The 57,671-nt window shown below is 41.5% G+C and carries 52 protein-coding genes and 1 pseudogene; 22 read left to right on the plus strand and 31 right to left on the minus strand.

Translation table 11 applies throughout. From position 1 onward, the window contains the following. The coding region (locus M595_RS14000; protein WP_023067003.1) for a DGQHR domain-containing protein at positions 1 to 1,144 on the plus strand (1,144 nt) is incomplete at its 5' end. Between the two features lie 27 nt (positions 1,145 to 1,171). Here the strand turns inward: M595_RS14000 and M595_RS14005 are convergent. The 3 genes from M595_RS14005 to M595_RS14015 form a co-directional block, all read right to left on the minus strand. Further along, complete coding sequence (locus M595_RS14005; RefSeq protein WP_023066973.1) at positions 1,172 to 2,128, minus strand: HNH endonuclease; 957 nt, start codon at positions 2,126 to 2,128, stop codon at positions 1,172 to 1,174. A gap of 11 nt (positions 2,129 to 2,139) precedes the next feature. After that, on the minus strand, positions 2,140 to 3,861 hold the full coding sequence (locus M595_RS14010; protein ID WP_023066966.1) for a ParB N-terminal domain-containing protein: 1,722 nt from the start codon (positions 3,859 to 3,861) through the stop codon (positions 2,140 to 2,142). 146 nt (positions 3,862 to 4,007) lie between these two features. After that, the gene (locus M595_RS14015; RefSeq protein WP_040484109.1) at positions 4,008 to 4,361 is read right to left on the minus strand and encodes a hypothetical protein; all 354 of its coding nucleotides are present in this window, start codon (positions 4,359 to 4,361) and stop codon (positions 4,008 to 4,010) included. Positions 4,362 to 4,604: 243 nt separating this feature from the next. Here M595_RS14015 and M595_RS14020 point away from each other — a divergent pair, with 243 nt between their 5' ends. Further along, on the plus strand, positions 4,605 to 5,621 hold the full coding sequence (locus tag M595_RS14020; RefSeq protein WP_023067006.1) for a tyrosine-type recombinase/integrase: 1,017 nt from the start codon (positions 4,605 to 4,607) through the stop codon (positions 5,619 to 5,621). 126 nt (positions 5,622 to 5,747) lie between these two features. Then, positions 5,748 to 6,488, plus strand: coding sequence for a hypothetical protein (locus tag M595_RS14025; RefSeq protein ID WP_023067000.1), 741 nt, complete (start codon positions 5,748 to 5,750; stop codon positions 6,486 to 6,488). A gap of 219 nt (positions 6,489 to 6,707) precedes the next feature. On the opposite strand, the gene thrS is transcribed toward M595_RS14025, so the two are convergent. Both thrS and M595_RS14035 read right to left on the minus strand, forming a co-directional pair. Then, positions 6,708 to 8,564, minus strand: coding sequence for a threonine--tRNA ligase (gene thrS / locus M595_RS14030; RefSeq protein ID WP_040484114.1), 1,857 nt, complete (start codon positions 8,562 to 8,564; stop codon positions 6,708 to 6,710). Positions 8,565 to 8,641: 77 nt separating this feature from the next. Further along, positions 8,642 to 9,694: a metal ABC transporter solute-binding protein, Zn/Mn family gene (locus M595_RS14035; RefSeq protein WP_023067015.1), complete on the minus strand. Its 1,053-nt coding sequence runs from the start codon at positions 9,692 to 9,694 to the stop codon at positions 8,642 to 8,644. Positions 9,695 to 9,746: 52 nt separating this feature from the next. Here M595_RS14035 and M595_RS14040 point away from each other — a divergent pair, with 52 nt between their 5' ends. Both M595_RS14040 and M595_RS14045 read left to right on the plus strand, forming a co-directional pair. Beyond that, on the plus strand, positions 9,747 to 10,466 hold the full coding sequence (locus M595_RS14040) for a metal ABC transporter ATP-binding protein (protein WP_023067011.1): 720 nt from the start codon (positions 9,747 to 9,749) through the stop codon (positions 10,464 to 10,466). Between the two features lie 15 nt (positions 10,467 to 10,481). After that, entirely contained in the window at positions 10,482 to 11,357 is an 876-nt protein-coding gene (locus tag M595_RS14045; protein WP_023066964.1) for a metal ABC transporter permease, read from the plus strand. Positions 11,358 to 11,389: 32 nt separating this feature from the next. Here M595_RS14045 and M595_RS14050 read toward each other — a convergent pair whose 3' ends face one another. The 5 genes from M595_RS14050 to M595_RS14070 form a co-directional block, all read right to left on the minus strand. Continuing rightward, positions 11,390 to 12,094 (minus strand): metallophosphoesterase family protein, encoded by a 705-nt coding sequence (locus tag M595_RS14050; protein WP_023067013.1) that lies wholly within the window; start codon positions 12,092 to 12,094, stop codon positions 11,390 to 11,392. Between the two features lie 106 nt (positions 12,095 to 12,200). After that, a complete protein-coding gene (folE, locus tag M595_RS14055) occupies positions 12,201 to 12,851 on the minus strand; it encodes a GTP cyclohydrolase I FolE (RefSeq protein ID WP_023066949.1) in 651 nt (216 codons plus the stop codon). Positions 12,852 to 12,918: 67 nt separating this feature from the next. After that, the gene (locus M595_RS14060; protein ID WP_052001776.1) at positions 12,919 to 13,935 is read right to left on the minus strand and encodes a CobW family GTP-binding protein; all 1,017 of its coding nucleotides are present in this window, start codon (positions 13,933 to 13,935) and stop codon (positions 12,919 to 12,921) included. Positions 13,936 to 14,098: 163 nt separating this feature from the next. After that, entirely contained in the window at positions 14,099 to 14,914 is an 816-nt protein-coding gene (locus M595_RS14065) for a metallophosphoesterase family protein (RefSeq protein WP_023066994.1), read from the minus strand. Beyond that, a complete protein-coding gene (locus M595_RS14070) occupies positions 14,911 to 15,690 on the minus strand; it encodes a hypothetical protein (protein ID WP_023066984.1) in 780 nt (259 codons plus the stop codon). The genes M595_RS14065 and M595_RS14070 overlap by 4 nt, the downstream gene beginning before the upstream one ends. A gap of 83 nt (positions 15,691 to 15,773) precedes the next feature. Here M595_RS14070 and M595_RS14075 point away from each other — a divergent pair, with 83 nt between their 5' ends. After that, positions 15,774 to 16,973 carry an FAD/NAD(P)-binding protein gene (locus M595_RS14075; RefSeq protein ID WP_023066971.1) on the plus strand — a complete coding sequence of 400 codons (1,200 nt, stop codon included), beginning with the start codon at positions 15,774 to 15,776 and terminating at the stop codon, positions 16,971 to 16,973. 4 nt (positions 16,974 to 16,977) lie between these two features. Here the strand turns inward: M595_RS14075 and M595_RS14080 are convergent, their stop codons facing one another. After that, positions 16,978 to 18,207: a DUF1501 domain-containing protein gene (locus tag M595_RS14080; protein ID WP_023066955.1), complete on the minus strand. Its 1,230-nt coding sequence runs from the start codon at positions 18,205 to 18,207 to the stop codon at positions 16,978 to 16,980. 254 nt (positions 18,208 to 18,461) lie between these two features. Between M595_RS14080 and M595_RS33010 the strand changes: the two are divergent. Together M595_RS33010 and M595_RS14085 are read left to right on the plus strand one after the other, a co-directional pair. Continuing rightward, positions 18,462 to 18,551, plus strand: a pseudogene (locus M595_RS33010) (peptidoglycan-binding domain-containing protein); the annotation flags it as partial. 412 nt (positions 18,552 to 18,963) lie between these two features. Then, on the plus strand, positions 18,964 to 20,268 hold the full coding sequence (locus M595_RS14085) for an LCP family protein (RefSeq protein WP_040484110.1): 1,305 nt from the start codon (positions 18,964 to 18,966) through the stop codon (positions 20,266 to 20,268). A gap of 212 nt (positions 20,269 to 20,480) precedes the next feature. Here M595_RS14085 and M595_RS14090 read toward each other — a convergent pair whose 3' ends face one another. The 3 genes from M595_RS14090 to M595_RS14100 form a co-directional block, all read right to left on the minus strand. Then, a complete protein-coding gene (locus M595_RS14090) occupies positions 20,481 to 20,834 on the minus strand; it encodes a DUF1257 domain-containing protein (RefSeq protein WP_023066977.1) in 354 nt (117 codons plus the stop codon). A 171-nt stretch (positions 20,835 to 21,005) separates the two neighbouring features. Beyond that, positions 21,006 to 22,526: a stress-responsive protein Ycf46 gene (gene ycf46 / locus M595_RS14095; protein ID WP_023066967.1), complete on the minus strand. Its 1,521-nt coding sequence runs from the start codon at positions 22,524 to 22,526 to the stop codon at positions 21,006 to 21,008. A 116-nt stretch (positions 22,527 to 22,642) separates the two neighbouring features. Then, positions 22,643 to 22,993, minus strand: a complete 351-nt coding sequence (locus M595_RS14100) for a slr0373 family blue light stress response protein (protein ID WP_009788141.1) — start codon at positions 22,991 to 22,993, stop codon at positions 22,643 to 22,645. Between the two features lie 218 nt (positions 22,994 to 23,211). On the opposite strand from M595_RS14100, the gene M595_RS14105 reads away from it, so the two are divergent. From M595_RS14105 to M595_RS14125, 5 genes are all read left to right on the plus strand, one after another. Beyond that, complete coding sequence (locus M595_RS14105; RefSeq protein ID WP_023066983.1) at positions 23,212 to 23,613, plus strand: hypothetical protein; 402 nt, start codon at positions 23,212 to 23,214, stop codon at positions 23,611 to 23,613. 84 nt (positions 23,614 to 23,697) lie between these two features. Further along, positions 23,698 to 24,831: a glutathionylspermidine synthase family protein gene (locus M595_RS14110; RefSeq protein ID WP_023066978.1), complete on the plus strand. Its 1,134-nt coding sequence runs from the start codon at positions 23,698 to 23,700 to the stop codon at positions 24,829 to 24,831. A 238-nt stretch (positions 24,832 to 25,069) separates the two neighbouring features. Next, a complete protein-coding gene (locus M595_RS14115) occupies positions 25,070 to 28,747 on the plus strand; it encodes an MHYT domain-containing protein (RefSeq protein ID WP_023066956.1) in 3,678 nt (1,225 codons plus the stop codon). Positions 28,748 to 29,002: 255 nt separating this feature from the next. Continuing rightward, entirely contained in the window at positions 29,003 to 30,511 is a 1,509-nt protein-coding gene (locus M595_RS14120; RefSeq protein WP_023066996.1) for a GMC family oxidoreductase, read from the plus strand. 3 nt (positions 30,512 to 30,514) lie between these two features. Then, on the plus strand, positions 30,515 to 31,309 hold the full coding sequence (locus M595_RS14125; RefSeq protein ID WP_023066991.1) for an SDR family NAD(P)-dependent oxidoreductase: 795 nt from the start codon (positions 30,515 to 30,517) through the stop codon (positions 31,307 to 31,309). Between the two features lie 272 nt (positions 31,310 to 31,581). Here M595_RS14125 and M595_RS14130 read toward each other — a convergent pair whose 3' ends face one another. Then, positions 31,582 to 33,324 carry a peptidoglycan DD-metalloendopeptidase family protein gene (locus M595_RS14130; RefSeq protein ID WP_023066962.1) on the minus strand — a complete coding sequence of 581 codons (1,743 nt, stop codon included), beginning with the start codon at positions 33,322 to 33,324 and terminating at the stop codon, positions 31,582 to 31,584. Positions 33,325 to 34,003: 679 nt separating this feature from the next. Between M595_RS14130 and M595_RS14140 the strand changes: the two genes are divergently transcribed. From M595_RS14140 to M595_RS14150, 3 genes are read left to right on the plus strand one after another with little or no spacing between them, the layout of a single operon-like run. After that, positions 34,004 to 35,449 carry a helix-turn-helix domain-containing protein gene (locus tag M595_RS14140; RefSeq protein ID WP_023067008.1) on the plus strand — a complete coding sequence of 482 codons (1,446 nt, stop codon included), beginning with the start codon at positions 34,004 to 34,006 and terminating at the stop codon, positions 35,447 to 35,449. Next, on the plus strand, positions 35,442 to 36,833 hold the full coding sequence (locus M595_RS14145) for a tetratricopeptide repeat family protein (protein WP_023066974.1): 1,392 nt from the start codon (positions 35,442 to 35,444) through the stop codon (positions 36,831 to 36,833). Before M595_RS14140 ends, M595_RS14145 begins: the two co-directional genes overlap by 8 nt. Before the next feature lie 22 nt (positions 36,834 to 36,855). Beyond that, entirely contained in the window at positions 36,856 to 37,155 is a 300-nt protein-coding gene (locus M595_RS14150) for a hypothetical protein (RefSeq protein ID WP_023066979.1), read from the plus strand. A gap of 59 nt (positions 37,156 to 37,214) precedes the next feature. Here the strand turns inward: M595_RS14150 and arsC are convergent, their stop codons facing one another. From arsC to M595_RS14200, 10 genes are all read right to left on the minus strand, one after another. Then, positions 37,215 to 37,607, minus strand: a complete 393-nt coding sequence (gene arsC / locus M595_RS14155) for an arsenate reductase, glutathione/glutaredoxin type (protein WP_040484112.1) — start codon at positions 37,605 to 37,607, stop codon at positions 37,215 to 37,217. Positions 37,608 to 37,656: 49 nt separating this feature from the next. Further along, entirely contained in the window at positions 37,657 to 38,268 is a 612-nt protein-coding gene (gene arsH / locus M595_RS14160) for an arsenical resistance protein ArsH (RefSeq protein ID WP_023066998.1), read from the minus strand. 24 nt (positions 38,269 to 38,292) lie between these two features. Further along, complete coding sequence (locus M595_RS14165) at positions 38,293 to 38,739, minus strand: ArsI/CadI family heavy metal resistance metalloenzyme (protein ID WP_023067017.1); 447 nt, start codon at positions 38,737 to 38,739, stop codon at positions 38,293 to 38,295. A 14-nt stretch (positions 38,740 to 38,753) separates the two neighbouring features. Further along, complete coding sequence (gene arsB / locus M595_RS14170) at positions 38,754 to 39,902, minus strand: ACR3 family arsenite efflux transporter (protein WP_023066961.1); 1,149 nt, start codon at positions 39,900 to 39,902, stop codon at positions 38,754 to 38,756. A gap of 30 nt (positions 39,903 to 39,932) precedes the next feature. Further along, the gene (locus tag M595_RS14175; protein ID WP_023067002.1) at positions 39,933 to 40,229 is read right to left on the minus strand and encodes a phosphate-binding protein; all 297 of its coding nucleotides are present in this window, start codon (positions 40,227 to 40,229) and stop codon (positions 39,933 to 39,935) included. A gap of 135 nt (positions 40,230 to 40,364) precedes the next feature. Next, entirely contained in the window at positions 40,365 to 40,685 is a 321-nt protein-coding gene (locus M595_RS14180; protein WP_023067001.1) for an ArsR/SmtB family transcription factor, read from the minus strand. A gap of 82 nt (positions 40,686 to 40,767) precedes the next feature. Further along, the gene (gene pstB, locus M595_RS14185; protein WP_023066982.1) at positions 40,768 to 41,541 is read right to left on the minus strand and encodes a phosphate ABC transporter ATP-binding protein PstB; all 774 of its coding nucleotides are present in this window, start codon (positions 41,539 to 41,541) and stop codon (positions 40,768 to 40,770) included. A 41-nt stretch (positions 41,542 to 41,582) separates the two neighbouring features. Then, positions 41,583 to 42,506, minus strand: a complete 924-nt coding sequence (gene pstA / locus M595_RS14190) for a phosphate ABC transporter permease PstA (RefSeq protein WP_023066995.1) — start codon at positions 42,504 to 42,506, stop codon at positions 41,583 to 41,585. Between the two features lie 11 nt (positions 42,507 to 42,517). Beyond that, positions 42,518 to 43,450: a phosphate ABC transporter permease subunit PstC gene (pstC, locus tag M595_RS14195; RefSeq protein WP_023066952.1), complete on the minus strand. Its 933-nt coding sequence runs from the start codon at positions 43,448 to 43,450 to the stop codon at positions 42,518 to 42,520. 171 nt (positions 43,451 to 43,621) lie between these two features. Continuing rightward, entirely contained in the window at positions 43,622 to 44,563 is a 942-nt protein-coding gene (locus tag M595_RS14200; RefSeq protein WP_083492824.1) for a PstS family phosphate ABC transporter substrate-binding protein, read from the minus strand. 496 nt (positions 44,564 to 45,059) lie between these two features. Between M595_RS14200 and M595_RS14205 the strand changes: the two genes are divergently transcribed. After that, positions 45,060 to 45,344, plus strand: a complete 285-nt coding sequence (locus M595_RS14205; protein ID WP_023066958.1) for a hypothetical protein — start codon at positions 45,060 to 45,062, stop codon at positions 45,342 to 45,344. Between the two features lie 32 nt (positions 45,345 to 45,376). Here the strand turns inward: M595_RS14205 and M595_RS14210 are convergent, their stop codons facing one another. Next, a complete protein-coding gene (locus M595_RS14210) occupies positions 45,377 to 46,837 on the minus strand; it encodes a mechanosensitive ion channel domain-containing protein (RefSeq protein WP_023067010.1) in 1,461 nt (486 codons plus the stop codon). Between the two features lie 105 nt (positions 46,838 to 46,942). Here M595_RS14210 and M595_RS14215 point away from each other — a divergent pair, with 105 nt between their 5' ends. Both M595_RS14215 and M595_RS14220 read left to right on the plus strand, forming a co-directional pair. Beyond that, on the plus strand, positions 46,943 to 47,926 hold the full coding sequence (locus M595_RS14215) for an acetamidase/formamidase family protein (RefSeq protein ID WP_023066989.1): 984 nt from the start codon (positions 46,943 to 46,945) through the stop codon (positions 47,924 to 47,926). Next, complete coding sequence (locus M595_RS14220; RefSeq protein WP_023067007.1) at positions 47,913 to 48,806, plus strand: sulfite exporter TauE/SafE family protein; 894 nt, start codon at positions 47,913 to 47,915, stop codon at positions 48,804 to 48,806. Before M595_RS14215 ends, M595_RS14220 begins: the two co-directional genes overlap by 14 nt. A gap of 15 nt (positions 48,807 to 48,821) precedes the next feature. Here M595_RS14220 and M595_RS14225 read toward each other — a convergent pair whose 3' ends face one another. Then, the gene (locus M595_RS14225) at positions 48,822 to 49,694 is read right to left on the minus strand and encodes an S-methyl-5'-thioadenosine phosphorylase (RefSeq protein WP_023066986.1); all 873 of its coding nucleotides are present in this window, start codon (positions 49,692 to 49,694) and stop codon (positions 48,822 to 48,824) included. A gap of 433 nt (positions 49,695 to 50,127) precedes the next feature. Here M595_RS14225 and M595_RS14230 point away from each other — a divergent pair, with 433 nt between their 5' ends. After that, a complete protein-coding gene (locus M595_RS14230; protein ID WP_023066953.1) occupies positions 50,128 to 50,331 on the plus strand; it encodes a hypothetical protein in 204 nt (67 codons plus the stop codon). Between the two features lie 602 nt (positions 50,332 to 50,933). Here the strand turns inward: M595_RS14230 and M595_RS14235 are convergent. The 4 genes from M595_RS14235 to M595_RS14245 all read right to left on the minus strand — a co-directional run bounded on the left by M595_RS14235 (position 50,934) and on the right by M595_RS14245 (position 56,602). After that, a complete protein-coding gene (locus tag M595_RS14235; RefSeq protein WP_023066960.1) occupies positions 50,934 to 51,260 on the minus strand; it encodes a hypothetical protein in 327 nt (108 codons plus the stop codon). 318 nt (positions 51,261 to 51,578) lie between these two features. Next, entirely contained in the window at positions 51,579 to 51,740 is a 162-nt protein-coding gene (locus M595_RS31180; protein ID WP_023066976.1) for a hypothetical protein, read from the minus strand. A gap of 159 nt (positions 51,741 to 51,899) precedes the next feature. Next, positions 51,900 to 52,661 (minus strand): trypsin-like serine protease, encoded by a 762-nt coding sequence (locus M595_RS14240; protein WP_040484113.1) that lies wholly within the window; start codon positions 52,659 to 52,661, stop codon positions 51,900 to 51,902. Between the two features lie 245 nt (positions 52,662 to 52,906). Beyond that, complete coding sequence (locus tag M595_RS14245) at positions 52,907 to 56,602, minus strand: WD40 domain-containing protein (RefSeq protein WP_023066959.1); 3,696 nt, start codon at positions 56,600 to 56,602, stop codon at positions 52,907 to 52,909. Positions 56,603 to 57,034: 432 nt separating this feature from the next. On the opposite strand from M595_RS14245, the gene M595_RS33015 reads away from it, so the two are divergent. Both M595_RS33015 and M595_RS31185 read left to right on the plus strand, forming a co-directional pair. Continuing rightward, positions 57,035 to 57,214, plus strand: coding sequence for a DUF4278 domain-containing protein (locus M595_RS33015; protein ID WP_023067012.1), 180 nt, complete (start codon positions 57,035 to 57,037; stop codon positions 57,212 to 57,214). Between the two features lie 146 nt (positions 57,215 to 57,360). Continuing rightward, on the plus strand, positions 57,361 to 57,534 hold the full coding sequence (locus tag M595_RS31185; RefSeq protein WP_023066980.1) for a hypothetical protein: 174 nt from the start codon (positions 57,361 to 57,363) through the stop codon (positions 57,532 to 57,534). Positions 57,535 to 57,671 lie beyond the last annotated feature (137 nt).

Consider the following 57,671-nt stretch of genomic DNA (forward strand, 5'->3'; position numbering starts at 1 on the left):
GATCGCATTTGAGGGGTTAGATAGTCAGGGACAACTCGGACTGTTGCATTTGACCTCTGATGTGGCTGTGTTTGCTTTAGACGGACAACATCGCCTGATGGGGATACAGGGCTTAATGCGACTTCTAAGAACAGGAAAACTGCAACCCTACACCAAAATCAAAAAAGCAGTTGGGGAAGCCATAACCCTCAATGATATAGAGGAGGTTTCGGCGTTAACTCCCGAGGAGATAGAAAACTTAGTCTCTGAAACCGTTGGGATAGAGTTTATTCCCGCAGTTGTGGCTGGAGAAACTCGCGCGATCGCCCGTCAACGAGTCCGATCTATCTTTGTTCACGTTAACCTGATGGCGGTGAAACTGAGTAAGGGTCAGTTAGCCCTACTCGATGAAGATGACGGGTTCTCTATTGTAACGCGCCAGGTGGCAGTCACTCATCCTTTACTCATGGAAAAACGCGATCGCAACCCTAGAATAAACTGGGATAGTGCGACAGTAGCCTCTAAGTCTACGGTTTTAACCACCTTACAAGCCCTCAAAGAAATGACACAGCGCTATTTAGGCGATCGCTTTCCCCATTGGCTTTCGCCCAAACCGGGGTTGGTTCCTATGCGTCCCGATGATGACGAACTTGAGGAGGGGATGCAGGAGTTGCGACGGTTGTTGGATGCGTTAGCCAGTTTACCGAGTTATCAACGCCTCGAAAGAGGAGAAGAAACACCTGTATTGAGACGGTTTAGCTTCGAGAAACCGGGGGGTGAAAGTAATATTTTGTTTCGTCCAGTGGGTCAAGTTGCGATCGCCCTGGGGTTAGGAGTGTTGGTGTTTCAGCAGCAAAAACCGTTGATGAGTTTGTTGGAAAAGTTGCGTTCTTTTGATGCGGTGGGTGGGTTTAATGGCATAGAATACCCCGAGTCTTTGTGGTATGGAGTATTGTTTGATCCCAATAAACGGCGTATTCGGGTTGCTGGGCGAGATCTGGCGGCGAAGTTGCTTGTTTATATATTGGGGGGAATAGATGAACCAATGGATCGGGCGGAGTTGCGACGGGGGTTGTCTGAGGCGAGGACATTTGAGAATAGGGCCGTTAGTTTTGAGGGGCGGTTTGTGAAGCCTAGAGAGATTAAATTACCGGAAGTCTTGTGACGTTTAGATATGTTCCATGTCACTTAATTATGGCTTAACCTCTTTGATTTTATGGACAACTTGTCTACTGACAAAACGATCTGAGCCTATAGGATCATGATCTAAACAGATTACTCGCAAATTTGTTGGATTCATAGCACCTTTAGGATGTTTATAAACTACAGTTAGTTTTGAATTTTCAACTATTTTATCACATCCTTTCTCGTATTCACAGCTTCTACGCACAGATAATAATCGAATTACCCAGAAGGGATGAGGTATGCTTTGCCTTCCTAGTTTTGGATGGTCTATCATAGACTGCTGTCCTATCACATCATACAGAGAAATTCGATTACTCTTGTATTTATTACACCATCCGCAAGCTAAACGAAGGTTATCTTCCTCTGATCCACCCCTTGACAAAGGTACGGCATGGTCAATTTCAATAGAAATATCACGCTTTGTTAAGCCGTGCAATGTCATATAGTCAATGAATTGAGGCAATGGTGGTTCCATATTTGTACTATACCCCAGAAACTTATCTTCCGCCCATTTTGTAAATTTGTATCCACAAATCCAACAGCGTGGTTGTGGCCCGTATATATCCCATAATTCTTTTCTTATATCTAAACTGGCAGAAGCCCTTTTTCTAGTTTTTCTACGTTGAACTTCCTCATTTACTAAACGTGCAATGTATCTGGCAAGTTGGTTTTGCTCATTCTCAGAAATACCAGAGAATACATAAGGCATACGTTGTTGTACAGCTTTCACTATGTATGCGTACTCTGAAGAAGAATATATAAATAGTTCTGGATTACAGATGGATTCAATAAACCATTGTGTCCATAGAATATGTATATCAGCTCTCAGCAAAGAACTACGACCACTCAAAATAAAATCTGGCACTCTTTGATTTGAGATTCGACTAAGAGTTTCTATATCCCAATACACATCTAATTGATTTGATGTGATTTCTAGAAAAGAACAAATTTCTTCAAACTCCATTTTTATTAATCTTAACTCAGTGGTTGCCTATATAAATTTGATTTGGGTAGCCTTTGGGGATCTTTTCTGTATTGAACCCATTCTTTTGACCATCTTTTGCGTATACCAGGTACGTCTTTTTTAACTCCGTGCAAGTTCCAGTCTCGATTAAAGTAGTTAGAATCAACACCTTCTAACCATTCACTTACTCGCAAGGGAATATCCTCTATACTATCAATACCTAAACGACGATCACACAAATTTTGAAAAAAATCAGATGCAAGTATGGTTAAGGAAGTCTTATTAAAAATATTTGACTGCTTTGGAGATCCCCAATAGTGCCATGCTTCCTCATTCCTTTTATCTGCAAGTTTATCACTAACTTCACTCCAGAATGTAATAAATACATCTCGCCAGGTACCATCAAGTTGATGCCATTTTTCAAAGGCACTTTCGTAGCCTTCATCTTCCCAAGATGTTATAATACCTGATGATGGTAAATAATCTCTTTTCCACTTATCAGCATAGTCAACATTTTCGTGAAAAAGTTTCCCACCTTTTAAATCCCGAAATATCTTGACAATAGAAGCGAGTACATTCCATTGCAAACGATCTTTTCTATCTGAAGCCAGTCCACGTTCTACCAAACCACGGAAAGGACTTTTAGGATGTCTACTGAGAAAGGTAACTGCTCTTGATTCTTCCAGTTTAATACCAGCATTCTCTAAACGATCTGAGACCCGCTCAAGCTCTTCATTAGAAAGGCTAGTAGATACAATAGTGCCTAAAAGCGCTCGACCAATAGGAGTCGCTTTCTGATTAACTACAACAAACTGGAAAACGTGTTCTGCTGGATCTGTGTTCATTAGTAGTGATATTGGTAATTTTCGTGCTGCTTTAGCCTCCATGTTACGTTGAACTTCCTTACAATCCCCGTCATTAAGAATTGCATCTTCTAATTCTGATCGATAAGGTTCTTCTCCCACTGATTGTTTAGCTGATGCAATCGCTGCACGAAGTCTATGCTGTCCATCCACTATCACAATCGGACGAAGGAAAGCAATCATTGCCTCCTTCGTATAACCCAAAAACTCATTCCCATCAAAACTTTCAGAAATTTCTTCCAATACACGAACTCTAGCTGTTACTTCGTCCCAAAAATCTAAAATATGAGATTCGTCACTAAATGATAGCTCTGTATTTTCCTGTTCCGACAACCCTTCGCTTGTTTCTACAAGATCATCTTCTCCATTCGATGAATCTTCAAAATTTCCTGAAGCGGGTAGTATTTCGGCTTGCTGTTTTAAGTTACATACTAATTGATCGGGAACTGTTCTTTCTCCTAGCAATGGCACTCTATACTCCAACTTTTCTTTAACTTTATTTAGTAGTTCTAGTAGACTAAGCTGTTCTAGGTCTTCAGAGAAAATGCTTAAAATACCAAGTTGAGTATGACTATTAAAATCATCATCTTTGAGTTCAAATTCAACACTTTCTAAATCCTTGTTTTGAATGGCGCATAGCAATGGATTTTGAATAATATTTTTTTCATTATGATAAAAGCTTGCTATTTCCTTAATACGCTTTTTATTTTCTTCTCGCTGAAAACCAGTAGTTTCTTGATCTCCAAGTTCTTTCTTTTGAGGTATTCCTGCCCACATTTCAACATCAACTGCTGGAGCAGCAAATAACACTAGCCAATCTCCCGTATCAGTTTGACGAATACGAACTGCTTTATACTGAAAATTGTTCATACTAAGCTTAGTCGCCTTTTTGCCTTTAGCTATCGTAGCTCTCGACTAAGCTAGTGTCAACCGACTCAAAATAATGAACCGAGTGTTTTAAAAACAATGTGTTAAAGAATTTTGGCGTGAGTGAGTGTGAGTTCGAGTGTGTTTGCTTAACTAGCCATTTGATTGTTATCTGGTTTGATGAGGGCTTTTTGGACTTGAGATTTTCGCAAACGCATAAAGGGTTTACCTCCCGTTAACCAGCTTAAATCAAATATCTGTTCTCCTCGATAGCTAATTTTACACCCAACGATAAACAATGAGAACCCTGAGATTTTAATTCCTGCCTTTTTAAAAGGACAGTGTATTTTTGGACAAGTTGTACATTTTTGCATAAGTTTTATTCCTCTCCCCACCTTATCTATAGTCCATATTTCCTCTAGTTTCAGTGATAGAGGTGCTGAAAGGAATTGACTTTGATCTTTATCCAATGTGAGATCTATCAATGCAGAATATGGGTTCAAGTTAGTTAATTTAGTGATTTTGATCGAGTTAATTGGTGATGACTATCACAACCCGAGAGTATTTAATCTTCAACTCTAAACTTATTTTAGTCTGGGGTTAATGGAGGCGCGCGCTAAAACGGGGTAATTTTCCGAAAAAAAGTCTGGGAAGTCCGAGGGTGAGGGGGCGGGCGCTAATTCCCGTAAGGGTAGTTATCGGAATTAGATCAGATATAATCTCTATAAACACCCCAACTACACCCCATGTCTGTCCCGTCTTCCCTAATTACTCCCTCCTCTAATTCTCCCGTTGGCGTCGCGCGCCTTCTGGAAGTCTTTGCTGATTTTCTTGAAATTGACGTCGGCGCCGGAGATGCGGCGGCGGATACCCTCGTTACCTACAAACGTCAACTCATTCAGTTTCTCGACTGGTGCGATCACAGACAGCTTCATCCGGCTGAAATTACCAAGGATGACATCAAAAAATACCGTCGCTGGATGATCGATAAAAAAGGGTTTAAACCCGCAACGATTGCCTTAAAACTCTCGGTGGTGCGAAGATTTTATCAGGCGGCGGTGGAAAAGGGGCTGCTGAGTGTTAACCCCGCAACGGGCGTGAAACCGCCCAAAGAAAAACGCGATCCCGCCGAAAAAATTACCTATTTGGAAGCCGATGAGGTGGAACAACTCTTGACAAAAATAGCCGATGATGGTAGCCTCAAATCTGCGAGGGATAAAGCTCTTTTGGCAATTTTAACCCTGGAAGGGCCGCGAACCGTCGAGTTGCACCGGGCGAATATTTCTGATATCGTCAGGCAGGGTAAAAACTGGGGGATTCGCGTAGAGGGAAAGCGCAGTATTCGCATCGTACCCCTGACTCCCGAAATCGCTCGATTGTTGAGGGTTTATCTCGAACGCAGAGAGGCGGCAGAAGGACAACTGAAGCCTTCTAGTCCTTTATTTGTAGCGGTGGGAAATCGATCCGGAGGAAAGCGCATTTCCCGGCGGGGAATTCGGTTGATTGTTGATAATTATCTCGCCAAAGCCTCACTCAAGCAAACGCCCGGGCGAACTTTATCCACTCACAGCCTGAGACACACCGCCGGAACTTTGGCATTGCGATCGGGGGCGGAGTTGCGTCAGGTTCAAGATTTGTTGGGACACGCCGATCCGCGAACCACCTGTATTTACGCCCACGTTGGCGATCGCTGGGAAAATAACCCCGCCTTGAAGTTGGGAATTAAATTTGAGAATGATAATCATCAAAAGTCAGTCTCTTAGATCTAGAACTTTACTTTACATATAATAAATATCAACCTAAAATTTCTTTAACAACTCTTTACAGAGTAAGTGATCAAGTTCTGAGAACACTCGTTACAATAATGATAATCATTTTTACATAATTCGATGACTCAGACTTGCTTCTACCAAACTCTTGCCGCAACTGTTACAGGCATCACTCTCAGTGGCTTGGGAGTTCTCAACATCGCTCCCGCTCAAGCCGCAACATTTCGCCTTTCCTGGACAGGTCAGGTTTTAGGCTACCAGGCTGAAGGTCTTTTCAGCTACAACGAGACTCAAGTCGATGAAAGTGGAATTGTTCGCCGAGATGATCTGGAGTCCTTTAATATCGCATTTTACGATCCGGAGGAAAATCTAATTCAAGAATTTATTGATAATCATCTTACCTATTCGGGGTTCAATTTCAACTTTGATACTCAAACTGGAAAGATTCTTCAAGAGGGCTTTTCCGATGAGCCAAATGGTATTGATATCGGAGAATACAATCCCATATTTGAAGAGGAAGAAAATCGGGTTGCTGCCAGATTTGATGAGGAAGGAAATCTGGTTTCCGCCAACGGTCTCAATTTTTGGTCTGCGGCTCCGGCTCCAGAGGGAACAGCAATTCCTCACGTTCACCTCACAGATTTCGGGAATGATTTTCCAGATTTACCCATTGGATTTGGTCGGCATTTGGATGTTGCTTTTTTCACTCGAACCACCGCTCAATTGCTAAACGATCCGACGGCAGGAGATGAGTTTGGACAGCGAATGATTGCCACTAAAGTTCCCGAAGCCGACTCAATATTTGGATTGGGAATTGTGAGCTTGATTTGGTATTTTACCCGAAAAAAAACTGTTAATTAAATCGGGTTAGATTTGATGTTGGGTGAATTAAAAATTATAAATCACTCAACATCAGCCCTCTTAGTTTTAGCGATCGCCGACAAGCCCAGCTTTCGACCCCGGCGGTGTCTAGTCGCTAACGATAACTATTATCGGGGCAGGTAAGGGTTGAAACCAGTTGAGAAACTCCTGCCGCCCCGATGAAGTTATTCTACTACTTTTTGGGCTTTGAGAATCATTCTAGAGGTGGATTTTTTGGGCGATCGCAGTTTGTAAATGCTGTTGCAGTTCCGGTAAAGTTAGAGAACCCATTTCCCCGGCTTTTCGGCTTCTCACACTCAACGTTTGTTGTTCAACTTCTCGTTTTCCCACCACTGCAACCACCGGAATTTTATCGAGTTCGGCTTGACGAATTTGTTTTCCTAAGCGATCGCCACTGCGATCAATTTCTACTCGAAAACCCGCTTTTTTCAGAGAATGAGCAATAACTTCGGTTGAGTCTCGTTGTTGATCGCTCACAGGTAATAAACGCAATTGTACCGGAGCCAACCACAAGGGAAAATCCCCCGCATAGTTTTCAATTAAAATCCCAAAAAAACGCTCCAAAGACCCAAAAATTGCCCGGTGAATCATAATCGGTTGTTGTCGGCTACCATCGGGGGCAATATATTCGAGATTAAACCGTTCGGGCAAATTAAAATCAACTTGAATCGTCGAACATTGCCACAACCGACCAATCGCATCTCGGATTTTAATATCAATTTTCGGCCCGTAAAAAGCCCCGCCCCCTACATCTTCCACAAACTCCCAATTTTTAGTATTCAACGCCTTAATTAACGCCTCTGTTGCCAATTGCCATCCCGCATCTGTTCCGACAGACTTGGGCGGACGGGTAGACAAATTCACCTCATAGCTTGTGAAGCCAAAATCTGATAATATTTTTTCAGTTAAATTCAAAACCCCTAAAATTTCCTCGGCAATTTGTTCGGGCAAACAAAAAATATGAGCATCATCTTGAGTAAAGCCCCGTACCCGCATTAACCCGTGTAATACCCCCGAACGTTCGTAGCGATAAACTGTTCCTAACTCCGCCCACCGCAGGGGAAATTCTCGATAAGAATGAAGGTCATATTTATAGGTCAAAACATGAAACGGACAGTTCATCGGTTTCAGTTGATACGCTTGATTTTCAACCGTCATCGAATCGAACATATTTTCCCGATAAAAATCAAAATGCCCCGATGTTTTCCACAGTTCCAAGTTTGCCACATGGGGCGTATACAGCAGTTGATAACCCGCTTCTAAATGAGAATTTCGCCAATAATCTTCGATCACATAACGCATCATTGACCCTTTGGGATGCCAAAAAACCAACCCGCCCCCCGCATCTTCTTCAATACTAAAAAGCTGCAATTCCCGTCCAATTTTACGATGATCTCGACGTTGGGCTTCTTCTTTTTGTTGAAAATAAACTTGCAGTTGTTCGGGCGTTTCCCAAGCTGTCCCATAAATTCGTTGCAGCATGGGTTGAGTTTCATCCCCTCGCCAATAAGCCCCCGCAACGCTTTCTAAAGCAAAAGCATCGGGGTGAATTTCTCCGGTAAAATTCAGATGAGGTCCCGCACACAAATCCCACCAATATTCTCCCGGCGGAGTCGTAACGGGATTAATTAAAGAGGGTTCAGGTTGAGTCTTTTTATCTGTCCATTTGCCCCCGTCGGGCGTTCCAATAAAATAACGAGTAATGGTTTCTTCGGGGGGAATTTTCGCCAAAATTTCCAATTTATAGGGTTCGCCCAATTGTTCAATTTCGGCTTTGATTTCTTCCCGTTCAACCCCTTCACAAATAACGGGTAAATTGGCTTGAATAATTCGCCGCATTTCTGTTTGGATGGTGTTCAAATCCTCTGGGGTAAACGGTTCTTTGCGATCAAAATCATAATAAAATCCTGTTTCTGTCACCGGGCCAATGGTTACTTTAGTTTCAGAAAATAGCTTTTGTACTGCCATTGCCAAAATATGGGCGCAGGTGTGACGAATGCGTTCGAGTTGTTTGAGATCCTTCGGTTTGAGAACAAGATTTGATTGAGATTGCATCGAGGAAATCACCATAATTACCTGTAAAAAAGTATTTTCGGACTAAAAAATGCGTGAATCATTCCGGCTAATAGGGTTTATTTTTGAGCGGTAAACGGCGTATAATTTCCGCCCAACCCTTCAACAATTGTGCGCGTATTTGATTTGAGCATTTGTTGGTAGGTTTCGGCGCCGCTTCCGGTTTCTCCCAAACTATCTGCATATAATTCTCGCTCGGCAACTTGAATATTTGCTTCTTTGGCAACCGTTTCGAGGAGTTGAGGATTGCTCGTTGATTCTGCAAAAATCATCGGTACATTTGCGGCTTGAATCTCCCGCACCAGTTCCCCGACTCGCGACGCAGTTGGGGCTTCATCTGTACTGAATCCCTGCAACGCCCCTTCGTAGGAAAGACCGTAAGCATTCACATAGTAACCCAGCGCATCGTGGGTGGTGACAAGCTTTTGTTGATTGGGGGGAATGGTAGAAATTTTAGACTGAATCCAACCGTCAATTTCTGCAAGTTCAGCCGCGATTTGTTCGGCATTTTGTTGATAAAGTTCCGCCTTTTCTGGCTGTAAATTTGCCAAAGATTCGGCAATAACTTCGACCATTTGAATCCCATTTTCGGGATCGTGCCAAACGTGAGGATCGGGGGCCAATTCTTCGCCGTGGCTGTGGTCATGGTCGTGGTCGTGGTTGTGATTATCATTCCCGTGATCGTGATCGTGGGCTTCTCCCATCAACGGTTGGGGGACGGCGACCTGGTGGACGGCAATTTTGGGGGCGGGGTTGCTTGTGGCTTCCACCAATCGAACTAAACTCGGATCGAAATCGTAACCCGCGTATAAAATTAAATTGGCGGTATCGATCGCCTTGCGGTCCTCGGGTTGGGGCTGATAAACGTGGGGGTCTTCGCCCGCTTCCATCAAACAGTTGAGGTTAACCGTTTCTTGGGCAACCTGCTGAGTTAAGTCACAAATAATACTCGTAGTGGCGACAACCGAGGGAAGGGTAACGCCCGTTTCTACTGCTGCGGGGGCAGTTTCGCCGTTCGGGTTGGCAGCGTTTTGAGGTGACGAATTACACCCGACCGACGCCCAAAGCAAGGTTAACCCCACCAGGGGCTTGAGGTTGACATTTTCTAACATGGCTGACCTCTGTTACGATAATGATTATCATTATGTTACACCAAGATGAACGATGTTAGAAGTTCTGCATCTGGCGGTCAACTACCGGGGGGTTTGTGCGGTCGAGGATGTCAGCTTTCGTCTGGAAGCGGGTCAACTGGTGGGGATTATCGGGCCGAATGGTGCGGGTAAAAGTACGATGCTGAAGGCGATGTTGGGGTTAATTCCGGCGTCGGAAGGGGTGATCCGCTATCATCAACGGTCTTTAAAAGATCAACTCGCCCGGGTTGCTTATATTCCGCAGCGATCGCAAATTGATTGGGATTATCCGATCGCGGTTAAAAATGTGGTAATGATGGCGCGTACCCGCCACACGGGATGGTTTCGGTCGCCTTCTCGTTACTCTCAAGAAGTGGTAAAATCGGCGTTAATGAGAGTGGGAATGTGGGAGTTTAAAGACCGACAAATTGGCGAACTTTCTGGCGGTCAACAGCAGCGAGTTTTTTTGGCTCAAGCCTTGGCACAGGAGGCGGAATTATTCTTTTTTGATGAACCGTTTGTGGGAGTGGATAAAAAGACAGAAGCGGTAATTTTTAAGGTGTTTGATGAGTTGAAACACCAGGGAAAAACTTTGTTAGTGGTGGGTCACGAATTGGGGGAAGTTTCCCGCCAGTACGATAGGTTTTTGCTGATCAACAAACACATCATCGCCGAGGGAACCCGTTCGCAAGTAATGACCGCAGAAAATATACAAAAAGCCTACGGTGATAATGTGATTTTATTGCGGGGTTAAATTGGGTGATTATTAATGAATTGGTTTACCGATCCGCTCAGTTTTGAATTTATGCGCCACGCCGTATTGGTGGCGGTTTTAATGGGGATTTTGTGTCCGGTTGTGGGGAGTTATTTAATTGTGCAGCGCATGGGATTGTTGGGAGATGTGATCGCCCATGCGGTTTTACCCGGGCTGGCAATTGCGTTTTATTTGGGGATTGATATTTTTCTGGGAGCGTTTATTTCGGGAACACTCAGCACGTTAATTATTGCTTGGATTCAATCCCAATCTCGGGTTAAAATAGATGCGGCTATGGCTTTGGTATTTTCGGGGTTTTTAGCCTTGGGAATTTTGCTGATTACGGTTCTCGAAAGCAAGCTGGATTTGCACAGTTTTCTGTTTGGGGATATTTTGAGCGTCACCACTCGGGATGTTGTCAGAACGTTAATGATTACCCTCTTTATTTTACTCTGTGTTCGACTATTTTACAAGGAACTTTTGTTTTATACGTTCAATCCTTTGGGAGCGCAGGCGATGGGATTACCTGTAAATTTAATTAATATTGGCTTGGTTTCTGCGATTACCTTAACGATTATTGCCAGTATGCAGGCGGTGGGGGTTGTGTTGGTGGTTTCGCTGTTAATTGGTCCGGCAATTACGGCTTATTTGTTGGTGAAAGAATTGCATCAAATGATGGGATTGGGGGCAATTTTTGGCATTTTTAGCAGCGTGGCGGGGATGTATATTAGCTACTATCTGAATGTTCCTTCGGGGGCGGCGATTGTGTTGACGGTTTCGGGGTTATTTATTCTGGCTTTGCTGTTCAGTCCTTCTCAGGGGATTTTAACCCGTCCGGAAGCAAACAGTCCCCGATCTATTCTTCAAAAGTTCAAACAATGGAAACAATAAGAGTTATAATCCTCGATTAATTATCCGTATTTTTAGGGAGAATAATAAACCGTCTGAAATTTTATAAAATAGGTATCGGGATGATATAAAGTATAAGTTGCTTTTCCCGATTCTCGGCCTACATTTCCCACCCCAATCACCTGTTTTTTAGAAGGGGTAAAAGTTTGAGTGGGTTGTTGTTCATTGAGAGTTAAAACGGAACTAGAAATTGAACCCGTTTGTAACTCGTACTGAAAAGTTAAACCAGAACGACCACAAAATAAACGGTTGGCTTCGACCCGTTGAAGGCGATCTAACAACGTCCAAGGGGGCGTTTGTGGGGTTAATTCATCGCCCACACTAACACTGCTTCCGTGAATCAACAAACAATCCAATTCAAAAAACCCAAAATGTTGTTGTCTCAGCCATTGAACCGTTTCTCTCGAAACACAATCCCACAATAATTTTACCCCATCCGCTCCATATTTTTCTCTTAATTCTGTCGCCTCTACATTGCCGCCCAAACCGTACAAATTAAAACATTGTTCTTCCCACCACCCGATACAAACTTGTGGAGTTAATTCTCCAGTCTGGGGTTCTCTCACCCGTTCGACAACCGCTTCACTTTGGGGATTCAGTCCGACTAAATCTCCTAAAATATACAATTCTTCGATAGGAAAATTCTGTTGTTTCAAATCATTCATCACCGCTTCGTAAGCCTTGAGATTTCCCTCAATTCCACTTAAAATTGCCCACATTTAACTTGCTGTTTCCTGATAAATTTGATAAAATAGAGATGGGAATACATCCCACCCCTATTAATAGCACGCGAAAAGTTCGAGAATTAAAATTGGAGAATTAAAACTAACTCCAACTGGGAGTATGACGGATTAAACTCATAAATTCTTGGCGAGTTTTTGCATCCTCAGCAAATACGCCCCGAACCGCACTCGTAGAAGTCCAAGAACCGACTTTCTGAACGCCCCGCATTACCATACACATATGGCTTGCTTCGACAACAACAGCCACGCCTTTGGGGTTTAATAAACCCTGTAAAGCATCGGCAATTTGAGCGGTTAATCGTTCTTGAACTTGCAACCGTCTGGCGTACATTTCACAGATGCGGGCGACTTTAGATAATCCTATCACTTTTCCATCCGGAATGTAAGCCACATGAGCGCGACCTAAAATCGGCAAAATATGATGTTCGCAAGAGCTAAAAATATCGATATCTCGCACCAACACCATTTCATCGGTTTGTTCGTGAAAAACCGCCCCGTTGAGCAATTCATCCAGGGATTGATGATAACCCGAGGTCAGAAATTTTAAGGCTTTAACAACCCGTTTGGGGGTATCTTTTAAGCCTTCGCGATCCGGATTTTCTCCGAGTCCCAGTAGCAACGTCCGCACCGCTTGACGCATTTCTTCTTCGGAAACCGGGAGTTCGGATTGAGTTTTTAAATTCGGCAAGTTTCCGTTTTGATTTCCCTTCGGCGAGGAGTTTGCTAAGGTCATAAATTTGGAGTTTTGTTCCTAAAGTAAACGACAAGTTTTTACAGTGAAATCAGACACAAACCCAGAGTTAAAATGATTTTAAACCCATCGCTTGTGCTAATTTACTCGGTTGTAAGACCAAACAGTTATTCAACTGTTGGCGGATTTTATTGGGGTCAAGATGACGACCAATAAACACAATCTGGTTCAGGGGGGAACTGGGCCATTCTTCGAGTTGGATATCGTACCGAGGCCCGCTGAGTTGGAAAATGTGGCGCATTTCGCTATTATTGAACCAGAGAATTCCTTTCGCCCGAAATACTTCTGCGGGGATTTCTTCGGTTAAAAATTTCTCAAATTTGTCAAGATCAAAGGGGGAATAGCTTTTGAAGGGAACGGAGACAAAACCATCGGTTTGTAAGTGAGGGGAATAGCGATGTTCTTCTGTGGTTTGATACTGTTGAACTGGGGTGAGATTAACATCTAAAATCAAAGGAAGCGGAACTTTAGCCTGTTGGGTTTGTAGAATTCTCGCACTCGGTTTAACTGTTTTGATATAACGTTCTAATTCTTCTACTTTTTCTGAGGAAGCCAAGTCGGTTTTATTTAAAATTACCACATCCCCATAAGTAATTTGTTTGAGGGCGGCTTCGCTTTCAAAATGTTCGGGCGTAAAGGTTTCTGCATCGACGAGGGTAACAATAGAATCCAGGCGAGTTAAGTCCCGGAGTTCCGTCCCCAAAAAGGTTAAAATAATCGGTAACGGGTCGGCAACTCCTGTGGTTTCAATGACCATATAATCCACTTGTTCTTCTCGTTCGAGAACCCGATAAACCGCATCGACCAAACCTTCATTAATTGTGCAGCAAATACAACCGTTACTCAACTCTACCATGTCTTCTTCTGTGGAGATTAACAGTTGAGCATCAATGTTAATATCGCCAAATTCATTCACCAAAACCGCTACTTTTAAGTCCTGTTTGTTGGCGAGAATTTCATTCAACAGGGTGGTTTTTCCGCTTCCTAAAAAACCCGTAATAATGGTCACGGGCATTCCCCGTTTGGGAATATCCAGAGTGGAGGAGGGGAGAGTTTCCATAGACATTGTTCGGCCGGAAGATCTGCAAGAATGATAACAGTTATCAAAATTTAAAGCAAGCTTTTATATGAAATACGCGGATCACCGATGCTACACATCTTTCTCCCCACCTCCCCACCTCCCCACCTCCCTATCGATACATTTGTAGCAAATATTTAAGGATTTCATATTAGCGCTGACAGACGTGAGTGGGGTCATCCGCTTTTTCCGCGTATTCCAAACCTCGGGCTAAACGCCAAGCAAAAATAGGCGGTAAACCTTTCTCGATGATGGCGGCACAGGTTTTTTGATAATCATATTCAACCTCTCGCAGCGTTGCCCCCTGAGTCTCGGTATCATAAATCACATAGGTGGCGTTGGGGCGACCGTGACGGGGTTCTCCGACGGAACCGACGTTAATAATGTGTTTTAAAGGGGTGGTAAAACTGAGGTTTTGTTCATCGTTTAAATGGGGTTGATTAATTTTGACTTGAAGTTGACCCCCCTCTAACTGGCGAAGATAAGGAATATGAGTGTGACCACAAAATAGCACATCCGCCTCGGCTGATAAGACTCGTTCTAGAGCGGTAAATGCGTCCATACTCGGCATTAAGTATTCGTGGTTGCTGTGGGGCGAACCGTGAACAAAACAGAGATTTTCTGTTTTTAAAGTTAGGGGAAGTTGGGCTAAAAATTCGCGAGTTTCGGGATAAATATTGTTGTGCGTCCACTCGTGGGCGTTTCGTCCCCGACGTTCGGCTAACAGCGACGGATAACTGCATTCGCAAGCATTTAATCCTTCTACAATATCTTCATCCCAACAGCCTTGAACGGTGGGAATATCGAGGGAACGAATTTGTTCGACGACGGCGTGAGGAAAGGGACCGTAACCGACCAAATCTCCCAAACAATATATTTTTTCCGCCTTTTGTTCGTCGATATCTAATAAAACGGCATTTAACGCTTCATAGTTTCCGTGAATGCAAGACATGACTGCTATTTTCATGGGGTGACTTCCTCCTCAGTTTGTAATGAAGTTTGAATTTGTTGTTGATAATAATCAATTTGGGATTCGGGGATGAAGCAATCTTTCAGGGTTTGGGAGATTTCTTTGAGTTGCAAATTAAATCCGACAATTTCCAAACCGCTAAACCGTTCGGGTCTTCCGGTTAACCACAGGGGAACATTTAAAGCTACAAATTCTTGATTGATTGTTCCGGCTACATAATCCCCATAAATGGATTCTCCGCTGACAAGATCAAAAATTCCTTTCGCCCGAATGACTTCCCCGTAAGCCCCTTGAATGAGTTCAAACCAAAACAGGGCTAAACTCGTCCAGTCGAGAATTTCTCCAGTAAGTAGGTTGCGATGAATTTGTACGGAATAATTATGATTTTTACTCAAAGGTTCGGCAATGTTTTTATTCCCTAAAATCGCCGAATCTGCCCAGTTTTCCCATTCTGGATTTTGAGAGGATGAGGGGATAATGGCGATGCGTTTTAAGTTTAATCGGGTTAGTAAAGGTTCTACGGAAGATAGGTCGAAATGCCAGGGAATCTCGATATAAGTGGTTGATACGAACTCGGGATTAAATCGTTGTAATTCCTCGCCCGAGGTGAAAATTTGCACCTGGGGAAATTCGCAAGCCAGACAAGTCCCATCAATGACAACAGAATCCTCTCCGGGGTTGAAATAGCCAACCGGGTCTGTGGTTTTGCTAATTTGTTCTCGTATCCAATGGGTTTTACCCGCACCCGGCGGGCCAGTAACCGCAGTAATCATCGCCGCTTCCTTTTAGGAACAATAATCATTATTATAGATATAGCAAAAAATGAGAACCATTATCAAATTATTTCACTGGATTTATGTCTGACTTTGTTTCCGTTGCGATTATCGGGGCTGGCCCCCAAGCTTTGACCTTAGCTACTCATCTGCTGCAAAAAAAGCCAATACACCGTAAAATTAGGGTTTTTGACCCCAGCGGGGTGTGGTTGAGTCGGTGGCACCATCAGTTTGCAGCCCAGGACATTCCCCATTTGCGTTCGCCTGCGGTTCATCACCCCGACCCCAACCCCTTCGCCCTGCGAAAATTCGCTGATAATCGTTCTCACGAACTATTCCCCCCCTACGACCTCCCCGGAACTAAGCTATTTGAGGATTTTTGTGGGGATGTGGTCCGACGCTGGCAACTGGCGGAGCGGGTTTGTGCGGCGCAGGTGGTCGATCTTCTGCCGTTGCGGGGGTTGAGGGGAAGTCGGTTTGAGTTGCTTTTGGCAGACGGGCGGACGGTTCGGGCGAGACGGGTGGTTTTGGCGACGGGAGGAGGTGAGGTTCAGCTTCCCGACTGGGTGAGCAAGATTCCTTCGCCTTTTCCCCCGGAACGGTTGGTTCACAGCCAACAGGTTGATTTGCAATTGCTTTCTCCAGCCGGGGAACGGGTTCTCATCGTTGGGGGCGGGTTAACGAGCGCTCACTTGGCACTGGGAATGATAGCGCGGGGGGCAACGGTAACACTGATGGTGCGCCGACAGTTGCGGGAGAAGCTGTTTGATGCCGAACCGGGCTGGTTAGGGCCGAAGTATCTCAAAGGGTTTGAAGCGGAGTCCTGTTGGCGGGTGCGATCGCAGATGATTCAACAGGCAAGAAATGGCGGTTCTATCACTCCCAGTCTGATGATACAGCTTAGACGGGCAATCCGTCAAGGCAAATTAATTCTCCGGGAAAATTGTCAGGTGAAAGCGGCTATTTGGGAGGATAATTGGCGGGTAAAATGCGATCGCGGTGAGGTTCAGTTTGACCGGATTGTGTTAGCAACGGGAACTCAACTTGATGCCAGTCAGCACCCGTTACTTCAGAAGATTTTGCCCGTTTATCCCACCGAAATTGTAGACGGTTTTCCCGTTTTAGATCGGCATTTGCGCCTTCCGGGTTGCGAGTTATTCCTAATGGGAGGATTGGCGGCTTTGCAACTGGGGCCTGTTGCTCGCAATTTAGCTGGGGCCAGGATGGCTTCCGGGCGAATTGTTCCGGCAATTGTTAAACCCAGTTTAGCATTAACCGCCTAAAGAATCAAGCAAATAAAGATAGGGTTTCGGCGGGTTTGTAGCCGGGGAAAATTCGATCAATTTGGTTGGGTTTAACCTGAAATTGATTCAACAAAACCGTCGAAACCACCTCTCGAAAATCGGTTGTAATCGCCAAATCTCGACCTTCATAACGTTCAGATTCTGATAAACCCGGCCATTGACCATAAACTTGACCTCCCCGCACCGAACCGTTTAAAATCCACATCGCATTTCCTCGTCCGTGATCGGTGCCTTGATTGCCATTTTCTGCAACGGTTCGACCAAATTCTGAGACCACTAAAATCGTCGTATCTGCGTAAATTTCGCCCAATCTATCCACCAACGTTACTAACCCTTCCCCCAAATTTTTTAGGCGGTTAGCCAGTTTTCCCCGACTCGAACCTTGGCTTGCATGAGTATCCCAACCGCCAACATCCATAAACGCTAATTGAATACTCGGATCGCGCACCATTAAACTCGCCAGTTGTCGAGTTTCTCCGGCGAAACCTTTCGGAAGCGGGGCGCCATTATTCGCCTCTTCCATTTCCGCTTCGAGTTGTTTTAATAAAGTATCGCGGGCGGCGCGACCTTCTTGGTAAGCCAAACTCAGCGGATCGTTACTGGCATAGAGTTGATCGAAAGCAGACTGAATTTTATCTTGATCAATCGGGAGTTTTCGAGCAGAATTTCCCCGTAAAGAGATATTGCTAGCTGACTCGTGACCTGCTAAAATAAGAGGTAAAGTCGAACCCACGCTGACCGCTTCTACGGGTGTTTTTCCCGGTAAAATCCCTAACATTCGATTCATCCAACCTTCTACCGTTTTTTTGTTTCCGGGTGTGCCGGACTCCATGTATTTTTGAGCATCAAAATGTGAGCGAGTTTCGTCGGGTGAACCGCAAGCATGAACAAAGGCTAAAGTTCCGTCTTTCCAAAAGGGAATAAGCGGAGATAAAGCCGGATGTAAGCCAAAATTTCCATCCAGATCTAACGCCCCCTTTTCCTTTCCGGGTTGTGGAATAGCTAAAGTCGGTCTAGCTTCATAATAATCAGTTTCAGTATAGGGAATGACGACATTTAAGCCATCAATTCCCCCTCGCAGAAAAATCACAACTAAACGTTTGGGGTGGGGAGTGGCGGCGAGACTTTTCGCGATCCAACTGTGACTTCCCACTGTGGCGATCGCACTGGTTCCAACAATCCCTAAAACTTTTAAAAATTGGCGTCTATCCATTATTTTTTTAATCCTAAACTTGTTAATCCTATATGTCTCAATGAATTTGGGAAAATATCCTGATAGTCTTCACCCCAGTTAGAAATACCAGTTCTCAACAATTGGCTCCGCTGGCTTTCTTTATTATAGGTTTGAGCGTTCATTAACGACAAGATCTAGAAGGAGGTTTTGCTAGACTCTCCAAAGATTTTATAATCGGTTAATAATCTGGTCTAAATTTAATTATTGTTTTAAGGAATTAAAATGTATTTAAAGCATTTCAAGCTAAACAAAGACTTCCCGTTGATGGTATTGTAGGACAAATAACTCAATTAAAATTACAACAAGCGATCGCTGAATTATAATTCCTGACAAATTCTCAAAAATCCCCAATTCCTCAACCGCCTCAGATTAATGATTCAGGAGATTTTATCCAAGGAAATTGGTTAGAATGGCAAGTGATTACCCCGACAAAATTAAACGCTCGAAGTGGCCCTGGTTGTGAGTATAAAATCGACCTGAGTTTAGCACCAGAAACTACTTTTTATCCCCATCCTGACTAGGATCATCCCCAGTTGGTAATCAGTTATCAAGGTGGGGCGTTTTTTGTTCGGGCTAATTCTAAATTTATTTAATCTGTAACAAGCTGTTAACTTTAAATGTTAAGTTTAAAAGCATAACGAATCAAACAGGTGACAATCCAGTTGCCTTTTGGCGACAAATGCGGTAACTTTTCCTTCAGTTGGATAAATCACCTTGTTTTTGGGTTCGCCTGTTATGACTCCTCCCCTCTCCTCTGCGTCATCGCCTCCCTCAGCGCGTCGAATGTCCTGGGGTATTGTGATCGTCCTTGCGGCTTTGCTATCGGCGATATTAGGCGCAGTTACGGCGGCGTTTTTACCCACAGATGAAAATACACCCGATCCCGCTTCCAACGTTCTTAACCAATTTTGGCGCGATCGCTTTGGTTATAAACTAACTCGTCCAGTGAATATATTGGTGATGGGAATTGATCGCACAGAAAACACCGAACCCAACTCACCCGAAAGTTTTCAAGGACGCAGTGACACGATATTATTAGTACAATTTGATCCGACAGAAAAATCAGTCAGTTTATTATCGATTCCTCGGGATACTGAAGTTGAAATTCCTGGTGTGGGGATGGGGAAGATTAATGAAGCGAACTATTGGGGGGGAACTGAATTAGCAACAAAAATGATTCGTCAAACCCTCAATCAAATTTCGATTCATCGCTATGCGCGTGTCAGTAGTGGGGCGTTTAAAGAGTTAGTGAATTTGTTAGGAGGGGTTGATGTATTTGTTCCGAATTCGATGTCTTATATTGATAATACCCAACAGTTAAAAATCGATTTATCCCCTGGATGGCAAACAATTGATGGTGAACAAGCCGATCAATTCGCCCGTTATCGGAGTGATGCTTATGGGGATATTGGGCGGATTCAACGACAACAAGCTTTAATGCAGGCGATTCAAACCCGATTACAAAATCCGAATATATTACCCCGTTTACCCCAAATTATTCGGGTGATGCAAAAGTACATTGATACAGATTTAAGTTTTAATGAGATCCTGAGTTTAGTTAACTTGGGCTTGAATCTAGAATCTGAACAGTTTAAAATGGTAACATTACCGGGACGGAGTAGCAGCGCCGAAGAAACTTATAGTAGTTATTGGATAATTGATGAAGTTCAACGCGATCGCATAATAGCCGAATATTTTCACCACAATTCAGACACTGATGTTGTCGCCAACTCAGACTCCACTTCAGAAACTTTACCGCTTGATCTCAAAATTGCCATTCAAAATGCGTCGGGAAATTCACAAGTCGGTGAAAAAATAGCGAATTCTTTAGTCAATCAAGGTTATTATAATGTTTATATTGTTCCTGACTGGCCTGATGAACAACGTCAAACTCAGATTATCGTTCAACGAGGGAATTTATCAAGCGCCAAAGCCTTAAAAAATAAGTTAGGTTGGGGTGAAGTCGAGGCTTCTTCGACCGGGGAAATTGGTTCAGATTTAACTTTAAGAGTTGGATCAGATTGGGTGAATAATTTTTAACCTTAACAATACAAAGAGATTATGATTATTAAAAATTGGAATAAAGATATTTTACGATATGGTTTAAATGCGATACTCTTGATCTTTCTTGCTATCTTTTGGGTTCTATTAACTGCAAAACCTGCTTGAGCAATTTCTTAGACTCTTGTATAGATAAAAAAACGGGCTAACCCCGTATGGCTAACCCGCAAGCTTGGGAACGCTCTGAGCAATTATTTTTGAACGATCAACTTAACGTTGGCGTTTTGCAGACCACGCTGCTTAACTTCAGAAAGAGTTTTGTTAACAGCGTACTTCTGGTTAATAGCGTTGATTAATTCAGTTTGGTTGTGCTTTTTAGCAACGCCCCACAGGTCAGCGATCAGGTCGAAAGTACCATCGCTATTGCGAGACCAACCTAAATCATACTCACCTTCGAGAACTGCAACTAAGTCAGCGCGAACACGTTGGCCGTTGTAGCCACGAACATCTGCGTTGCTCTTTACAGAGATACCTAAATCGCGTAAAGAAGTCTTCAGGATTTCGGAATCAGTGATTTTAGTACGCAGAGTGCTGAAATGAGACATTGTAATATCCTCCTAATAGAACTGAAAACGAAACAACAACGGTTTTGGGTTTTAACGGATACCGCCTTGAATTTGTAGCGTAGACGCTGATCACAAGAGCGGTGTTTTTTTCAGAAACTGCTAGCTTTTTCTGTGCTAGCCTATCCTCCTGTTTGGACCAGGAGAAAGCTTTTAAAATTCCATACGCTGATACTCAGCGACGGAAGATGCAGCTGGCCGCGCCCGCTGACGAGCCCAATCGCGCAGGGCTGTCACTTGTTCGTTCATCGTTTTCGACAGCGGTAGTGTCGCTTTAATGGCGGCGATGATATCAAGCTGCGTAAACTCTCGATCTTGAGCAAAAGCTTCGTACATTGCAGCGACGAGTGCTTGCTCAATTTCTGCCCCAGAGAAACCTTCAGAAACCGTAGACAACTGATCTAAGTCGAAGCGATCAATTTCTGAACGTCGTTTGGACAGGTGAATTTTGAAAATATCTTGCCGTTCCTCTTTTGTGGGAAGGTCAACAAAGAAAATCTCATCAAATCGTCCTTTCCGCAAGAACTCTCCCGGTAGCCGTTCCACACGGTTTGCCGTCGCCATCACAAAAACAGGTGAGGACTTTTCTTGCATCCAAGTCAGGAAAGAACCAAATATCCGGCTAGATGTTCCGCCATCAGAATCGGCTGAACCTGAATTACCAGCGAAAGACTTGTCTAACTCATCGATAAACAGAATCGCGGGTGAAATCGATTCGGCAGTCTTCAGGGCGTTTCGTAAGTTTGCCTCAGAGCGACCCACCATTGAGCCATCATAGACTCGGCCCATATCCAACCTCAGTAAGGGTAAGCCCCATAACCGAGAGGTGGTTTTCGCAATCAAAGACTTTCCACAACCGGGTATTCCCAGGATCAACATCCCTTTTGGCTGCGGTAAACCGTATTCTCTAGCTCGTTCTGTAAAAGCATTAGAACGTTGTTTTAACCAGCGTTTCAGCTCCTCCAAGCCTCCAACAGCATCAATTGTTTCGTCAACATCGATATATTCTAATATCCCGTTGCGTCGAATGAGCTGTTTCTTTTCAGATAGAACAATCTCAACTTCTGCTTCAGTTAGGCGACCTGCGGTTACATAAGCCTTACGGTAAACCTTCTCGGCTTCGTCTTTTGTCAATCCCAGAGTTGCTTTTAAGAGCTTCTCTCGCGTTTCTGTACTGATTCGACGAGAACGGGTTTGTTCTAACTGAGCTGACAGAACTTGATTTAGCTCTTTCATATCAGGGAGAGCAAAGTCGAGAACGACAACTTCCTTCTCAAGCTCGATCGGGATTTCTTGCACCGGAGACATCAAAATGATAGTCTTGTTAGTATCTTTGAAACTCGCGATCGCATCCCGCAAACACCGGGTCACTTCTGGAGAATCCTTGAAGGGATGCAAATCTTTGAAGACATAAATACTACCAGTAACATTGGGTTCTCGATGTCGAATTACCCACTCAACTGCCGCCTGCGGAGAGACTGTATTTGACTGAACAGTAGTACGCGGTTGATCATGCTTGACTAGGCCACGAGTGACAGTCCAGACATAAACCTCTCGTTGACGCTTGGCTTGTGCGATTCTGGCAATTGTCTGCTCAGACCGCTCCTCCTCGGATGTGACGAGGTAGATCAGAGGATATCGAGCTTCAATTAAGATTCCTAATTCTTCTTGCATAGTCCTCGATCCATTAGAGACGGTACAACAATTTGGTGTGAAGGATTTATTCTAACTCTTTCACTCAAATCTGAACACGACAGGTGCGCCCAAACTGCGTTCGAGAGTTGATTGAATTAACAGGGAACCAGCTTTTCTTCTCCTTGTTGGGCTGGGGGAGCATCAACTTGCTGTACTTGTTGAAGCTTAAGTTCTTCTTCTGTCAGTACACTGGGTTGATTTTTCAGTGAAACGAGTTCACCTTCCCTGATAACAACTGAGTTGGCACATTCGGGGCATGAGTATACCCGATGAGTTTGCCCATGTGATGCTTCTATTTCATCTACAACCTCTGGATTATTGAGGTAGAAGATAATCGCCCGTTCAGCCAGAGAAGACATCGGTTCTGATTCAACTGCCGCTTTAATTTTTAATTTGCGGTGCAGTTGGGGCGGAATATATAACGTTACCTTTTGCTTGCTTTGCATAGGACAGTGAACTTGTGTACCCGGGTATGTATTTAAAGATAAAGGCTTTTTTCCAAGATGTCAAGACGGTATGCTGCTATGACGGTGTTTTTTTTACATTTCGTTACAATCAGAGGCGATCTAAAGCCAAAAACCCGCACAAAATCGGCATTTGAGGCACTTCTTCTGATTTGAGGCCATCAGCTATCCTGAAAGAAGAAGGTTTGGAAAGTCCAATTATGACTAAAACCCCTCCCCGCCAACTCAAAAGAACCGCAGTTGTCACCCTCGTCTTAATCGCATCCGTCGGACTCAAAGCCTGTGAATCCTCGAAAAGACGAGAAGTTTACCGCAATCTACAAGACTGTCAGCAAGAATGGGGTAAACCCGAACTGTGCGAACCGATCACCGATGGTTCCTATCCCGCAGGCTATCATTATGGCCCCTACTACCGACGCCGCAGTGGGAGATATTATTATTACCGCACCTACAACAGTCCTCCGAGAGCCGTTCCCAGCAATGCGGGATTTGTCACCACCTCTCCGAGTCGTCGTCCCAGTTCCTCCGTCGGTACCGTCAAACGGGGCGGATTTGGTTCGGGGAGCCGAGTCGGGGGACGAGCCGGAAGCCGAGGCGGTTGATTGAAATTGAAGTCGTCAAAACTCTTGAGAATGGGAACTCTAAAACCAAATCACCAACATCTTATATAAAGAGCAGGTTTAGCCATGAAACGCATCCCCCTCAAACCGCGTCCCCACTGGGAGCAAAAATGCGATGAGGTTGGATTTCACTTTTACAACTACGGTGGACTCTACTGGAACGAAAGCGTCTGTTATCAGTTTACATCTCAAGAAATAGACTCACTCGAAGCCGTAACCGAAGAACTCCATCAGCTTTGTCTAGAAGCCGTCGATCGCATTATTGCAGAAAAACGCTATACTCAACTTTCCATCCCGCTCGAATTTTTTCAAATCTGTCAGCAGTCTTGGGAACGGGATGACCCCACCCTATACGGTCGCTTTGATTTTGTCTATGATGGCATCGGTTCCCCCAAACTCCTCGAATACAACGCCGACACACCCACCGCCTTACTCGAAGCCAGCATCGTACAGTGGACCTGGTTAGAAGAAGTCTTCCCCGACGCCGATCAGTTCAACTCCATTCACGAAAAACTAATCGAACAATTTCAATACATCTATTCTCGCCTCGACCGTCGCCAAAGATATCTACACTTTACCTGCGAACGGGACAGCACAGAAGACCTCGGAACCGTTGAATACCTCAGAGATGTCGCCATTCAAGCCGGGTTTCAAACCCAAAATCTAGATATAGATGAAATCGGCTGGAACTTCACAGAAGAAATCTTTTGTGACCTCGAAAACTATCCCATTCAAGCCCTGTTTAAACTTTACCCTTGGGAATGGATGATCGACGATGAGTTTGGAAAACAGCTTTTAAGAGAACCGATGCTGCTGTTAGAACCCGCTTGGAAAATGATTCTCAGCAACAAAGCCATTTTACCGATTTTATGGGAATTTTTTCCCGATCATCCCAACCTATTACCCGCCTTTTTTGACTCAACTCAACTTTCTCATCCTTACCTCAGTAAACCGATTTTTTCCCGTGAAGGCGGTAATGTTACGATCTATTATGGCGATCGCATCTATCAAACCGAAGGAATCTATCAAGATGTTCCTCTCATCTATCAATCCTACTGGCCGTTACCCCAATTTGATAGTCACTATCCAGTTATTGGATCATGGATTATTGGTGAACAAGCAGCCGGAATTGGTATTCGAGAAGATCAAACTCCCATTACACAAAATACCAGTCAGTTTATCCCGCACTACTTTATCTAAATATCTAGATTTTCCTTTCTAATCTAGAAAGAAAATAAAGGAGATCACTGAATTATTTAAACGGTAAGTTAATTAAAACATTTTTTAGGTAATCTTGATTCTCAATCTAATTCAAAAATAGATCGAAAAAATTGAAACATTAAAAATAATAAAAAACATTGATATAATCACAAAACACACAGAATCTTAAAACGGCGAAATAAATTCGTAAATTTAAAAATTATCAGGATCAAAATCGATGGAAAACACAACAGAAATTGTAGGTCAATATAACACACTATTAATCGTTCTTTCCTTGATCATCGCTGTAATTGCTTCCTATACAGCTTTGGATTTGGCAAAACAAGTAAAACTCGGAATCAGCAAACGTAAAAGCATAATCTGGTTACTTGGGGGAGCGGTTGCTATGGGATCAGGAATTTGGTCAATGCACTTCATCGCCATGCTCTCATTTCACTTACCAATAGCTGTTCATTATGATCTCAAGATAACATTACTATCTCTGGGTTTAGCGATCGCCGCCTCCAGTTTAGCATTATGGCTATTATATCAACCCAGTACCAATCGATTATCGCTTGTTGGCGGTACGATTTCCATGGGAATTGCGATCGCTCTGATGCACTACACAGGGATGGCAGCTCTCAAACTAGAAGAAGCTCAAATACAATATAACTCTTTGATCGTAGCCTTATCTGTAATAATCGCGATCCTAGTATCAGGGGCGGCTTTATGGTTGGCATTTCGCGCACAAAGTCCAGATTCAAATCAGCAACTTTGGCAAAAAATAGGAAGTGCAGCAATTATGGGAACTGGAATTAGTGGAATGCACTATACAGGAATGTGGGCAACTCACTTTTTTCCAAAATCAGTTTTAACGGCTGATTCCTTCCCAATATTTAATCAATTTGGGTTAGCTTTAGGGGTTGGTGCAATCACCTTAATGATTTTAATTTTTACCCTGATTAGCCTCTTTTTTGATCGACGTTTAAATGCTCATCAACTGCGAGAAAAAGCTTTAGCAGAAAGTGAACACCGCTTTCAAACCCTTATCCACGAAATGCAAGTGGGTGTATTACTCCTAAACAACCGTGCTGAAATCCTAATTAGCAATCCATCTGCACAAAAATTATTAAAGCTGAAATCTAATAGCGAAACCCCTCAAATTTTTGGTCAAGATTGGTATCTTGTGCAAGAAGATGGCAGTGATTATACTCCTCAAAAACTTCCCGTACAATTCGCCATTACTCAACGTCAATCTGTTCGGAATATAATCATCGGAATTCAAAACTCAGATCCGAACGCTCAATGTCGGTGGTTACTGGTGAATGCGACTCCGCAACTCACAGAAAATGGCAGCGTTGAACGAGTGATTTGTACCGTTAGTGATATTAGCCAACAAAAGCAAACTGAAGCCGATCTAAGAGACTCAGAAGAACGATTTTCTTTAGCTGTAGAAGGTGCAAATGATGGAATTTGGGACTGGGATATTGTAACTGGAAAAACTTACTTTTCTTCTCGCTGGAAAATGATGTTTGGTTATGGAGAAGAAGAATTACCCAATCATCACGAATCCTTCAAAAAAATCCTTCATTCAGAAGACTCAGAGCGATTTTTTGAGACTTTAGAACAGTATCTAAACCAAGAAATTCCTTACTACGAAGTTGAGTTTAGAGCGGTGACTAAACAAGGCAGTATTCGTTGGATACTTTCTCGGGGTGTAGCACTCTGGGATAGTAATAATAAAGCCTATAGAATGGTGGGTTCTAATACTGATATTAGCGAACGCAAACAAGTTGAGCAAGCCTTAAAAGAAAGTGCAAAACGAGAAAGATCAATTGTTCGAGTTATGCAAAGAATGCGCGAAACCCTCGAACTTAAAACCATATTTAATGCAACGACAGAAGAACTCCGACAAGCGTTGTGCTGTTCGAGGGTTCTCGTTTACCGTTTTAATCCTGACTGGAGTGGAGAAATCATTGCAGAGTCGGTGATGTCAGGATGGAAAATGTTAATCCCCGACTCAGAAGATCAATCCTCTCTCAAACAAATCACTGTCAATCAAGATGATTGTGTGGTCAAATCACTCGATAGTAGCGAAGCTTTGATAGAAGATACTTATCTAAGAGAAAATCAAGGCGGATTTTATCGCCAAGGAAAAAGTTACTATCGCTCTGTACAAGATATTTATACAGCGGGGTTTGATGAATGTTATCTCAATTTCTTAGAGCAGTTACAAGCTCGTTCCTATATAATTGCACCGATTTTTTGTGGAACGAAGCTGTGGGGATTACTCTGCGCCTATCAAAATGGAACTCCGCGAGAATGGACGAAAGCAGAAATTAAAATTCTGACCCAAATTGGGAGTCAGTTAGGGGTTGCGGTTCAACAAGCTGAACTCTTGGCTAAAACTCAGCAACAAGCCAAAGAACTTCAAGAAGCCAAAGAAGTTGCTGATGCTGCAAACCTAGCGAAAAGTGAATTTCTCGCCTCTATGAGTCACGAATTGCGAACTCCTCTTAATGCGATTTTGGGTTTTGCACAATTAATGAATTACGACTCTAGTATCAAAACCGAACATCACCAATATCTTGAGATTATTAGTCGCTCAGGTGAACATTTACTAAACTTAATTAATGATATTTTAGAAATGTCAAAAATAGAGGCAGGTCGAGTTACACTGTCCGAAAATGATTTTGATTTACATCATTTACTAGAAAATCTAGAAAAAATGTTGTCTTTGAAAGCACAATCAAAAGGATTATTACTAACCTTTGAACTAGACGAGGCATTGCCTCAATGGGTAAGAGGAGATGAAAAGAAATTACGTCAGGTTTTAATTAATCTTTTAGGAAATGCGACAAAATTCACAGAATCAGGTTGTGTAACGTTACGAAGCTTTAGAGTGAATCAAGCCAAAGTTCAAGAAACAGAAAATAGTTTAATCAAGAATAATGATCTCAGAATTCGCTTTGAAGTTGCCGATACAGGCTTAGGTATTGCTGAAAATGAATTAAAGCGCTTATTCCAAGCCTTTTCTCAAACGACAACCGGGTTAAAATCAGGTGAAGGTACCGGTTTAGGATTATCCATTAGTCAACAATTTGTACAACTGATGGGTGGAGAAATCACGGTTGAATCTCAGGTTAATGTTGGGAGTACCTTTGCCTTTGAAATTCCGATGAGTAGCACTAAAGCTCACAACAAATATAGAAACTATAATCCTCATCCAGTTATTAGTTTAGTTCCTGAAGATCTCAAAAGAAGTGTTTTAATTGTAGAAGATCAATCGAATAGTCGTTTACTCATCGTCAAGTTACTCTCAGAAATTGGCTTTGAAGTTCGAGAAGCCAGTAGTGGTCAAGAAGCAATTGAAATTTGTTCAACTTGGCAACCTGACTTGATCTTGATGGATATGCGAATGCCTGTTATGAACGGTTTTGAGGCAACTCAACAGATTCAAGCGATGTCTTTTACTAAAAAACCGATTATTATTGCCTTGACAGCGAGTACATTTGAAGCTGAAAAAAAAGCGATTTTCAATGCTGGATGTGACGATTTTATTGGCAAACCATTCAAACGAGAAGAACTCTTAGAAATGATTAGAAAATATTTGGGAGTTGAATATATTTATGCTCAAGATGAGTCTGAAACTATAAATTCATCGGCTCAATCTTCTGACTCCGAACAAATGCAAATGATTTCGAGATCGGAGATGCTGGAAACAATGCCACTAGATTGGGTTAAAAAACTTCATAAAGCGGCTCAAGCTTGTAGTGACTTATTGATTTGGGAACTCATCGATCACATTCCTCCAGAACATAACAAGTTATCAGAAACTTTAAAAGAGTTAGTTGAGAATTTCCGTTACGATCAGATTATGGAATTAACTGAATCTAAGACGGTTTCGCAGAAGTGACTTCAGTGAAAATAAGTTCTGATTAATTAACTTAGAGGTTGTTTTTGGATCAAATAATTTTTTTTAATAGATATTATTGAACCTCTTGAGTTTTCAAGACTTCTTTCTAACAAGATTAAAAAACCCTCAACATCCAATCATCGGCAAGTCACAGCAGGGACAATTGATCAATTGTCTGTTCACTCCCTCTCAATCATTTGTAGCAAACAGTAAACTGAGAAGAACAAACGAATCATCATACATTCGGAGAACAGCGTGGGTTACGATTTTGATGCAATAATTATCGGTAGTGGTGCAGGAGGCGGTACGGTAGCGTTTGCGTTAGCCAGTGCTGGAAAACGGGTTCTATTAGTCGAACGTGGATCTCGATTTTCTGACAGAACAGCCTACCAGGATGAACGCCGAATGCTGATTAATAAAGAAGCTTTCGACGATCGCAATTTTAACGTCAACGGACAGCAAACTCGCTTACACATTTCCGGAATTCTCGGAGGTGGAACTTCCCTCTATGGCGGTGTTCTCATTCGTCCCAGTCGTTATGACTTTCATCCCGGTAAATATTATGACAAATGGCTACCGCGTCATCTCTGGGATTGGCCGATTACCTACGATGATCTCGCTCCCTACTATGACAAAGCCGAACAATTATTTCAAGTCAGTGGCGACAATACTACTCAAATTCCTAACGTTGAAACCCCAACTCACGGTTATCCTTGCGATGTTCCGGCTTTAGCCCCGATCAACCAACACCTCGAACAAGCCATCGACTCCGCAGGGTTTACTCCCTTTCACTTACCCTTTGGGATTGATTTTAATCGCTGTTTACGCTGTCCAAGCTGTCCGGGTTTTTATTGTCCTAACGATGCGAGGGCGTCTACAACGGTTAGACTTGTTGATACACTGCTTGAAAACGGCAATTTACAGCTAAAAACTCTGACAGAAGCCGATCAATTACTCACTAACGCCCAAGGGAAAGTCACGGGAGTTGAACTACGCGATCGCCAAACAGGTAACATTGAAAAACTCACCGCTAAAGTTTACATCCTCTCTGCTGGGGCGATAGGGAGTCCCGTTATCCTGCTAAAATCGGGCTTAACCGGACGCAGCGACCAAGTAGGGCGAAACTATATGTTTCACTGTGGCGCCCTCGCAGCAGGCTTTTTTGCCGGGGAAACAGGCGGTGCCGATAGCTTAATTAAACAACTCGGCTTCACCGATCTCTATCTCGGGAACCCAGATTTTCCCCATAAACTCGGACTCGCCCAAACCGTCCCCGTTCCCGGGCCACTTTCGATCCAAGCAGAACTTCCCTTTCCCCTTCCCACTGCTGTAGCCCGTTTTCTCCTCAAACGAATGTTAGTAATTACTGGGTTAGTTGAAGATTTACCCCAAAGCGAAAATCGAGTGGAATTGGGTAAAAATGGAGAAATTCGTCTAACTCACCGCTTCCATCCCTACGACGTCTATCGTTCCAAATATTATATGCGTCAACTAAGAACTGTCTTTCGTCAGGCGAGGGCTGTTTTTACCTATGGTGTCACGGGGGATAAAGACGAGGTTCATACTTCCCACCAAGCCGGAACGACTCGTTTTGGTACCGATCCGCACACAAGCGTACTTGACCCGGATTGTCGTTTGCACGACCATGATAACGTGTTTGTGGTTGATGGGGGATTTATGCCCAATTCTTTGGGGGTAAGTCCTGCTTTAACAATTATGGCGAATGCTTTGCGTGTATCAGAAGTGATCAAGGAGGTTTGTTAAAACATGAAGAAAACAGTCGTAATTACTGGAATTTCGGGGACTTTGGGGAGTGCGTTAGGAAAGGCGTATATGCAGCAGGGTTGTCATGTGGTTGGAGTGACTCGTCAGCCAGATTTACAGGGAGAAGGCTATAACGAGTTATGTGTTTCCCCTCAAGAAACCCTCGAAGATGCCCAAAAACTGTTTAGTTATAATCCCGATGTGGTGATTTTAAATGCGGGTCAAATCGAGACAGAAGTAGGAGAAGGTGGGGTTCCTTTGGTAGAATTAGTCGAGTCGATGAACCGCGTTAACTATACTTGGCCGGCGATTGTGGCGGTAGAAGCTGCCAAACAAAAGCGTGATCAACTTTTGGATGTGATTGCTATTGGTTCGATTGCTGATGGTAGCCCTTCTTGTTTTGGGCCGGTTTATCATTCGGGGAAAATTGCCTTACATTATTATTGGTCAGGTGTCGGGCCGATTGTTTATTATGCCAGTGACAAGATGATTCGTCTGCGGTTTTATCGTCCGGGTGTAATTGCTGGGCCGTTAGCCTGGGCGCCGGTCAATCGTTTGAATGAAAAAGCCTACAAAATTCGCGAAAATCGGGTTAATTCTGCACCTTCGGCTGATCACGTTGCGGGTAAGATTGTTAATTGGATTGAAAACAGCAAACAATGGGTGGGAACTTATGAGGAACCGTTTAGTTTCAAGATCTTTAAGTACCTATTTGCGTTGTTTCCCAATCAGTTTTATCGTTTACAACTATTAGGCTGGCCGAGGGGGAGTAAGTTTATTAAACCTGCGGAAAAATAAACCTATTTTTTCCTTTTTTGTGGGGTGGGTTTGGCGATCGCATGAGGTACATCCTAAAAACCCGGTTATTCAAGAGAAGCCGGGTTTTTAATTGAATTGTATCTCAGAAATATTGACCGGTAATTTTAACCGGGGCTTTTTCAATGAACACCCTCACCCACCTGTTTCCAATCAGATCGGAAGATCCAATTCGACGAAGAATAGCGAATCGCGCTATTATTGATAGATAGGTTGGGAGTTCTTGCTAACCGTTGATTTGGCGATATCAGCCACTAAAAATTGATATAATTTCTGGGGTTTTGACGCACTCCATTTTCCCAAACTTCAAAATGCAAGTGGGGTCCGGTTGATAACCCTGTGTTACCAACTTCACCAATCTTTGTATCGTCATTAACCTGAGTTCCAACACTCACTGCAAAAGTTGACAGGTGTAAGTAACGGGTTTTGAGACCATTACCATGATCGATGTCTATATACTTACCACCGAACTGATCAGTACCAACAAACAGAACATTTCCATTTTTTGCGGCTTCGATAGGAGTCCCTATAGGCGCCGCTAAATCAATACCGCCATGATCTGGATAAAATTCTTGGCTGACTGTGTAAGATCCTGAAACTAGAGGATTTTCCCAAACAGGAGGCGGGGGCGGAAGAGTCACACTATTTTCTGATAGGGAGACAAAAACATCACTAGAACCAAAGCCAATCAAATCATCCGTACCATTGCCATCGACATCACCTAACATACGGGGATAAGTGTTGTTATCTGTCCAGCCACCAAGATTTGGAGTTAACCCCGGTTGATGGGCAACGGGGGGGTCAAAAGTACCATCTCCTTTGCTGAGAGAAACGAAGACATTTGTGGAACCAAAACCGATAATATCATCTAAGCCATCGCCGTTAACATCACCTAACATACGGGGATAAGTGTTGTTATCTGTCCAGCCACCAAGATTTGGAGTTAACCCCGGTTGATGGGCAACGGGGGGGTCAAAAGTACCATCTCCTTTGCTGAGAGAAACGAAGACATTTGTGGAACCAAAACCGATAATATCATCTAAGCCATCGCCGTTAACATCACCTAACATACGGGGATAAGTGTTGTTATCTGTCCAGCCACCAAGATTTGGAGTTAACCCCGGTTGATGGGCAACGGGGGGGTCAAAATTACCATCACCTTTGCTCAGAGAAACGAAGACGTTTGTAGAACCAAAGCCAACAATATCATCTAAGCCATCGCCGTTAACATCACCTAAAACTCGGGGATAAGTGTTGTTATCTGTCCAGCCACCGACGTTGACAGTAAAACCGTTAGTTGAACTGGGAATTGAGCTAACTGACTCGCTAAAGATTCCATTGTCGTTGCTGAAAGAGACATAAACTTTGCTGCTACCAAAACCAACAATATCATCCTTACCATCACCATTGACATCACCTAACAGACGTGGATAGGTATTGTTATCGGTCCATCCGCCCACATTTGTCGTATAGCCAGGACCAGGACTTAAGTCAACTGGCGGGTCAAAAGTTCCATCCTCCTTACCGAAAGAAACATAAACTTTGCTGCTACCAAAACCAACAATATCATCGTTACCATCGCCGTTAACATCGCCCGACACACGAGGATAGGTGTTGTTGTCTGTCCAGCCGCCTCGCTGTTGGGTAAATCCAGGAGAAGAGCTAATCAAACTGTCGTAGGATGGATTATCAATCAAAGCCTCTTGAACTCTGAGAATATCACCCTCTACCCCATTCAGAGCGGTGTCTCCAAGAGTTGGTAAATCCGAGATATTCTCGAAATTGTCGGCTGTATGATTTCCGATCAAAAAATCAGCAGGATTTGGAACGGCGATATTATGGATTTGATCGGGTTCTTCTGGGGGATTAGGCGGGGCAGAATACCCGTTAAATTGTGATTCAATTGAACTCGAACCCCAGTTGAGTTGATTTGAATTTCCGAGCGGTAACAGTTCAAAGAACTCTTCGCCAGTGTTGAATAAATTAGATGCAGACATTGATGCAACCTCCGAACTAAAGAGAACTGATGCCTCGAAATGAATTTCGGGCTAAAAGCGAGCAGCCAATCGAGAAAAATAACCAAGTTAATCGGTGATAAACCTCTGCAAGTAGGGGCGGGTTCTAGTCAATCTCTATGACCGAGCAAAATTGTTGCGAAACCCGCCCCCAAGCCGAAAATGTAGTCGAGGAAATGTAGGTTGGATTATAATTAACTCAATCTCTCAGCGATGAGATAATTGATGCGATTTTCTAGCCAAACCTACCCCGGTTTACTTCTAGGATCGATCCTTGTTAGCTTTATCGAAAGCGTTGTCACGGGACTTTTCAGCACTTTGAGAGCTAGTACCCTTGTACTCTTTACCCGTGCTATTATCCCGAACAGTAGTCTCATGTTTTTTGCCCCCGAGTCCGCCATACTCGTAATAGCTCTTACTTTTAACGTCATAGCGGGGAGTATCGTTGTTGTTGGACATCGTTTTGTCTCCTTTAAGTATTAGTGATCTACCTTTGTAATAACTAGATTAAAGTTAATTACCTGAATTGTCAGTCAGTAAAAGTTAGTAGTTTTAAATTACTTTTACTGACTAATAAAGACAAATTTTTTACAAGTCACTCAAAGTCACTCAAAGTAAGTTATAATTATAATTATCCGCCTAAATATACTATTTGAATCTAATGAATATTGATATTTCTGAGGTAATAGAATTTATAAACTCGCAACTGAAGGCTAAAAATCTTCAAGGACTCCGTGATATTGAAACTGCTATTATTGAGGAACTGTGGCAGGATAAAAGCTTAAACTATACTGAAATTGCAGAAAACACGTCCTTTGCAGAGGGAACTATTAAGAACAAAGCTTCTGAGTTATGGAAGCGTCTATCAGAAGTTTTTTCAGTAGAGGTTAAAAAAAGTAATTTTACATCTATTATAAAAATCAACTATAATAAAATTATAACAGAAGAAATATACAATCAAACATCTCTAGATGAAGATGATATTGATCGTTCTATTTATTCTCAATATCAAAATGCAAAAGAAAAAGATTATTTGGAAAAGAAGATCCAAATTAGTCAAATTGAAAAAACCTTAAGAGAAAAAACAAATTGGGGACAAAAAAGGCTATTTGGCATTGAGAAAATACTCGATAAGCTTGGAGAAAATCTACAAAGTCCTGATGATTATTGGTTGATGAGTTTGACTGGTGCCGGCGGAATCGGTAAAACGTCTTTGACCGAAAAATTAGTCAGTGAATACGCTGATGATGGGAGTTTTGTTAAGTTGGCTTGGACAACTGCAAAAATAAATAAATTAGAAGCAGATATGTCAGTAAAAAAAAGACATAATAGAATCGATATCGATCTAAATGTAGATACTCTTCTGTATGACATTGCTACACAGTTAGACATTTATTTACCGCCAGCCAACAGAGATCATTTTCCTGCACTACGAAGAAAATTAAGATCAGATCCTTATTTAATTGTGATTGACAATTTAGAAACTTTAGCAGACTATGAAAGACTTTTAGACAGATTCAACCCTTTTGATCCGGATTGTCATATTAGACCCAGTAAAGTCATTTTGACATCTCGCAAAGACGTAAAAGCTAATAACGTTGGAGTTCGAGAAAAAAAAATACTTGGTCTAGATAGGTCGGCGACTTTAGAGATGATTCGTTATGAAGCTCAAGAATTAGATATAGTTAAGCAAGCGTCGGATGAAGAGTTAGAGGCAATTTATCAAAAAACAAAAGGTAATCCTTTGATGATCTTATTGATTGTTAGCCTATTAATAAATAATCACGAGCCTTTAGATAAAATATTTGAAAGATTTGAAGCAAATCAAGAGATGCAAGATTTTTTATATGTAGAATTGGTATTGTCCCTGTCACAAAATGCTCGAGATGTTTTAACATATGCAACCCAATTTAGTCCTAATTCTTTAATTGAGCATTCCGACCTACAGCAAACATCTGGTTTAAATGATGACGAGTTCATAGAAGCCAGAAATCAGTGTATTAAATTTAACCTTTTAGATAGCAGTCGTAGTAGTGTTACATCTGAAGCCAGATATTCAATTCATAGCTTACTATATAAGTTTTTAAGGAGAATTATTAATGAATAAAAACAGAGAACAATCACTTAATCGCCACGAACTGTTAAAACAAAGTTTGCGTCAAAATCCGCCAGATCCCAACCGTATTTTTGATCTTTTTTTAAATAAATCGGAGTTGGAAATTAATTTAGAGAATGTGATCACGGTTTTAAGAGATAGCTATGATAAAAATCAATATTTTGAAAAACGTTCTCAATTATTAGTTAAATTCCTAGACAAAGCTCTACGAATTTTATCTACAACTGAACAATGGCTTGATGAGATAGATCGGCTCATCAACGAATACGAAAAAAGCTCGATAAATTTACCTGCAAGTTTATATTATGCCAAGTTTAGGTGTTTAGCAACTTTATCGGTTTCCGATGCAAAAGCAGAGTCTTTTATCGAGAAAGCTATAGATCTAGAAATTAACATATATAATCAACTTGATTATCAATTGGAACTGGCAATGTATTATGAAAATACTAGCCAATATCGGAAAATGAAAAAGATAATTGATCAATGTGAAATCTTATGCAGGCAGTATTCTAACCTGGATCAGCAATTAGCCAGAACTTTGCTTTACTTAGGACATTACTATTTCTATACATTTCAGTTGGATAAAGCTGCTAATTACATGAATCAAGCTCAAAATATTTTAGAAACTATTTACCAAGAAGAAAGAGACCAAGAAGAAAAAGAAATATTGAAATTACTTAGCACTTGTTTACATTATTTAGGTCGAGTTTATTTTGCACAGTACAATTTTGTTCGAGCCTCTCGATTTTACATCAAAGCCCAACAAGTTTTAGAAAAAGCTCGCACCAAATATACATTAAGTAATGACTTGGGTGCAACTGCATTTTACCACTTAAGATTAGGTCAAGTTTTAGAAGCTAGCAAATTAATTGAAAGCGCAGATTATCACTACGATAAAAGTCAAAAAGAATTTGAGAAGTGCGGCAATCTTTCTGGTAAAATGCAAGTGTCTTTAGCCCGGGCTAATTTGATAGGTAGTCAGGTAGATGATTGTATGGTAAACAAAAAAAGTATCTGGAAAAAGCAAGTCTTACAGCTTAGAGATGCCGCTCAAGATGCACAAGATATCGGATATGATCGAGGCTATTTAGAAGCCTTGTTGCGACGGTTTTTGCTGGATATTAAATATGCTCAAATTGGGGATTTAATTAAAGTATCTTTTGCTATTGTTACCGCTTCTGAATTTTACAAGTTTATTTTTAGCAATCCAAGTCTTTTGATATCGAAACTGCAACTAGCCATAGGATTGTATGGTATGGGTCCTTATCACATGATCCGATTAAATCAAAAGCAAAAGCGTCAACCCCATTTTATTCTCAAAGCTTGCCCTTGCCGATATCCAGAATGTAGAAAACGCATAAATACATTAATTTAAACCGTTTGAACAGTACAGCGATTTGAGTGAATATAAAAATGCGATCACTAATTTATTTAAAAGCAATATTTATCCTTATTTGTTTAAAAAAACCGGATTAAAAATTACCGTGTTGAATAGTTTACCTCCGGTAATGGGTTTAAATTCTAGTGGTGCTTTTGCTTTGTGTTTTGCTCAGGGTTTAGTCGATAAATATTTAGATGTGGAAAAGTACAAACGGAGTTTGGGACTGGACAGTGCGGATCAACAAAAAGTTATTTTAGAATTGGCATTTTTATTAAACCCTCTGAGAAATAAACTCGCGTCTGAATTTTATTGTTGAGAGAGTACAGGAGGTTTGGTTATTCAGCCAAACCTTAGTTTTCCAAAAAAAACACGAACTTAACTCAATTTGTCAATCAACTTTTCAACTCGTTCTTTGACTTCTTCTCGCACACGGGGAAAGATTTCAGGTTGTTCTGCGGGGTCATCGAGTTGCCAATCTTCAAAGACTTCTTTTGTAACCCATTCAGGCGGTAAATTCACCCCACAACCACACAATGAAATCACCGCATCATAATCTTTGGGGTTAAATTCACTTAAAGCGTTAGAGGTTTGATTGTTAATATCAATTCCAACGTCTGACATGGCTTTAATTGCATGAGGATTGACTTCACTGGCTTCTAATCCTGAACTGGTGACGCTAATTTTTCCCTCACCTAGCTTTTTAGCAAATCCTTCCGCCATTTGAGAACGAGAAGAATTTTTCTTACAAACAAACATGACTCTTTTCATGGAACTCCTGATTTTTATTAGATTTTATTGTGCGAGTTTTTGTAGACAATTAGTTGGTTTTTTCTTGGCGTTCGCTGTAACGGTCTGTGAGATAATCTACTTTGTCTCGCAATAGTATGGTAAACTTATAAAGTTCCTCCATCACATCAACAACGCGATCGCGATAGGGTGACTCTTTCATCGTTCCATCTTCGTTGAATTCTTGATAGGCTTTCGCGACTGAAGATTGATTGGGAATGGTAAACATTCGCATCCATCGACCCAAAATTCGCATTGTATTCACTGCGTTAAAAGATTGAGAACCGCCACTGACTTGCATCACGGCTAATGTTTTTCCTTGAGTGGGTCGAACGGCACCAATACTTAAAGGAATCCAGTCAATTTGATTCTTTAAAATCCCGGTAATATTACCGTGCATTTCTGGAGATGACCAGACTTGACCTTCTGACCATTGACTGAGTTCTCGTAGTTCTTGAACAAGAGGATGAGATTCTTCAACCCTCCCCCGCAGAGGTAAGTCATAGGGATGAAAAAACTTTACTTCTGCTCCCATTTCTGTAATAATTCGCGCCGCTTCTTCTGCTAAAAGACGACTATAAGATCGTTCTCGCAATGAACCATACAAAAAGAGAATTCTGGGGGAATGATCAAATTTTTCCATCGGGGTTAACGTGATGATTCGTAATTATTTACAACAAGTCGATTTTACAGGTTCAGCAGCTTTGGAAGCTGTCGTTAAGTTGTCTTCTGGGGTTGTATCTGCAAGTTTAACCACAAATATTTCCCAACGATTTCCATCGGGGTCTGTTACCCAAACTTTATCTTGAATGGCATAACAACAGTCGGTATTGTGTTCTTCAAACGTTGCGAGTTTTGCCTGTTTAAATCGTTCAATTGCCGCTTGTACGGTTTCCGAACTTTCTACTTGAATTCCTAAGTGAGATAAAGTGCCACCCGGTTGAATTTCTTCGGCTAAATTCAGGGTTAGATTTAGCGGCGGATTGTTCACGTCAAATTTAGCATAATCAGCCTTATATTTGACAGGTTCAACTCCAAATAAAGTCTGATAAAAGGTAACAGACTGTTCTAAGTTTTCGACAACTAAAGCGATATGAGTTTTAAAGACTGACATAATTCACCTCTAATTTAACACTTCAAACAACGCGGATCAAGTAATGTTGCTTTTTCGGGTTCACGGGGAAACCAAGAAGCCGTTCGTTTGCAAACTTCGACCAACATTAACATCACGGGAACTTCAATTAAAACCCCGACAACAGTTGCTAAGGCGGCACCCGAATTTAAACCAAATAATGTCACTGCTGTCGCAATTGCTACTTCAAAATGATTACTCGCCCCAATTAATGCTGCGGGTGCGGCATCTTCATAGTACAAATTCATCTTTAATCCAGCAACATAAGCAATTAAAAAGATAAAGTTAGTTTGGATAAACAGAGGAACTGCAATTAACACAATATGCAGGGGATTTTCAACAATTAATTCTCCTTTGAAGGCAAATAGCAACACTAAGGTAATTAATAAAGCAGATGTCGAAACGGGACTTAAATACTTCAAGAACCTGCGTTCAAACCACGCTTTGCCTTTATGTTTAAAAATCCAATAGCGACTATACATTCCAGCAGCTAACGGTAATCCCACATAAATTAACACTGATAAAACAATCGTTTCCCAAGGCACCGTTAAATCATTCGCAGACAGCAACCAACGTCCTAAAGGTGCATATAAAAACAGCATCGCTAGGGAGTTAATCGCCACCATCACTAATGTATGACCTTGGTTACTATAAGAAAGATATCCCCACATCAAAACCATCGCTGTACAAGGGGCAATTCCGAGTAAAATTGTTCCGGCAATATAAGAGTCAGCGAGGGTCACTTCTGTTCCTCTTAATACCTCTGTTGTCGTGAGTAAGGGTCGGAATAAATATCCTAAGAAAAACTGTGAAAAGGCAACCATTGTAAAGGGTTTGATTAGCCAGTTAATAACTAAGGTTAGGATGACAGGTTTGGGTGCTTTTGCTGCTTGACGAGCCTGGGTAAAGTCAATCTTGACCATGATGGGATACATCATAAAAAACAGGCAAATCGCAATCGGAATTGACACCTGATAAACACTCATTGAATCGAGTGTAACCGCTATACCGGGAAATAATCTTCCGAGTACAATTCCAGCTAAAATACATAAAAACACCCAAACCGTTAGATACTTTTCAAAAACACTCAGTTGACCGCCTGCTTGTACCGCAGATTCATTAACTTGGGGTGAATTAACACTCATATAAATTCCTCAAAACTATGGGAAAATTGATTAATATTTAGTTTCTGATTCAAGCACACTTCTCGCTTCAGTATCCCCGAAACGGAGTTTTTTCAAATCTCCGGTTCCTGAAAAGTTTGCGGTTACATCAACATTTTTTGTGCTTTCTGAGTTGAACTGTTCGACAATTTTCTCGGTAATCGGATAAACCGTACTGGAACCATCAATTTTTATGGGTTGGTTTTGTTGCGACTGACTGGAACCACAACCAGACAACAAGACAGTTGTACCTAAAGCTAAACTAGCTACATTAAAGGTTTTTAGCCAGTTTGTCGGAGTTGTACTCATCGCTTTCTCCTCCTTTGCGGAGTTGAAGATATACTTGTACTATATCAAAAAAGTTTGATTAGTCAAGTTAACTTAGGTAAAGATTTTCGGCAAAAGCAGCGTTCAAAGACGTAAAAACTTTGATGGGTCAACAACTTAATCACATTTGCGGGCAGGCCAAATTGGGCTAAAGCGGCGAAACTCAGCTAGATACTCCTCTAGGGCGATGAACTGGGCAAGGTTGAGGCGATAGTATATCCACCGTCCTTCTGCCCGAGATTGGACTAAACCTGCTTTCTTAAGGATTTTCAGGTGAAACGAGAGTTTGGACTGGGCGATGTCAAGTTCTTCACAGAGGTCGCAAACGCACAACTCCGCCTCTCTCAACTCATCAATAATTTGCATTCTGAGGGAATCAGACAGGGCGTGAAATCCAGCAGCAAGTAAAGTTGATGATTCGGTCGAGGTTGTTTTCATCAATTTTTTTTGATACCATCACTGAGACATTATCTCTAGGATGCCCCATTCTGTCTGTTGTTGCAAGATACGGGTTTAAGTTTTAACCAATTCGTCCACGTAAATAGTCTTCTGTTTGGCTGTGAGAAGGGCTACTAAATACTTTTGAAGTGGTGCCAAATTCTAGCATTTCTCCTAAATACATAAACGCGGTATAATCAGAAAATCGAGCCGCTTGCTGCATACTGTGAGTCACAATTAAAATAGTAACGTGTTGCTTCAATTGACTCATTAATTCTTCAATACTAGCGGTGGCAATAGGGTCAAGGGCAGAAGTCGGTTCATCAAATAAAATCATTTCAGGATTTGCAACTAACGCCCGGGCAATACATAAGCGTTGTTGTTGACCGCCCGATAGATTTAACGCCATGTCTTTTAAACGGTCTTTGACTTCATCCCAAAGGGCTGCTTCTTTGAGTGCTTGTTCGACTTTTTCATCAATTAAACTCCGTTTTTTCTCACCGCGTACCCGTAACCCATAGGCAACATTTTCATAAATCGATTTTGGGAAAGGATTTGGTTTTTGAAAGACCATACTCACCCGCATTCGCACTTCAATCGGGTCAATTTCTCGACTTAAAATATTGTCTGAATCTAGGAAAATTTGACCTTCGTAGCGATTTCCTGGATAAAGGTCGTGCATTCGATTAAAACAACGCAACAGAGTCGTTTTTCCACATCCAGACGGCCCAATTAAAGCAGTAACTTGTCGTTCAGGAACAGTGAGATTAACATTTTTGACCGCATGAAACGAACCGTAATAAAAGTTGAGATCACGAGCTTCTGCTTTGGGCTTGAGGGTAATTAATTCTTTCATTTTCAACCTAGTTAAACAATTTAAAAATAAACTTGATCACTTTACCATTTGATACCCCGACGGAACCAATAACGCAAATAAACTGCAATAGTATTCATAGTAAGCGTCATTAGAATTAAGACTGTACCTGCGGCAGCCGCATTCGCGATAAATTCAGCTTCTGGGCGAGATACCCAGTTAAACATTTGAATAGGCATAACGGTAAACGGTGCTTGTAACCAAGCCAAAGAAATAAACGGAAATTCACCCTTAAAAGGAGAATCCGGTAAAAAGGCAATAAAGGTTAATGCACCAATCGTAATCACGGGGGCTGTTTCTCCAATGGCTCGAGATAAACCGATGATCACACCTGTTAAAATACTACCAAAAGAATAGGGAAGAATATGATCCCAAATCATTTGCCATTTACTCGCACCCAAAGCATAAGCGGCTTCCCGTAAACTATTTGGAATTGCCCGTAATGCTTCGCGAGTGGTGACAATGACAATGGGTAAAATTAACAACGCTAAAGTTAAGCCTGCCGCGAGAATACTTTCACCCAAATTTAAGATATAAACAAACAAACCTAGTGCTAATAATCCATAGACAATGGAAGGAACACCTGCAAGATTGGTGACGTTAATTTCAATTAAATCTGCAATCCAGTTTTTGCGGCTATATTCTTCGAGATAAATTCCCGAAGCAACTCCTAAAGGAACAGATATGATTGCGGTTACAAACATTACTAAAGTTGTTCCCACCCAAGCCGAAAGAATTCCTGCTTCTTCGGGTTTGCGACTGGGAAAACTTAAAAAGAAATCGGGGGTAATTCGATAAATCCCGCTAATTGCCATTTGTAGGGTTAACCCAACTAAAATCAAAATGGAAAAGAGAATCACTAAAAAGCCAACAATTGCAAAGAGTTGATCAACTTTTTTTCGACGGTTTAATTCGGTGCGGATTTCTTGGAGGTTCGAGTCAGTCATGTTGTTTAAAGTTAATAAATTTCTCGATAACGTTTTGCTAAAAAATGACCAATAATGTTTAAAACCAGTGTCATTAAAACAAGCGTTAATCCAGCCGCAAAAATGGTATGATATTCTAGAGTTCCATGAGGAATATCTCCCAAACTCACCTGCACAATATAGGCGGTAATCGTCGCTGCTTGATCGAAAGGATTCCAAGTCAGTTGAGGTTGTAATCCTGCTGCAACAGTCACAATCATGGTTTCACCTACCGCCCGAGAAACCGCGAGAATATAAGCGGCGCTGATGCCTGAAATTGCGGACGGAAACACCACTTTTAAGGCGGTTTGTAGACGAGTTGCACCCATCGCATAAGACCCTTCTCGTAGTCCAACCGGAACAGAACGCATCGCGTCTTCACTAATTGAACTGACAAAGGGAATAATCATTAATCCCATCACTAAACCCGCACTTAACATATTAAAGCCGGGAAGCATCGGAAAAATAGATTGGAGAATGGGTGTAACTACTAAGAGGGCAAAATAGCCATAAACAACAGTCGGAATTGCGGCTAAAACTTCTAGCCACGGCTTAACAATTTCGCGGAGTTTAGGATGAGCAAATTCACTTAAATAAATGGCGGCAATAGTTCCCAAAGGAATCGCCACAAACATCGCCACAGTTGAGGTGACAAGGGTTCCGGATAGTAGGGGTAAAATCCCATATTGAGCATCAGCAAATAAAGGAGTCCATTGAGTACCTGTGAGGAATTCTACAATCGAAACTTCCTGAAAAAACAATACAGATTCATCAATGAGAATATATAAAATTGCTATTGTGGTTGCTACAGAAGAAAAGGCGGCTAGAAACAAAATAAATTCAATGACCTTTTCTCGTGAATTCCGAATTTGCTTCGGAGTCAATTGTTTACTTTTTTTTGAAAGTTGCAGTTGTTTTTGGGTCATGTGCTAGTTTATCCTAAATAAACTTAATCTGTTCTTTCCAAGACTAATATAGGGATTAGAGAGTTTTGCTATAGCAACAGCATTCTCCAATCCCTCCGGTGTGATAATAACCGTGATCAACGTGTTATTAATGAAATCAGATGTACTGCCATCTTATTCAGCAGAATTACCTTAATTCTGGCTTTGTAAACGGCTGATGGCTTGTTGCTGCATATTGCTCGGTAGAGGAACATAACCCACTTCTTTCGAGAGTTGTGCGCTATTTTGTAGGTAATATTCTACAAATGCTTTGACCTCTGGCCGCTTAAGAGCGTTAGTGCTAACGTAAATAAAGATGGGTCGAGAAAGGGGTTTGTAGCTACCGTTATTTACCGTGTCTAAAGAAGGCTTTACCCCATTAATTGCCAGTGATTTTAACTTCCCTTTATTGTTTTCATAGTAAGCATAACCAAAATATCCTAATGCACCCTGATCACGAGAAACACCCTGTACCAAAACGTTATCATCTTCACTGGGAGTATAGTCAGTGCGGCTTGCTTGGGACTTACCATTGATTTCTTCGGTAAAGTAATCAAAGGTTCCTGAATCAGCACCCGGGCCATACAATTTCAGGGCTTTATCCGGCCAGCTAGAATTGATCTGATTCCACTTCATGATCTTACCTTGAGCAGCCGGTTCCCACATTTTTTTCAGTTCAGCAGTGCTAATACTTGTTAATGGATTACTGGGATGAACAACGACAGTAATCGCATCATAAGCAACTGGAAGTTCTATGTAGTTAATTCCTGCACTTTTACAAGCTTGTACTTCAGAATCTTTGATCGGACGAGAAGCATTTGAAATGTCAGTTTGTCCGGCACAAAACTTCTTGAAACCGCCCCCTGTTCCCGAAATACCAACAGTCACTCGCATTGCGCCTTGTTTAGCTTTTTGGAATTCTTCTGCGACGGCTTCAGTAATCGGATAAACGGTACTAGAACCATCGATTTTAACCGTGGGAGTGCCTTGGGAACGTACCGCAGGGATAGATAATGCAACCGTTGCTGCGATCGCTGCGAAAGCACCCGCTAATGTCCAACGATTTTGTTTAAACTGCATATTTTTTAATTGCATAACTCTCTGTAGGATGAAGGTAAATTTAGAACAAAGGTCTGTCTACTTAATTCCTAATCCTTAGTCATCAAAATACTAGGAATTTACGATGAACAGTTATCAGGTTAAGATAGAATTGCTATTTCTAATTTAAGTTTTGTTTAAATTTAGGTTAAACTTTCTTCAAGCCACTTTTGTTACAGCAGATAAAAGCTAACTCTACAAATCCAGCTTTATATATCAAATCAACCTGTATTAATCTCAAGAGATGATTCACAAGTCTAACTCGCTCCCAACACAACTCCCAAACTCGAGAGAGCAACCTAAAACAAAGCTCACCTCATCGTTGTGACAGTTGAAGACTTGTCTGATGTCAAGCCATACGCTGCAATGGGTGTGATTGCCGTGAAAGTCTTTAACAAAGAGCCATTCAACCTTTTCTCAACAGTTGCGATCGCGATCAATTATCCAAACAATTTAGAGATTAGCATAACCTTTCTCGTTAGACTTTTCAACTGTGTTTAAGCTAAATGAAATTGTTGATCAAAAAACCGTCTTTGTCATGGAACCTCTAACCGTCTCACTCTCTCCATTATTCTTATCCCTAACCGTTGCGAGTGCTGCAATGTGGATAAGTTTCGAGAGTCGTGAAGAAATTGTTCGCCTGTTCACCCGAGCAGTTGCCTTATTCAGTTTATTATGCGCTTTAAGCTTTACTCCTTGGTTTATTTTACTCATTTTTGTGACTCTCTTATTGGGAATAAAAAATCCCAGAATTGAAAAAAAATCGCTCAAACTATAAATATTAATCTTAACTTAAATCTAAATCTAAATCTAAATATTAAACAAAGTTTTCATCCGTTTACGAATCCAAACTAACGGATTATTTTCTAAATCTTCATCATCAGATAAACCCAACTCTTTTTTCCGTTCAATAAATTCTTGTTTACGTTCAACCAACTTACTCGCAATCTGATTAGCCAATTGCGGATAACTGGATAAAAAGTTTTGAAAAATATTCCGACTCACGACAAATACAATCGTTTTTTCTTTGGCTCTCACTCCGGCTGAACGACGAATTCCCATCAATAAAGACAACTCTCCAAAAAAGTCTCCTGCATACAGATCTCGAATATGTTTATTTGCTTTTTCTGCAAGAATTTCCACCGAACCTGATAAAATAATATGAAAAGCATCTCCGGGATCACCTTCATGGAAAATAAACTGTTCACTATAATAGGTTTGGCGATAGCCTTTTTCAATTAAACTCAAAATTTCTAAATTACTAAAGTTTTCAAAATAGACCACCTTTTTCAACAAATCTCGTAAAGACAAATCTTGTGGAGAATATAGCGGCTCTTTATTCAGATTAATTCGAGAACTTTTTTCCCGATTTTGCTTAGATTGATTAAAATTAAGAGATTCAAAAACTGATTTTAAGTCTTCTGGATTTCTCAACCATAAATCTCGCTGAGAGACGGGAATTCGGATATTTTTAAAATAAAACTCGTTATGAATAATAAAATTTAAAGAACTCTGAATTGGCAATCTAAAGCGGGGTTTATCAATCCAAACCAGTAACTCAAATTTAATCGAATCTTCACCAAAACTACTCAACCAAACCTGGGGAGGTGGAAAAGACAAAATCCGAGATTCTTTCTGGGCTGCGGCTAAAATCGCTTCTGTGACTAATACCGGATCACTTCCATAAGCAACGCGCACTGGAATATGAATTCGGCTATTCATATTTTCATAACTCCAGTTAATAATCCGATTATTCACCAAATCAGAATTAGGAACAATAATCGAAATTCCATCATTCGTCAGAACAATCGTAGAACGAATCGAAATTTTACGAATAGTTCCTTCCAAATCTCCCAATTCAATATAATCACCGACACGAATCGGCTGTTCAAAAACTAATATTAAACCACTGACAAAATTTTGGGCTAAACCTTGAAATCCAAACCCAATCCCAATCCCTAAACCTCCCGCTAAAAAAGCTAACGAACTCAAATCTAAGCCCGCCGCTTGGGGAATAATAATAAATCCTAACGTAATCGTAAAATAGCGAAAAATCGTGGCAATTGCTTCACGAGTTCCTTCCTGAAAACCCAATCTAATCAAGAGATGATCTCTCAACCAGTTACTCAGATAGCGGGAACCGACAACGACCGCAAAAAAAGCAACTAGAATCGTAAAAATGGAGCTAAGAGAAATCGAAATTCCACCCAGAAAAATGGGTTGTGTAAAAACTTTAGCTAAAAACTGAAAAATATTTTCGATAATTTTCATGTAAAATCGAGGAGTTACAAAAAGGATTTGTTTAGAGTATTAGTTGGGGATCAGAAAGTGATAAACTCCAACAAACACTCTCACTTGTAGGATAACAGAATTAATATGGTTGATCATCTTTTAAAAGCAAATTGTCAAACCGTTCATTTAGGGGGATTTTCCGATCAACTTCCCCCCGCCTTAACCGTTAACTCTGGCGATCGCATCTCAGTTGAAACCTACACCGGATTCAACATTTGTCAGCAAGCTCCCGTTGCCTTTGTCACGCCAGAATTAATCGAAATTTATCACAATTTACCCCCAGAACGCCGGATTGAGAATGGCCCTCACCTGCTAACAGGGCCAATTTACGTGAAAAATGCTCAACCGGGAGATGTACTAGAAGTGCGTCTAGAAGCCATTTCTCCCCGTTTAGCGATGGGGTTTAACGCCATTCGTTCCGGTTGGGGTGCTTTACCCAAAGACTTTTCTGAACCCCAACTGCGGTTTATTCCGCTCGATTTAGAACAAAATTGTGCAGAATTTCCCCCCAAAAGTGAGATATATATTCCCCTGCGTCCTTTCTTTGGAATTTTGGGTGTGGCGACGACTGAAACCAACCGTTCATCGATTCCTCCTGGAGTTTATGGCGGTAATATTGATAACCCAGAATTACAAGCAGGTTCTCGTTTATTTTTACCAATATTTGTTCCGGGTGCGTTATTTTCTATAGGCGATGGACACTCTGCGCAAGGTGAAGGAGAAGTTTGTACAACAGCAATTGAAACATCAATGAATGGCACGATTATATTAAACTTACATCAAAATTTATCTCTAACAACACCAATCGCAGAAACACCCACCGATATTATTACAATGGGATGGGGTTCAACCTTAGACGAAGCCTTTGAATCTGCACTCAAACAGATGATTGAGTTTCTCGAAAAGTTTATCGGATTGGAAGCAAAAGACAGTTATGTTTTATGTTCTCTAGCGGCTAATTTTAGAATTACTCAGGTCGTGAATTCTCCACAAAAAGGGGTTCATGGTATGATCTCAAAGTCTACTTTACCTCAAACTTTTAAATTTATCAGGGATGACCATTTCTGAATTATTGACTTTAGCCGGAAGCGGAATTTTAGCCGGAATTTTAGCCGGCTTTTTAGGCATTGGTGGCGGTACTGTTCTGGTGCCAATGATGCTAGCATTAGGATATGAACCGATTAATGCAGTCGCCACCAGTACCCTCTCAATTATGATTACTTCTATTTCCGGTAGTATTCAGAATTGGCGCATGGGTTATCTGAGTTTAAATCGGGTAATTGGGATTGGATTTCCAGCTTTAGTTACAGCCCAGATAGGGGCTTATCTCGCTAATCTTTTTTCCGACAAGATATTATTAACTTCTTTTGGGCTATTACTCCTGCTGAATATTTATTTAGTTGAAGTTCGGAAAAAAGTAACAAAGCAAAAGAAAAAGCAGGAAGAAAATCAAAATTCATCGGAGTTTTCAAGCCCTCCTCAAAACTCAACTTCATTGAAGCTTATTCCTGAAATTCTCTTTCCGATCACGCCTCATCCGCTTTCGTTAGTTTTTGAATATCAGCAAAACTCTAAACCAATTCAATCTCAACAAATTGCCCGAATTATTACCGGAAGTTTAGCGGGATTACTCGCTGGAATCTTTGGAATTGGGGGTGGAGTGATCATGGTTCCTCTACAAATTATTCTGTTAAATGAAACCATTAAAACCGCGATTCAAACCAGTTTAGGGGTGATTGTAATTACTGCTTTTTCGGCTTGTTTAGGACACGCTATTCAAGGAAACGTAATCTGGGTTACAGGTACAATATTAGGATTAGGCGGCTTACTCGGCGCTCAATTTAGCACTCGATTTTTACCCAAGTTATCCGAAAAAACGGTAAGTTTTGCGTTCAAAAGTTTACTGTTTATCCTCTCGATCTATATTTTTTGGAAAGCGTTTCAATAATTTATTCTCGTCTCATTAGAGATATTTTTTTAACAGTAAGTCCAACTCTTTAATTCGTTCAGCCGGAACTTTATCTAATGGCGTTAAAATTGCAAACTTTAACGCTGAATGGGCTTCAGAGTCGGGGAGATTTTGACTCAACCGTTTAACCGTTTCTTGAATCACTTTTTGAGCATTAACAGCATTGCGTTGTAAATTTCCCACAACCATTTCTACCGTTACACTATCATGTTCAGGATGCCAACAATCATAGTCTGTGGCTAAGGCTAATGTAGCATAAGCAATTTCAGCTTCTCGGGCTAACTTTGCTTCGGGTAAATTCGTCATTCCGATAATTGTTCCGCCCCAACTGCGATATAAATTAGACTCTGCTTTTGTAGAAAATGCTGGCCCTTCCATACAGACATAAGTTCCACTAGAATGTAAAGTAACGTCGGGTAAATTCAAAGCCGAAATAGCATCAGTTAACACTTTTGCTAACTGCGAACAAATCGGATCACCAAAGGTAATATGAGCAACAATTCCCTTCCCAAAAAAGCTTGAAATTCGAGAGCGAGTTCGATCAATAAATTGATCCGGAACCACCATATCTAAGGGTTTTACTTCTTCTTTGAGAGAACCCACCGCAGATGCTGAGATAATATATTCCACCCCTAAACTTTTCAACGCATAAATATTCGCACGATAGGGTAACTCTGTTGGTAACAAATGATGAGTGCGTCCATGTCGCGCCAAAAAAGCTACCTGCATCCCTTCTAACATCCCGACAATAATGCGATCAGACGGTGAACCAAAAGGAGTATTGACTTCAACTTCTTCAATATTTTGTAGCGCCTCCATTTTATACAAGCCACTACCGCCAATAATTCCAATCTTCGCCTGAGTCATCAGAGCATTCCCCTATCATATTGTTACTCAAGGTATTTTAGCAGCTAATTTGCTGATTCATCACAGTTGAGAACGGTAAAAAGTGAATTTTATGACAGTGAGGACTGATCAGATGGAAATACAAAGAAAAGATTACCACTAAGCATTATTATTACTCTAATTATGCTTTGATTTAACCAAACAAGGGCGATCGCTGATCAAAGGGGTCAAATGTAAATAAATCTTTACTTAACTTTACAAATATACTTTTAATCCAAAAATTAATTAAAGATTTAGTCAAAACTCTCTGATTATATTTCGTTTTGTAAAGATAGTGGGGTCTATATCAATACAAAAATAAAAGTTATATTTTGAAAAGTTAATTCATTTTAATTCTATAGCACTTTAGGATTAGGGTATTCTCTAATGAAATCTTACCCAGATGAGAATCAAAATGAATTGGAAAAATATTTTAGTGCCATCTTCCTTGACTGCTATTGTCATTTTAGCAGTAACCTCTCCCAAATCTGAGGCGATGACTACAAATTTATACTTGACTGATGATGCAAGATTGGCAATTATCATGAATGTAGAAAATAAAGATTCTGAACACGAACCCTCTAGAGGTGACAGTGAACCTAAAAAGCGCAGAGAATAAGGATTAGAGTCAACCTCAGTTGTTCAGTCTTTTGAGGGGTTGAAAACCGGATATTTTTGTTATAGTTTCAATTCTAAACAGAGGGTAAAATAGAGGTTTAGGGTATGCACAAGGCAACGCTTACCAGCAGAAGTAACTCTCTATGCTGCGATTGATTTGATAGGAATTAGTTAGAAAAATATAAAACCAGTTTTTAATCTAAATGGGGTGGAATAATAACTCGTAAAACGAAGATCCTATTCAACCGAACTAATCTATATAAAAATGCCCCAACTTTCTAAGAAAATAGTTGGGGCTAACTAGATCGCTATTGATGATTAAGTTTGACAATCACAATTAGATGTTCCAGATGAGTAAGGGGGAAAATAGCGATCCTGCTAAATTTACTCTTGAAAATATAGAGAACATAAATGCCAGCCACGGCCTGTCTCTTTAGAGTCAATACACATCAGATCAACACCATGATACTCTCAACACATCCCATTCAGCTTCTATCTTAGGGGAGTTGAATATCAATAATTTTTGGAGTAAGCAACTGAACCCAGACCGATAAAAAATCCGGATAGTTCTCACTTATTATTCACAATGAAGGGGTTAAATTTTCATCGAACTACTGCTATCTCTATCATCAGAGTCTCATCTATTTTGATTTGATAAGATAGACTCCGATCAATACTACATTCTTGTTTTGATTTCAACTTCTCTGCCAACCGATTATAAAAGATTGGAATTTCTCCTCTCAGTATACACAACCGTTCGGGTGCGAGTGCAATTTCTTCCTTGAAAATCTGAAGAATCGCCTCTTGTCTCGCCTTTACGGGGTCTGTAGACGATCCATAACAGCCTTCAGAAGTGAGCCAGGTGTAAACTCCTGTAGCTTCTTCAACAATGGAAAATGCTCTTGTATCGAGAGAAGTCGTTTCTTTCATCTATTTTTTCTTGAGCTAACTTAAAAAAGCATAGCATCTTGCATCTACCAAAAGGAATAAATTTGATACAGAACGCCAACTTCTCGATCAATTAACCATAGAGGGAACTACCCCAAATCCATCGCTGTGATCTGAAATACAGAAAATAATGCTACAGATAATTGATCCCCCTCAATCCCCCTTCAAAAGGGGGACTATATGATTTCCACCCTTTTTAAGGGGGGCAAGGGGGGGATCGAAAACCGAGCAGTATTAGTAGCAAATATTTAAGTATTTCAGATCAGATAGCCCTGTGCAAACGGGGTTTACTCGGAAGTGTTAGCGGTTATTTTTTATTGAGCTTTCTTGGAACGGCGCGGGAACGGCAAAAGCACCCAAAGCTAACACAGCACCAAAGATAGTATTGGGTTCGGGAACGGTTTTGGTTGGAGCAATATTATCGGCTAAAACATCATCGATATAGCTGGCATAAGTTGACACCCGAGTATCAAAAGCTATGTCTCCAAAAGAAGAGTTGAAGGTAATATCATCTACATCAGAAGGTAAAGGAAGTCTGATACCATCGGAGACGACACCTGCAACTAATCCATTAATAAAGGTTGGCTCTCCCGAATTTCCAAAAAAAGGATAAACTTCATTTTAACCCAAGCCCAAATTTGGAATACCTGCAATGATTCCCAAAGCATCGTTAACAGGATTCCCGTTATCAAAGTCTGAAAGTAAAGCCGTTCCTACTGGAAAGTTTACCTCGGGAAATATATCATTTAAAACCTCTCCAAAGGCATCATAAGTATTTAAACTTAAACGTTTATTTATATCAAAAAATCTTTCATCACTATTACCATTACCTGTTAAACCTACCCCAACTTTTATACTTGGCTGACCGAGTTCATTGCTGCCCCGATAAATATCATATCGTTCGGCGGTTGTAGGAGCTAATTCTGCTAGTTTGATAATAGCAAGGTCGTTTCCATCATAATAACGACCATTCCAATTGGGATGAATGTAAAACTCCTCCGCCTTTACCTGAACTTCGCCTATCGGCAAATCAAAGAATGCCGTTACACCAGTGGTAAATAAACTGCCTAATGGTATAAATGGTTCAAAATCAATCGTATCTATTGAAGAAGCGAGACAGTGAGCCGCAGTCAGAATGTGTTGTCCTGTTGGTAACAATGAACCCGAACACAAGAAACCTCCGAAACTCGTTTGGATGTTTAAAGGTACAACACCATCATATCCCGTTCCCGGTTCAACAATATAATCATTTGGGTCGCCTGAAACAACAATGGCTTTGGCTTGATGGTTCAGTTCAAAAGCTGCAAATAGACTAACTGTATAAATGGCAGTCGAAACAATTGTGGATGCAAGAAAGCCCACTTTTTTGAAACACATTGACATCAGATTTTCCTTAATAAATGTAGTGAATTTTTCTGAGGTTTGCGATCGCAAACTGTTCTTTTGCACCCAAGATAGAATCTTGCTAGCAAGCCTATCAGAAACCTACTTTTTCACAAAACCAACTTTGGTTCAGTGTTTTACCTAGCCAAAAGTACAGGTACTCCCGACGCCAAGCCTGTTCGTTCATCCCAAAAACCCGGTAACTAACCGCGAAACCGGGTTTTTAATCCCCAGTTAAGAGGTTATTAAAATTCAACCGCTCCTAACGCTTTTAAAGTTGATTTTTGAGCATCTGTTAACCCAATAGCTTGGGTAATATTCATCCCCTCATACAAACGAGTCGCCCGCAACAATTTAACGCATTCACCCGTTTTTACATCCCAAAGTCTAACCGTTTGATCTTGAGAACCGCTAATAATAAATTTACCCTCGTGACAAAACCTAACCGAAGAAACTAAATGAGTATGTCCCTGCAAAACATGACGACATTCCCCCGTTTCCACATCCCAAACTCTAACGGTACTATCGTGAGAAGCGCTGGCTAAAAACTTTCCATCGGGACTAAATGAAACGGAAAAAATCCAATTGCTGTGTCCCGATAACGTCTTTAAACACTCTCCAGAAACATTCCACAATTTCAACGTATTATCAATACTTCCACTTGCTATAATTTCACCATTCGGACTAAAATCAACCGCAAAAACGCGATCGCGATGTCCCCAACAAACCTTTAAACAGTTTCCCGTCTGAGTATCCCAAAACCGCACCGTTTTATCGGTACTTCCACTAATTAAAATGCGACCATCCGGGCTAAAAGCGATCGCATAAACCTGATCGCCATGTCCGCTTAAAATCCGCAAACATTGACCGGTTCGCCAATTCCATAATCTAATCGTTTGATCTGCACTTCCACTGGCTATAATTTCACCATTCGGACTAAACGCCAAGCAACGAACCCAGTCCGTATGTCCGGTTAAAATCTGAAAACAGCGACCCTCAAAAACCCCCCAAAGTCGCACAGTTTGATCGGAACTTCCACTCGCGAGAACCCCCAGACAACTAAAGGCGATCGCGAAAATTTTATCCTGATGTCCGCTTAGAATTTTAATACAATCTCCCGTATTTATATCCCACAAACGAATCGTTTTATCATTGCTTCCACTGGCAATATTATCGCCAGAACAAGCCACCGGAAGCGCCCAGTCGGTGTGTCCCGACCAAGTTTTTAAACATTGAGCGCTGCGAACATCCCAAAGTTTAACAGTTTGATCGAGACTGACACAAGCCAACGTTTTCCCCTCGGGAGAAAATGAGACACAAAAAATCTGATTGGTATGTCCGTGTAAAGTTTTAATATAACGTTCATTTTTACAGTCCCAAACTCTCACCGTATTATCTGCACTTCCGCTCGCTAACAGATCGTCTTGAGGACTAAACGACACCGAATAAACCCCATCCGTATGTCCGGAAATGGTTTTTAAATACTCTCCCGTGTCGCCTTTCCAAAGGTTAATATTGCGATCGCTACTTCCACTCGCGAGAAGACTTCCATTACCATTAAACGCCACCGATCGCACCCATCCTTGATGTTCGGTACAAACCTTAATACATTCTCCCGTGTTCGCATCCCAAATTCGCATCGTCCCATCTTGGGAACCACTCGCGAGAATATCGGTTGTGGGACTAAACGCCACCGATCGCACCCTGTCCGTATGTCCGCTTAGAGTCGGTCGACATTCACCCGTGCGAGTATCCCAAAGTTTAATCGTATTATCCCCGCTTCCGCTCGCAATTTTCGTCCCATCGCGACTAAACGCCACAGAAAACACTTCCCCAACCTGTCCGCTGTAAGTTTTTATACAGGCGCCGGTGCTAACATTCCACAACTTCACCAACCGATCCGCCCCGCCACTGGCCAACATTTCGCCATCGGGACTAAACGCCACCGATCGCACCCAGTTGGGATGACCCTGACAAATGGCGACTAATTTACCGGTTTTCACTTCCCAGAGGCGAATATTGCAGTCGGTGTCGCAGGTGGCGAGTAAACCCTTGGGACTGAAAGCCGCAGAGAGAATATTTCCCAAAGTTTCAGTAAATACACTCCGAGACAGATCGGACTCCGTAAAATTAACGTTGTGCAGGGGATAATTTTGTAGATAGGCTTGCCAAATCGTTAAACGTGAGAAATCATAACCGGTAATATCGCTTTTGAGTTGACGAAACATATTCAACAAATTTCCGGCGAGATAACCCATTTCTGGGGTAGTTTGTTGTTGTTGTTGAATCAAAATTTCTTGTAAACAGTTTTCGACCGCAGAAGGTGAACCCAACTGAGCGATCGCCTGGTCGAGAATTGGTTGTAAAATTAAACAAGTTTGAGCATCTCGAATATAGTCTCGGGTTTGAGCTTGTAAAAAAGCATAAGAACGCAATAAATTCGTCTCGCGATTAAGAATGGCTTGAACGCTGCGAGCGATCAATTCACCGATCGCATATTCCATAACTACAGGTTGTTGGGTGAAAGCATTTCCGGTTTTTTCCACCAAAGATCGACGCTGTAAAGAAGCCAAAGCGGGGAGAAGTTCACCCATAGACACCGGACGAACAATATCTTCTTGAAGCTGATCGAGGGTGGTCGGTTCTCGTTCAATTGCCAACCAATACATTAATTCTCGTTCGAGGGGAGTGAGGCGATCAAATTGACTTTTGAGTAACTCTCGAATGCCATCAAAAATAAAGCAACCCTGCTGTTGAAAGACATCTAAAAACACCGAAAGATTGCCATCAAAAACTTCTTCAATCGCAGAAGCAACGATATTTAAAGCCAAAGGATTACCGCCATAGCGTTCATTTAAAGTTTGCCATTGTTGTTCATCTCCGGCAAAAGATCCCTTAGCTTGTAGAATAGCTTGTCCGTCTGATGGAGGTAAACCGCTTAACTGAAGATAACGGACGGGTAACTGTTGACCTTCGAGGGCGGCGAGTCCTGCGGGTTTTTCGCGAGAGGTTAAAATTAGACAGCTTTGATGTCGGCTTTGACCAATTAACTTAAACAGTTGACCGTAACTTTCATAGCCCGAAAGATAATTACCAGTATGTCGGGTCAAATTACTTTGAGCAAAATCGCCACTTTGTAAAATTGACTCAACATTATCTAAAAGAATTAAACAGCGAGAGTTTCGCAAATACTCGAGCAAACATCGCATTCTACCATCAAAATATGGGGGGATATCTTCGGCCTGTTGGTTGCTAATAAATTGAATTAAATCGGCGATAATATCATCAATATGGGGGGCGTTGCGAAGACTCCGCCAGATCATACAATCAAATTCAGATTCTAAATTTTGGGCGAGTTTGGCAGTTAAAGAAGTTTTACCAATCCCCCCCATTCCCAGTAGGGTTATTAGATGACAGCGATCGCTTTTTACCCATTTTTCTAAGGTGGTTAGTTCATCGTTGCGACCATAAAAAAGATTAACATCGGGCGCTTCTCCCCAGTCCTGTTTGGGAGTATTATTCGTCTTACCCTTAGCGGCGTTACCGTTAGCACCATTACCGTTAACGATAGTTTTTGGAGGAGATAGGGTCGTTTGAGGTTGGGGAGTTGGCGCCGGAGTCGGTGGAGTCGGTGGAGTGGTTTGAACTTCCGAGGTGTCATCCGACAGACAACGACGTTCAAAGGCGGCGCGAAAGGTTTTTTTCGTGACTTTTTCTTCTAAGGCTTGCGAGAGGAGTTCCCACAGTTGCGAGCCGACAATGCGAACGTGAGTATCTGAACAATAACAGTTTTGAGCAATTTGATCGTACTTTTGACCCATCCAAGAGCCGCGAAAAATATCGGCTTGTAGGGTAGTGAGATGTTTACCTGTCTTCGCTAAAACGAGCGCATCTGCTGTAGCCAGTGCGGTTTCAAGTTCGACAGTGCCTTTTCGGTTCATGTTCCTCCTCTATTGGGCTGCTATTGTCATCGATCCAACTTCCCACTTCGTTTGGACGCCAAACATTTATTACTTAATCATACTTTTTCAAACATTTTTCTGATGTTGTCAAGAGGAGATCAAAAAAGTTAGCAAAATCTCAGGGTTTGACCCCTCTTTAACAAGTTTGAATGATACAAAACTTAAAAATTATATTTTTGAGAAGAAAGAGATCATTAGAGTAAAGCGATATCGATCACATTCTTATCCGATCTCTCAGGAAAATCTCAGAAAACATTCAGAACAATTTTAGATAAAATTCATCAGAAAATAGGTTTTACAAAAATCGGGATATTTTTAACAAACACCATACTTTTTACAACGTTTTCATATTGTTATCCTCAAATTACTTGCTGATATTGGTTAACAACAAGGCAAGCAACAAATCCTTAATTGATTGCCAGTCTTCCAGCAACTAAATTTAAGCTTGAGGATAAAAAAATTCTGAACCTTTGTTATCGGGGTGTACAGTATAACCCTCAATCTACTTCTTCTATGTCTTCAGCTTCCAGTCATTTTTTTAAATATCGGGGTGTTTCCTACTATCACCAAAGTTTAAACCTCGCCAAATAAATTTCAAACCAAAAATTAACCTATCGGGGTGTTTCCTATTATAAAGATGGTTCTCAAGCCGTGAAAGTAACGAAAGCTATCCCGACTTTAAAATCCGCCTTGATCTAAATAAGATTTAGATATCTAAGGGCAGGTGCCATCTTATTTTGGGTGATGAAAATGGGAAGTTTTACGCCGCAGCAGGCGATCAAGATTTTGCGGTGATTGCTGATTTTGACTTCACTCAAGATGTTATTCAACTCAACGGAACCGCCAGTCAATTTACACTCGCACCCGTCGAACAAAGTGGGGTTTCGGGTTTGGGAATTATCGCCGGTTAAAATCAAGATTTAGTTGCGATTATTCAAGCGCAGGATTCGGGTAGTATTGACTTGAGAGCGAGTTATTTCAACTATGTCTAATTCTTCCATTGTTCAGGTCTTAAATCAAGTCTCTAATCTTGGGGTGCTGTATTAAC

The sequence above is a fragment of the Lyngbya aestuarii BL J genome, assembly GCF_000478195.2.
Classification (GTDB): Bacteria; Cyanobacteriota; Cyanobacteriia; order Cyanobacteriales; family Microcoleaceae; genus Capilliphycus; species Capilliphycus aestuarii.

What these genes read in the sequence shown, in the direction of transcription:
- M595_RS14005 (WP_023066973.1), bottom strand. Translation starts at nt 2,128, where the DNA reads ATGGAGTTTGAAGAAATTTGTTCTTTTCTAGAAATCACATCAAATCAA.
- M595_RS14010 (WP_023066966.1), bottom strand. Translation starts at nt 3,861, where the DNA reads ATGAACAATTTTCAGTATAAAGCAGTTCGTATTCGTCAAACTGATACG.
- M595_RS14020 (WP_023067006.1), top strand. Translation starts at nt 4,605, where the DNA reads ATGTCTGTCCCGTCTTCCCTAATTACTCCCTCCTCTAATTCTCCCGTT.
- M595_RS14025 (WP_023067000.1), top strand. Translation starts at nt 5,748, where the DNA reads ATGACTCAGACTTGCTTCTACCAAACTCTTGCCGCAACTGTTACAGGC.
- thrS (WP_040484114.1), bottom strand. Translation starts at nt 8,564, where the DNA reads ATGCAATCTCAATCAAATCTTGTTCTCAAACCGAAGGATCTCAAACAA.
- M595_RS14035 (WP_023067015.1), bottom strand. Translation starts at nt 9,694, where the DNA reads ATGTTAGAAAATGTCAACCTCAAGCCCCTGGTGGGGTTAACCTTGCTT.
- M595_RS14040 (WP_023067011.1), top strand. Translation starts at nt 9,747, where the DNA reads ATGTTAGAAGTTCTGCATCTGGCGGTCAACTACCGGGGGGTTTGTGCG.
- M595_RS14045 (WP_023066964.1), top strand. Translation starts at nt 10,482, where the DNA reads ATGAATTGGTTTACCGATCCGCTCAGTTTTGAATTTATGCGCCACGCC.
- M595_RS14050 (WP_023067013.1), bottom strand. Translation starts at nt 12,094, where the DNA reads ATGTGGGCAATTTTAAGTGGAATTGAGGGAAATCTCAAGGCTTACGAA.
- folE (WP_023066949.1), bottom strand. Translation starts at nt 12,851, where the DNA reads ATGACCTTAGCAAACTCCTCGCCGAAGGGAAATCAAAACGGAAACTTG.
- M595_RS14060 (WP_052001776.1), bottom strand. Translation starts at nt 13,935, where the DNA reads ATGTCTATGGAAACTCTCCCCTCCTCCACTCTGGATATTCCCAAACGG.
- M595_RS14065 (WP_023066994.1), bottom strand. Translation starts at nt 14,914, where the DNA reads ATGAAAATAGCAGTCATGTCTTGCATTCACGGAAACTATGAAGCGTTA.
- M595_RS14070 (WP_023066984.1), bottom strand. Translation starts at nt 15,690, where the DNA reads ATGATTACTGCGGTTACTGGCCCGCCGGGTGCGGGTAAAACCCATTGG.
- M595_RS14075 (WP_023066971.1), top strand. Translation starts at nt 15,774, where the DNA reads ATGTCTGACTTTGTTTCCGTTGCGATTATCGGGGCTGGCCCCCAAGCT.
- M595_RS14080 (WP_023066955.1), bottom strand. Translation starts at nt 18,207, where the DNA reads ATGGATAGACGCCAATTTTTAAAAGTTTTAGGGATTGTTGGAACCAGT.
- M595_RS14085 (WP_040484110.1), top strand. Translation starts at nt 18,964, where the DNA reads ATGACTCCTCCCCTCTCCTCTGCGTCATCGCCTCCCTCAGCGCGTCGA.
- M595_RS14090 (WP_023066977.1), bottom strand. Translation starts at nt 20,834, where the DNA reads ATGTCTCATTTCAGCACTCTGCGTACTAAAATCACTGATTCCGAAATC.
- ycf46 (WP_023066967.1), bottom strand. Translation starts at nt 22,526, where the DNA reads ATGCAAGAAGAATTAGGAATCTTAATTGAAGCTCGATATCCTCTGATC.
- M595_RS14100 (WP_009788141.1), bottom strand. Translation starts at nt 22,993, where the DNA reads ATGCAAAGCAAGCAAAAGGTAACGTTATATATTCCGCCCCAACTGCAC.
- M595_RS14105 (WP_023066983.1), top strand. Translation starts at nt 23,212, where the DNA reads ATGACTAAAACCCCTCCCCGCCAACTCAAAAGAACCGCAGTTGTCACC.
- M595_RS14110 (WP_023066978.1), top strand. Translation starts at nt 23,698, where the DNA reads ATGAAACGCATCCCCCTCAAACCGCGTCCCCACTGGGAGCAAAAATGC.
- M595_RS14115 (WP_023066956.1), top strand. Translation starts at nt 25,070, where the DNA reads ATGGAAAACACAACAGAAATTGTAGGTCAATATAACACACTATTAATC.
- M595_RS14125 (WP_023066991.1), top strand. Translation starts at nt 30,515, where the DNA reads ATGAAGAAAACAGTCGTAATTACTGGAATTTCGGGGACTTTGGGGAGT.
- M595_RS14130 (WP_023066962.1), bottom strand. Translation starts at nt 33,324, where the DNA reads ATGTCTGCATCTAATTTATTCAACACTGGCGAAGAGTTCTTTGAACTG.
- M595_RS14140 (WP_023067008.1), top strand. Translation starts at nt 34,004, where the DNA reads ATGAATATTGATATTTCTGAGGTAATAGAATTTATAAACTCGCAACTG.
- M595_RS14145 (WP_023066974.1), top strand. Translation starts at nt 35,442, where the DNA reads ATGAATAAAAACAGAGAACAATCACTTAATCGCCACGAACTGTTAAAA.
- arsC (WP_040484112.1), bottom strand. Translation starts at nt 37,607, where the DNA reads ATGAAAAGAGTCATGTTTGTTTGTAAGAAAAATTCTTCTCGTTCTCAA.
- arsH (WP_023066998.1), bottom strand. Translation starts at nt 38,268, where the DNA reads ATGGAAAAATTTGATCATTCCCCCAGAATTCTCTTTTTGTATGGTTCA.
- M595_RS14165 (WP_023067017.1), bottom strand. Translation starts at nt 38,739, where the DNA reads ATGTCAGTCTTTAAAACTCATATCGCTTTAGTTGTCGAAAACTTAGAA.
- arsB (WP_023066961.1), bottom strand. Translation starts at nt 39,902, where the DNA reads ATGAGTGTTAATTCACCCCAAGTTAATGAATCTGCGGTACAAGCAGGC.
- M595_RS14175 (WP_023067002.1), bottom strand. Translation starts at nt 40,229, where the DNA reads ATGAGTACAACTCCGACAAACTGGCTAAAAACCTTTAATGTAGCTAGT.
- M595_RS14180 (WP_023067001.1), bottom strand. Translation starts at nt 40,685, where the DNA reads ATGAAAACAACCTCGACCGAATCATCAACTTTACTTGCTGCTGGATTT.
- pstB (WP_023066982.1), bottom strand. Translation starts at nt 41,541, where the DNA reads ATGAAAGAATTAATTACCCTCAAGCCCAAAGCAGAAGCTCGTGATCTC.
- pstA (WP_023066995.1), bottom strand. Translation starts at nt 42,506, where the DNA reads ATGACTGACTCGAACCTCCAAGAAATCCGCACCGAATTAAACCGTCGA.
- pstC (WP_023066952.1), bottom strand. Translation starts at nt 43,450, where the DNA reads ATGACCCAAAAACAACTGCAACTTTCAAAAAAAAGTAAACAATTGACT.
- M595_RS14200 (WP_083492824.1), bottom strand. Translation starts at nt 44,563, where the DNA reads ATGCAATTAAAAAATATGCAGTTTAAACAAAATCGTTGGACATTAGCG.
- M595_RS14210 (WP_023067010.1), bottom strand. Translation starts at nt 46,837, where the DNA reads ATGAAAATTATCGAAAATATTTTTCAGTTTTTAGCTAAAGTTTTTACA.
- M595_RS14215 (WP_023066989.1), top strand. Translation starts at nt 46,943, where the DNA reads ATGGTTGATCATCTTTTAAAAGCAAATTGTCAAACCGTTCATTTAGGG.
- M595_RS14220 (WP_023067007.1), top strand. Translation starts at nt 47,913, where the DNA reads ATGACCATTTCTGAATTATTGACTTTAGCCGGAAGCGGAATTTTAGCC.
- M595_RS14225 (WP_023066986.1), bottom strand. Translation starts at nt 49,694, where the DNA reads ATGACTCAGGCGAAGATTGGAATTATTGGCGGTAGTGGCTTGTATAAA.
- M595_RS14230 (WP_023066953.1), top strand. Translation starts at nt 50,128, where the DNA reads ATGAATTGGAAAAATATTTTAGTGCCATCTTCCTTGACTGCTATTGTC.
- M595_RS14235 (WP_023066960.1), bottom strand. Translation starts at nt 51,260, where the DNA reads ATGAAAGAAACGACTTCTCTCGATACAAGAGCATTTTCCATTGTTGAA.
- M595_RS14240 (WP_040484113.1), bottom strand. Translation starts at nt 52,661, where the DNA reads ATGTCAATGTGTTTCAAAAAAGTGGGCTTTCTTGCATCCACAATTGTT.
- M595_RS14245 (WP_023066959.1), bottom strand. Translation starts at nt 56,602, where the DNA reads ATGAACCGAAAAGGCACTGTCGAACTTGAAACCGCACTGGCTACAGCA.